A 55,059-nucleotide genomic window follows, 5' to 3' on the forward strand; every position below is an offset into this window, starting at 1 on the left:
GCCTCCTTCAAGGGCCTTCGCGTGCAACCGTCACGCTTGCAAGGCAACGTCGTTATACCAAGCGGGTTCCGATTAACGGAAAGTGTAGAAAGTAGAACTCGCACTTTTTCTGTGGATACTTTGCCCGGATGAACAGCCTGAACTTACGCTTTCAGAGCACGACAGAAGGCGCAAGATACGACTCGCAGAGTCTCTTCTTCGGACTCTTCAACATCACTTCCGATCTATCAGATTAGTTTTGTTCGCTACTTGAAAGTCCTTTGTTTTCAATGCGTTAGCTGCAATGAACCGATCTCCGTCTTCGCTCCGAGCTTCTTGTCGAGCCCGTCGAAAATCTCTTCTGTGCGAGAGGAATGGAGCAAGTTAAGGCGGTGTTGTTGAAGCACTTTTCGAGAGGCGAAAAATTTTTCGCCGCCCGCTCAAAAAAATGCGCCTTGAACGTCATCGAAACGCGGTTTGATGCTTCGAGTGACTCAAGAATCACTTCACGAGCATCCTGACGTAGGGACAAGGATGACTCTGAAACGCGCCTCCCGATTGATGGTGGAGCGACACGCGGCAACCTGCCTCCGGCTCGACCCTTCACCTGGTGCACGAGGCACGGTATCGAAGGGCATCAGTCACCTCTTCATGGTCCATCTTGCCTCATCGCAATCTCCCCGCCGTCGTCGCCTGGATGAGCGGCGCGCTCCTCGCCTTCTCCGTTACCGCCGTCGCAGTCCGCGCGCTGGCACCGGCTTTCTCGGTCTTTGAGATGCTGGCCATGCGCAACGCCGCGGGCGTCGCGATCCTGCTTGCTCTCGCCGGTCGCAAGCCGGAGCTCCGAGCCGGTTTAAAGCCACGGCGCTTCTCGCTTCATCTCGCCCGCAACGTGCTGCATTTCGCGGGCACCGATGGCTGGGCTTTCAGCCTCACGCTTCTGCCGCTCGCCACCGTCTTCGCGCTTGAATTCACCACGCCTGCATGGGTTGCGCTGCTGGCGCTTCCGCTGCTTCAGGAGCGGATGACCTGGGGCCGTTTCGTGGCTGTCGCGCTGGGATTTGCAGGCGTTCTCATCATCCTTCGCCCGGGCGTGGAAACGCTGCAGCCGGCAAGCCTCCTGATGCTGGGTGTGGCCTTCTCCTTCGCCCTTGTGGCCATCATGACGAAGCGCCTGACGCGAACGGAGAGCACCTTCTCGATCCTGTTCTTCATGAACCTGCTGCAACTGCCCATGAACCTCGCGGGCGTCAGCCGGGCCTTCTGGCTCGCGATCCAGCCGGCGCATGTTCTGCCGCTCGTCGGCATCTGCGCGGGCGGCCTGCTTTCGCATTATTGCCTGACGAACGCCTATCGCCGAGGCGATGCCACCATGGTCGTGCCCCTCGACTTCATGCGCATTCCGCTGATCGCCTTTGTCGGCTGGCAGCTCTATGGTGAGCCGCTCGATCCTTATGTGTTTCTCGGCAGCGCCAGCATCGTCGTCGGCCTGCTCTACAGCTTGAACCGCGAGGCGAAATCCTCATGACTTGGTCGCCGCAGCAAGACGCCGCTTTGAAGGCCGTGGCCGATTGGCTCCGGCGCGGCGACCGCCCTGTCTTCCGCCTCTTCGGATATGCAGGCACCGGCAAGACGACGCTCGCCAGGCACATCGCCGAAGGCGTGGATGGAGAGGTTGCCTTCGGAGCCTACACGGGCAAGGCGGCCCTTGTGCTTCGTACGAAGGGCTGCACGGATGCGTCCACCATTCACTCCATGATCTATCGCTCACGGGAGGGGGATGAGAACGGTCCGCAATTCGTCATCAACCGACAGAGCCAGGCCGCCAAGTCCGATCTCATCGTCATCGATGAATGCTCGATGGTGGATGAGGAATTGGGGCGTGATCTTCTGTCCTTCGGCAAGCCGGTTCTCGTGCTCGGTGACCCGGCGCAATTGCCGCCGGTGAAGGGTGGCGGCTTCTTCACCGAAGCCGGGCCCGACGTGATGCTCACCGAGGTTCACCGGCAGGCCAAGGACAATCCGATCGTTCATCTGTCCATGCAGGTGCGCGAGGGCGGCAGGCTCGAGCCCGGCTCTTACGGCGAGAGCCGCATCATCCGTCGCCGCGAGATCGACGCCGCCACTGTCATGGCGGCCGATCAGGTGCTCGTCGGTCTCAACAAGACGCGCCGCCTCTACAATACGCGCCTGCGCGAACTGAACGGCTATCGCGATCCGATGCCGGCTGCCGGTGAGAAGCTCGTGTGCCTGCGCAACGACAAGACCAAAGGCCTGCTCAATGGCGGCACCTGGAGTATCCAGGCCCTGCGCGGCATTCGCAACGACTTCATCCGCATGGATGTCATTCCCGACGACGATGTGCGCCGGAGGTCCGTAGAGGTCGCAGTCCACAAGGCCTTCTTCGAGGGTACGGAGGAGGAGGTGCCGTTCGCCCTGCGTCGCGAGTCCGACGAATTCACCTATGGCTATGCGCTGACCGTGCACAAAGCCCAGGGCTCGCAATGGGACGACCTCGTGCTCTTCGATGAATCGTATGCCTTCCGCGAGCACCGCAGCCGCTGGCTCTATACCGGCCTGACCCGTGCCGCCGACAGGGTGACCGTCGTCATGTGATGCTCCGGCAGAGAGATCTGCCGGGCTCGTCCAAGGAACCAAGGCCAAGCTCTCGCACTTATACAAGCTGGACCGTTGTCGACGAGGCTTGCACGATGCTGAAATGGGCCCTGATCTTTCTCGTGGTGTCGCTGATCGCGGGAGCCTTGGGATTCACGGGCGTCGCTTCAGGCGCCAAGACGATCGCCAAGATCCTGTTCGGCCTGTTCCTCCTGGCCTTCATTCTTCTCATCCTTCTGGCCTGGGGCGCCGGCGAGCTGATCTTCTGATTCCCGAGCCCTCAAGGTGTCTGGCGGCTGTCTCTCTTCCGCATGAGGCTTAAGCATGCATCCAGTGCATGCAGTCTCTGCTTATGAAGCTTTGCCTCTTGTTGCCGAGATCCTTATGAGGGACGTCTCCTTTTTGCGTTTCAAGATGCCACGTTGAAACTTTATGTCTCGGCGGCGCATTGAAACCTTCATACAAGAAAGAGACGCCATGAAACGCCGTACATTCCTCACAGCCGCTACGGTCGGTGCAGCGGCAGGAGCCATCGCCAAACCGGCTATCGCCCAGTCGCAACCTGAGATCCGCTGGCGCATGACCTCCGCCTTCCCGAAATCCCTTGATACGCTCTTCGGCGGCGGCGAGACCTTTGCGAAGCTCGTGTCGGAGGCCACCGACGGCAAGTTCCAGATTCAAGCCTTCGCTCCGGGCGAGATCGTCGGCGCCCCGCAGGCGGCCGATGCGATTGCCGGCGGCACCGTCGAGATGGGGCATACCTGCTCCTATTACTATGTCGGCAAGGATCCGACCTTCGCGATCGGCACCAACCTGCCGTTCGGCCTGAACTCGCGCCAGACCAATGCCTGGCTCTATCACGGCGGCGGCAACGACCTGCTGAACGAGTTCTACGCCAAGCACAATCTCTTCGCGCTGCCAGCCGGCAACACGGGCGCGCAGATGGGTGGCTGGTTCCGCAAGGAGATCAAGACCGTGCAGGACCTGCAGGGCCTGAAGATGCGCATCGCGGGTCTCGCGGGCCAGATCCTGCAGAAGCTCGGCGTGGTGCCGCAACAGATCGCAGGCGGCGATCTCTATCCGTCGCTCGAACGCGGCACCATCGATGCCGCCGAATGGGTGGCTCCTTACGACGACGAGAAGCTCGGTCTGAACAAGGTCGCGCCCTACTATTATTATCCGGGCTTCTGGGAGGGTGGTCCGGCGATCCACTTCTTCATCAACCTGCAGAAGTGGAACGAGTTGCCGAAGACCTATCGGGCGGCCATCCAGGCTGCGGCCGGGTATGTGAACGTGGATACCCAGGCCAAGTACGATGCGCGCAATCCGGCGGGGCTGCGCAAGCTCATCGGCGATGGCGCCCAGCTGCGTCCCTTCTCGCAGGAGATCATGGACGCCGCCTACAAGGCTGCGAACGAGATCTATGACGACATCTCGGCCAAGAACGCCGACTTCAAGAAGATCTACGACAGCTACAAGGCGTTCCGTGGCGAGGAATATCTCTGGTTCCAGGTGGCCGAATACGCCTACGACACCTTCATGGTCCGCGCCCGCGCGCGAGGCTGATCGGGCTTCATCAAAGAAGGGCGGGCTTCATGCCCGCCCTTTTCAGTTTTCGGTTGAGCCTCATTGGCTCGGGAAGGCCGAGGTGTCTCCCCCTGCGAGCTTGGTGGCGTAGTAAGCAATGGTTTGCGAATAAACCTGCGACCTGTTCCAGGCGCGGATCGCCTCGAAATTCTGCGAGCCAGGTTCCCAGCCGCCGCCTCTGACCCAGCCGTGGCCTTTGAGATAATTGGCCGTCGAAGCCAGAACGTCAGCCGGAGAGTGGAGCAGATCCGCGCGTCCATCCCCATCGAAGTCGACGGCATATTTCACGTAGTTCGAAGGCATGAACTGCGTCTGCCCCATCTCGCCGGCCCATGCGCCACGCATCTCGGCAGGTGAGAGATCGCCGCGATCGACGATACGCAAGGCGTCGAAGAGATGAGCCTGGAAGAATTCCGAGCGACGGCAATCATAGGCGAGCGTTGCGACCGAGCGGATGACGGGGAGATTGCCCCTCACGGCGCCGAAATCGGTCTCGAGTCCCCAGATCGCCACGAGCACGGGACCCGGCACGCCGTAGCGCTGTTCGATCCGCGCGAGGGTCGCGGCATGCTTTCTGAGCATGTTCGCTCCACCTTTCAGACGCGCAGGCGACACCATGCGTCCGGCAAATTGCTCAAAGCTCTGCTTGAACACACCCTGGCCACGATCTTTCCGGATGATGCTCTGATCGAATGTCACACCCGACAGGCCTCGTTTCACCGCCTCCGGTGAAATGCCCTGTGCGATTGCTTCCTGCTCGATATCCCCAAGCCATTTCTCGAAGCCGGCGGGATCCCGGCAGGTGGCGGCCGTGGCCTGTCCCGCCGCAAGAAGAAGAGTTGCAATGACCGAGGCGCGCAGCAAAGCCTGCATGAGTTCTCTCCCAGAATTGTTCAGCTCTCGAGCGAGGTAGGGTCATTGGCAGGCAACTCAAGGCCGCTGCGCTCCAGGCAACCTGCCGAGCTTTGAGGCGTTGCTACGAAGAGAGGCCGATCTGAAGGTTAGCGGAGAGATGAGACACTATCTTGCAGGGCTGTCATGCATGGGATTGGTGGCGGCTACTCTGTGCGGGCTCCCGCAAGCCTATGCCGCAAAGATTCCGTTGCAGGGTGCCTCCGGCTTTGACGAATTCGTGCGAGTGCAGTTCGATCAGCAACTCGGTCGGACCCGAGTCGCAGGTCGCGTCGCCTCTCACCTGTGCTTCTCACTCGCACTTCAGCAGGAATGGCGCGCCACGGCAGGCGGCATGGAAACGCGACTGAAGTCGGTGCTTTCCAATGCGGAGCTCGAGGTCAGCCTTCGCCCTGCAGATGAACTTCGCGGGATGCCGCAAGCTGATCTGGCGAGCCGGGATGCCGCCCTCCTTCAGCAGGGTTATGAAAGCCTTCTCGGGCGTCCTGCCCAGTCCGTTTCCCTGGTATCTCTTTCCCCGGTGACGACCCGATGGTCCGCAACGTGGGTCGATGCTCATCTCCCCTCCGGCCCGCTGACGGTTGAGGCTTTCATCGTTCCCCTGTCCGACGATTGGGTTCTTGAGCTTTCCTTCTCGAACATCGCTGTCAAGGAGGAGTACGACGCTCTGGTGCGCAGCCTTCTGGCAGGCCTGAAGGTGCACCAGGGGCCGGTCTGCGGCAGTCAAACGGCCTTCTAACCCGAGGATGCAACGACATCCGCCATGAAAGCTCTCCACTGTGACTCGCAAGAAGGAAGAGGCGGGGTTCTTCCCACAAGGGCTCATTTCATCTTGTGAGCCCTTGTTCTATGTGGAACCATCATATTCCCTCCTCGCATAAAGCCGGTTTAGTGCTCACCCGTTATACAAAGCTCGTTCCTGCCAATTCTCCTCTCGCGATGGGAATGGCCGTCGGATGCGTTGCCGTCGCGACGGCTGTGCGCCTTGCCCTGACGGCTGTCATCGGCCCCACGGCGCCGTTCATCACCATGTTCCCGGCTGTCCTGCTGGCTGCGGTCATCGGAGGTCTCTGGCCGGGCCTGCTGGCGATCGTCCTGAGCATTGTGGCAACCTGGTTTTTCCTTTTTACACCACGCATGGACTTCGGCCCTCTCTCGGCAGCGGACGTGACCAGCGTTGTCTTTTTCATGCTGGGGGCGCTTCTGGTGGTTTTGGTGGCGACATCCATGAGGCGCGCGGTCGAGCGCCTGGGGGAGGCGCAGGAGAAGCTCCTGGCGGCGCTTGATGCCTCCAGCACCGGGACATGGCGGTGGGACATCCAGAGAGACATCATCGAGTGGGATCCGGCGATGGCCAATGTATTCGGGCTCGGCCTGAAGAAGACACCGCGCAATGTGGAGGAGTTCGCCAGTCTCATTCACCCCGAGGATCGGGACTACGCAAGGACCGTGATCGGGGATGCCATCAAGAACGGGAAGACGATCGAGTACGAGTTCAGGGCAGTTCTCCCCGAAGGAGAGGAACGGTGGATCTATGATCGCAGCCGTCCGGTCTACGATCCCGAGGGAAAGCCGCTCTACATGATCGGCGCGTGCCTGGACATCACCAGCCGTAAGAAGACTGAGGAGCGGCAATCGCTTCTGATCCATGAGCTCAATCACCGGGTCAAGAATACTCTGGCGACGGTGCAGTCCCTCGCGATCCAAACCATGCGCAGCAGCCCCAGTCCTGAGGCGTTTCAGTCTAATTTCATGGCCCGCCTGATGGCCCTTTCCGCCACACATGATCTGCTGACTCAAACCTATTGGGAGAGCGCGTCGTTGAGCGAAGTGATCGAGGCTGAACTTCGCCCGCACGGCGGCATCGACGGGCTGCGCATCAAGGCTCGAGGAGACGCTGTTCGGCTGAAGCCTCAGCAGGCTCTCAGCCTCGGACTGGCCTTTCATGAGCTGGCGACCAACGCCACCAAATACGGCGCATTGTCGTCGTCTCAGGGTCAGCTCTCGATCACCTGGGATCTTGAGGCGGATGCTGCTGGTAAGCGCCAGCTCCTTGTTCACTGGCATGAACAGGACGGGCCTCCTGTCGCGAAACCCAGGCGCCAAGGTTTCGGAACACGTCTCATCGACCGCAGCATCGTGCACGAACTCGGCGGTGCCATCGAGATGGATTATGCTTCCACCGGCCTGGAGTGCCGGATGAGGGTTCCCCTGACCTCTCCTTAAGGATATGGAACATGGATGTGATCATTTACCACAATCCGCAATGCGGGACCTCGCGCAATACGCTGGGGCTGATCCGCAATGCCGGGATCGAGCCGCACATCATCGAATATCTGAAGACGCCACCCGCCCGATTGCTCTTGCGTCAGCTCATCACACGCATGGGATTGAGCGTGCGCGACGTGATCCGCGAAAAGGGGACGCCGTATCACGAACTCGGGCTCGATGATCCGTCGCTGAGTGACGACCAGCTGCTCGATGCCATGATGGCACACCCCATTCTCATCAACCGTCCCATCGTCGTCGCTCCACTCGGTGTGCGCCTCTGCCGTCCTTCTGAGACGGTGATCGATCTCCTGCCGCCGCAATTGGGTGAGTTCCGGAAAGAAGATGGCGAGCTCGTCGTGGACGCTTCAGGCCGTCGCGCCGGAACGGCTTGAGCCTCAAGAAGCTTCAAGCTGCGTCCCGACAGGAACCGTCGGTTCCGGAACGAAGTATTCCTTCTCGGCTTGGGGAGGGGATGCGCGCATGAGGCTGCGATAGGCTCCCCAAATCGCCATGAGCGCCTGAGCCACGATGAAAATATAGAGCAGCCCCACGCGTCCGAACTCCGTCATCGCGAGCCCTGAAATCACCGGCCCGACGACGGAGCCTGCCCCCTGCAGGATCAGAAGGCCGCCGGCTGCCGCCACGAACTCGCCGGGCTTGACCATGTCGTTCACATGCGCGGTGACGATGCTGTAGGTAGGGATCACGCTGCCGCCGAAAATCGCGACATAGATGAAGATCAGCCACGTCGGCACTGTCGGCGACACGAAGTGGATCAGGGCCATCAGGATGGCTGCTGCCATGGCGGATGCGCCGATGATCACATGACGCCGGTCGAGCCGGTCGGACAGCCAGCCGAGCGGCCATGTGGTGACGAAGCCTCCGAGCGTGCCGCAGGCCATGAAGATCGCGATCTCCGCCGTGTCCAATCCCCGCTCCTGCGCCCAGATGGGGCCGAGCGCGAAGAATGAGCTGGTGGTGATGCCGCAGAGAACGGCGGCCACCACACCGAAGGGCGATTGCCGGTAGAGCTGCATCAGGTTGATCCTGGTGTCGCTCACCGCGTGGGCTGGCGCGACCGCGCGTGAGAGCGCGGTCGGCACGAGCGCGAGGCAGATGAGAATGGCGACGAAGCAGAACAGCCTGTAGCCATGTGGATCGCCCGTGGGCAGAAGCATCTGCCCGCCAATCCCCGCAATGAGCCCTGTCATTCCATAAACGCTGAGAATCTGCCCGCGTGTTTGGGCCGTGACGGAGGCATTGAGCCAGCTCTCGACGACGATGAAGAGCCCCGCGAAGCAGAAGCCTGTCACCGCGCGGGCAGCGATCCAGACTGTTGGGCTGATCACGAGAAGATGAAGAAGTGCGACGCTTGCCGCGACGGCAGCCAGCGCCGCGAAGGTGCGCGTGTGTCCCACCTGCTGGATGACGCGTCCAGCCCAGAGAGAGCCCACGACGATGCCCGCCCAGAAGGCCGCGCCTACGGCGCCGATGATTGTGGGTGAAAACTGCTCGATGCTGCCGCGCACGCTGAGGAGAGTGCCCTGCAAAGTATTGCCGATCTGCATGAGGGCATAGCCGAGAAGAAGGGCAACCAGGGTCGGCAGCACGGAGCGCATGGAGGTGGGCATGGACTCTCCTGAAGGCGAGATCTTTGGTCCGTATCGTGAGAGCCTGGTCCGCAACCACGCATCCATGACATATCGAGGCCCGGCGCTTCAGAAGCGCCGTGCTTGAGAGAATATCGGTGGGAGTCAGGCCCTGTGCGTGGGTTGAACTCCGGCCGTCAGGTCGGGTTCCAAGGTTCCATGAGGCAGAACGAAAAAGCCTGGCTCGTTTCCAAGCCAGGCTGTCTGCAATCAGTGAAGGACCGTCCTGTCTTACGTGTCCATCTTCAGCGCGGCGATGAAGGCTTCCTGCGGGATGTCGACCTTGCCGTACTGGCGCATCCGCTTCTTGCCTTCCTTCTGCTTGTCGAGCAGCTTGCGCTTGCGGGTGGCGTCGCCGCCGTAGCACTTGGCGGTCACGTCCTTGCGGAGCGCGCGGATGGTTTCGCGGGCAATGATCTTGCCGCCGATGGCCGCCTGCACCGGAATCTGGAACATGTGCGGCGGGATGAGTTCCTTGAGCTTCTCGCACATGGCGCGGCCACGGCCTTCGGCACGGGTGCGGTGCACGAGCATGGAGAGCGCATCCACCGGCTCGCCGTTGACCAGCACCGACATCTTCACGAGGTCGCCCTCGCGATAGTCGGAGATGTGGTAGTCGAAGGAGGCGTAGCCCTTCGAGACGGACTTCAGACGGTCGTAGAAGTCGAACACCACCTCGTTGAGCGGCAGGTCGTAGACCACCATGGCGCGCTTGCCGACATAGTTGAGATCGATCTGCACGCCGCGGCGGTCCTGGCAGAGCTTGAGCACGGCACCGAGATAATCGTCCGGCGTAAGGATCGTCGCGCGGATCCACGGCTCCTCGATGGCGTCGATCTTCATCACATCCGGCATGTCGGCCGGGTTGTGCAACTCCTTCACCGTGCCGTCGCTCATGCGCAGGTGATAGACCACGGACGGCGCGGTGGAGATGAGGTCGAGGTTGAACTCGCGTTCCAGGCGCTCCTGGATGATTTCGAGGTGCAGGAGGCCGAGGAAGCCGCAGCGGAAGCCGAAGCCCAGCGCCGCCGACGTTTCCATCTCGTAGGTGAAGCTCGCGTCGTTGAGACGAAGCTTACCCATGGCAGCACGCAGGTTTTCGAAGTCTGCGGCGTCCACCGGGAAGAGACCGCAGAACACCACCGGCTGCACGGGCTTGAAGCCGGGGAGCGCTTCGGCGGTGGGCTTGCGGTCATCGGTGATGGTGTCGCCGACGCGGGTGTCGGCCACTTCCTTGATCGATGCTGTGAGGAAGCCGACCTCGCCGGGGCCGAGCACATCCACATCGGTCATCTTGGGTCGGAACACGCCGACCTTGTCGACTCCGTAGGTCGCGCCGGTTCCCATCATTTTGATGGTCTGGCCCTTCTTCAGCGTGCCGTCGATGATGCGCACGAGCACCACCACGCCGAGATAGGCGTCGTACCAGGAATCGACAAGCATCGCCTTCAGCGGGGCTTCCTTGTCGCCCTTGGGTGGTGGCAGCTTATGGACGATGGCCTCCAGCACGCCCTCGATATTGAGGCCGGTCTTGGCCGAGATCGGAACCGCGTCCGAGGCGTCGATGCCGATCACCTCCTCGATCTGCTCCTTGATCCGGTCCGGATCGGCGGCGGGCAGGTCGATCTTGTTGAGGACCGGCACGATCTCATGGTTGGCGTCAATGGCCTGGTAGACATTGGCGAGCGTCTGGGCTTCCACGCCCTGGGAGGCATCGACGACCAGCAGCGAACCTTCGCAGGCGGCGAGCGACCGGGAGACCTCATAGGCGAAGTCCACGTGGCCGGGGGTGTCCATGAGGTTCAGGATATAGGTCTTGCCGTCTTGGGCATTGTATTCCAGGCGCACGGTCTGCGCCTTGATGGTGATGCCGCGCTCGCGCTCGATATCCATGTTGTCGAGCACCTGCTCCGTCATCTCACGGGCGGAGAGCGCCCCCGTGGTCTGGATCAGGCGGTCGGCCAGGGTCGACTTGCCGTGGTCGATATGGGCCACGATCGAGAAGTTGCGGATGTTGTCGAAGGTGCGTGCGGTCATAATTCTGCAGATATAAGAATGTTCAGGCCGCAATAGCAGGGGCGGCCTCCAAAGCCAAGGGAGGCTGGTGCCGCGCCCCTCCTGGGGCTTTGATCACCGACTCGTTTCGCCTTCCCTGGCTAGCGCCCTACCTGAACGGAAGGGGGGCGATTGGAAGGCGGGTATGACGAATACTCCTATCCTGACAGATGTGGTCGACGATCTCAGCGGAGCCGGCCGTCCCGCCCTTCACCGCACCATCGGCCCCTTTCAGATGACGCTCTACGGGCTCGGCAGCATGCTGGGCTCCGGCATCTATGGCCTGATCGGGCAGGCGGCCGGGCAGGTGGGCAATGCCGTCTGGTTGGCCTTCCTGGTAGCCCTTGTGGCGGCGCTGCTGACGGCCTTGACCTACGCTTCTCTCGGCTCGCGCTATCCTCGCGCTGGCGGAGCGGCCTATATCGCCGAGCGCGCCTATCGCTCGCCCCTTGTCGGATTCGTGGTGGGGCTGGCTGTGGCCTGTTCCGCGCTCACCTCGGTCGCCACCCAGTCCCGGGTCTTTGCGGCCAATCTCGCGACATTCACCGGAAGCGGGGAGGGGACCGTCACCCTGCTGGCGCTAGGCTTCCTCCTGCTGCTCATGGGGCTCGTGCTGCGCGGCATCCGCGAATCCATGTGGGTCAACGTGCTGTGTACGTGCATCGAGGCGGGCGGCCTGCTGCTCGTGGTCGCGGTGGGCATCAGCTATTGGGGGTCTGTCGATCTCCTGGAAACGCCGCCGCCGGGGGAAGGCGGCGCGAGCGATGTGATGATCCTGCTCGTGCTGCAAGGCGCGGTGCTCACCTTCTTCGCCTTCCTCGGGTTCGAGGACAGCCTCAATGTCGCGGAGGAATGCCGCGATCCCCAGAGCACGATTCCCATCGGCCTGATCGCCGCCATGGCGATTGCCGCGCTGATCTATATGGCAGTCGCTATAACGGCCGTGTCCGTCATGCCATGGCGGGAGCTTGCCGCAGCGCCGGGGCCGCTGACGGCAGTGATGAACAAGGCCGCTCCCTGGCTGCCGCCGATCGTCTACACGGCGATCACGCTGTTCGCCGTCGCCAACACGGCGCTCGTCAATTACGTCACCGCCTCGCGGCTCGCCTATGGCATGGCGCACCAGAGATTGCTGCCGGCCTGGCTTGGCCGGGTTCATGCCACGCGGCGCACGCCGCACCTTGCAATCCTGGCTTTGTTCGCGGTCGTCGCTCCGCTTGCCGTCATCGGCACCATCGGCCAGCTTGCCGCCGCGACCGTGCTTCTGCTGCTGACGGTCTTCGCGCTCTTGAATGGTGCCCTCGTGATCCTGAGGGACCGCGAAGGCGAGCCGCGCGGGCGCTTCGAGATTCCGCTCATCCTGCCGATCCTTGGCAGCCTCGTCTGCGCAGGCCTCGTGATTATTCGCGTTGCCACAGGCGATTGGCGCGCCCCGGCAATCGCCGGTGCGCTGCTTGCTGGAATCTTTGTGCTCTATGCGTTGTACCGGCCGAAAGCTGAGCGGCACGCGGCTTGATAGTCAAATCTATCCATCCTGACGCGACAAGCGCAGGGTCGCATGCCTGCGCTTGTCGTTGAGGATAGAAGATCAGCGGGCGCATTCCACGGGAACGCGCTGGTCGGTGCCGGGGATAAGGACCGTGCGGCACGGGACGCCGTTGATGACACGAATCTCATGCGGTGCGGCGTGGGGGAAGGCAGCATAAGGAGGGCCTGCAACGACAGGAGCGCCGGGAGGCGGGACGGCGACAATGCTGCCTGTTGTCATCGGATCCATGCCGATCATGCCGGCCGGGCCTGCGCACTGCACCGGGATGCGCCGGTCGCTCGAATGGTCGAGAACGGTGCGGCAGGGCACGCCATTGATGATCTGGATCTCGTGCGGAGCGGCGTCCGGGAAGGGCGAGGTCGGCGTGCCGCTGGTCTGCGCCTGCGCCAAGCCGATCGTGCCGAGCATGATGAGGCCAGCGCTGGCGATAACTGTAAATCTCTTCAAGGTAACCTCCTCTGGTATGGGGCCTTGCCCCTTTGGACGGAGGTTTAACGCTTGCGATAAGGTTAGTTTCCTCTCTCACGGCAACGTGTGAGAGGCAGTCCCTATCGGCCCTGCTCCAGAATGCGCGAAATCACCTTGGCCGTGTAATCCACCATTGGCACGATGCGAGCGTAATTCAGCCGCGTCGGGCCGATGACGCCGAGAACACCGACGATCTTCTGGCTGCCGTCCCGGAACGGAGCCGCGATCATCGAGGAGCCGGAAAGCGAAAACAGCTTGTTTTCAGAGCCGATGAAGATCCGCACGCCTTCGCCGCCCTCGGCGCGGCTGAGCAGATCGATCACATCCGTCTGCGTTTCGAGATCGGAAAAGAGCAGGCGGATACGCTCAAGGTCTTCCGCAGCCTTCAGATCGTCGAGCAGGTTCGCCTGGCCGCGCACGATGAGCTGGCGCGATTCCGCCGGGCCCACGGTGGTGGCAAGACCTGCCTCCACGAGCTTGGCGGTGAGCGCATCGAGCTCCCGCTCCATCTCCTCGCGGCGGGTTTCGATCTCGCTCTTGAGGTCACCCAGTGTCTTGCCCTGGATGCGGGCGTTGAGGAAATTGCCGGCCTCCACCAGCGCCCCGGCGGGCAGGCCTGCGGGCAGATCGAGGAGGCGGTTCTCGACGGAGCCATCCTCCGACACCAGCACCACGAGGGCGCGGGTGGGATCGAGCCGCACGAACTCGATGTGCCTGAGGGGCGCATTGGACTTCGACGTCACCACCACGCCCGCGCCACGCGAAACGCCGGACAGCAGCGCCGAGGCCTCGGCCAGAGCCGTTTCCATGGTGTGGCCGGTGGCGGCAGCGCGCATCTGGGCCTCGATCCGCGCCCGCTCGTCGGCGGTCACGTCGCCGATTTCCATCATGGCGTCCACGAAGAAGCGCAGGCCGATTTCCGTCGGCAGGCGTCCGGCGCTGGTATGCGGCGCGAAGACCAGGCCTGCCGCCTCCAGATCCGCCATCACGTTGCGGATCGAGGCGGGGGATAGCGTCATCGGCAGGATGCGCGAGAGATGGCGCGAGCCGACGGGTTCACCGGTCACGAGATAGCTCTCGACGATCTGGCGAAAAATCTCGCGGGAGCGGTCGTTCAGCTCCGCAATGGCGCGGGTGTCCGACAGGTTCGAGAAGGGGCCATTGGCGTGCATGCGATGGGTTCTACGCTTTCACAATTCCACCCTGCAAGTAGGCATTATGTGCGGATGAACGGTGCTTTAGGCAAGGCTTGCGCTTGCCTAAAGCGCCTCCTGGCCCCAAAGAGGCTCTCAAACAAGCCTTTATGGAGAAACGAACATGCGTCCTTCCAACCGCGCCCCCGACGAATTGCGTCCCGTCACCCTGGAGCGAAGCGTCGCGCGCTATGCGGAAGGCTCCTGCCTCGTGACCTTCGGGAACACCAAGGTGCTCTGCACCGCCTCGCTCGAGGAGAAAGGTCCCCCGTGGCTGCGCGGCACCGGCCGGGGCTGGGTGACGGCGGAATATTCCATGCTGCCCCGCGCCACGCATGAGCGCACCAAGCGCGAGGTCAATTCCGGCAAGCCCTCCGGCCGCACGCAGGAGATCCAGCGCCTCATCGGCCGTTCGCTCCGCGCCGTCGTGAACCTGCCGGCTATCGGCGAGCGGCAGATCGTGCTCGATTGCGACGTGATCCAGGCCGATGGCGGCACCCGCACGGCCTCCATCACTGGCGCCTGGGTCGCTCTGCATGAATGCTTTACCTGGATGCAGAGCCGCTCGATCATTTCGATCAACCCGCTGCGCGAGCCGGTGGCCGCCATTTCCTGCGGCATCTATCAGGGCCAGCCGGTGCTCGATCTCGATTATGCGGAGGATTCCGCTGCCGAGACGGACGCGAACTTCGTCATCACGGGTTCGGGCGGCCTCGTCGAGGTGCAGGGCACCGCAGAGGGCAAGCCCTTCTCCGAAGAGGAGTTCCTGAACCTCCTGCGTCTCGCCAAGGCAGGCGTGGCGCAGCTCGTGGAGCTTCAGAAGAAAGCGGTGGCGTGATGCAGCGCCGTCCTCTCACCGGCAAGGTCGTGATCGCGACCCACAATGCTGGGAAACTGCGCGAGATGCAGGAGCTGCTCGCTCCCTTCGGCGTCGAGGCCGTGTCGGCCGGCGAGCTCGGCCTGCCCGTTCCCGCCGAGACGGGACACATGTTCGCCGAGAACGCCGCCATCAAGGCTCACGCTGCGGCAAAGGCCACGGGTCTTCCCGCGCTCTCGGACGATTCCGGCTTGTGCGTCCATGCGCTCGATGGCGCGCCGGGATTGTTCACGGCGGACTGGGCCGGCCCGAAGAAAGACTTTTACGCTGCCATGGAGCGAGTGCATCGCGAGATGGAAAAACGCGAGGCGACCGATAAACGCGCTCACTTTGTCTCCGCCCTCGTCATCGCCTGGCCGGACGGGCATGAGGAGCTGTTCGAGGGGCGTGTGTTCGGAGAGGTGGTCTGGCCGCCGCGCGGCGACAGGGGTTTTGGTTATGACCCCATGTTTCAGCCGGACGGTTTCACGCAGACCTTCGGTGAGCTGTCATCGGAAGAGAAGCACGGCATCGACTGGTCGAAGCCGGAGCCGGAAGGCCTTTCCCATCGGGCGCGCGCGTTCGTGAAGCTCGCGGCGGGGTGTTTGCACAGGGTTTAGCGCCTCGCGCGGAGCGGAGGCTCTCTTTTTCACGAACATTATCCCTCTTGTCATCACCGGCCTTGTGCCGGTGATCCCGATTGAGAAGAGCGCGACGCTCTTCCGATCGAGATGGCCGGGACCGATCCCCTGATCGAGTCCGGGGACGGCCATGACAGAGAAAGTTTTTGAAAAGAATGAAGCGCCCCGTGGGGCGCTTCACGTGTCTTAGAGCTTAAACGTTCGTCGGGCCGTTGCCGCGGCGCTTGGCCATGAAGGCGTCGAACTCCTCGCGGTCCTTGGCGCGCTTCAATTCCTCCACGAACTCACGGAAGGCGCGGGCTTCCTCGTCGAGCTTGCGGCGCTCTTCCTCGAGGCGCTCCAGCTCGCTGCGGCGGTACTCGTCGAAGGCTGCGTTGCCCGAACTGGTATAACCGAAGCCGCCGGTGGGGCGGCGCGATCCGAACAGATCATCGGCCGTGCGGCCGAAGGTGTCGCGGAAGAAGGCTCTCGCCTCGTCGTATTTCGGATATCCACACATTTTCCACACCAGATAGGCCAGCGCGAGCGGCCAGAACCAAATGAAGCCCAGGATGATGGCGACGATCTCCAGACCGCGTCGGGGTGAGCGCCCGCAGCGGCGGTGAGCGCCGGCATTCCATGGCCCCGCATGAGGGCCCTGGTTCCAGGCGGTTGAAGCAGAGTCAGACATCGTAGGTCTCGCTATGTTAATGCTAACAACATTAACATGCGGATCGATTTTGGCGCTTTCAAGGGAGCTTTGTTCGATTTTGGGAGAAGGGAGCCGAGGGCGGCCGCGTGAAGGCTTGGAGATCGGAAGCTGGTGCAGCAGCGCTCAGCGGCTGGCCGTCTCCGGCTTGTCCTTCAGAGCGCCGTGGACCAGGGCGAGGACGCCTGCGCGAAGCAGTTCGTACTTGTCCGGCAAGCCAGGGCCCTTCGGAAGCTGGCCGGCGGCATCGAGGGTCGCGATGCCGTGGGAGAGGGCCCAGACCTCGAGGGCAATGAAGCGGACGTCCACGCCCTGGAAACCCTCCGGATAGGTCTTCGTGAGCGCCTGCACCAGATAATCGAACGCCGTGGCTGGATCCTTGGAGCTGTCCGAGGCGCCCTTGCCCCAGGGGCCGCAGCCTTCAGCCTCCAGGGGCTTCGCCGAGAACATGGCCGTGTAGAAGCCCGGCTCCTGCTCGGCAAAGGCGAGATAGGCCTCGCCCATGCGGGTGAAGCGCTCCCGTGGCGTTCCCTCGCTTTGAAGCGCCTTCCCGAGCCGCTTGGCGAGTTCGTCGAACCCGCGGAAAGCCACTTCGGCGACCAGAGCCTCGCGGCCGCGGAAGTGACGGTAGAGGGCTGCGGGGGTGACGCCCACGAGCTTGGCGGCATCGGCCAGGGTAAACCCGCCAAGGCCACGCTCGGCGATGAAGCGCTGCGCCGCCTCGATCAGCGCCTCCTTCAGATTGCCGTGGTGATAGCCCTGTCGGTCGAACGGGCCGCGCCAGTGCCGCATGATGGCTCCTTTGGACTTAATCCTCTGCCGATCTTAAGTCCCTGCCTCCGGAGAGGCTAGGGGCGGAAGGCTCATGAAGGGTGAACAACCACTTGGGAAAGAGGTTCAGAAAAGTTTACGAGCGCTTTCCCTCTGTCATCCCCGACGAGCGTCAGCGAGGGAAGGGGATCCACTCACACGCGCAAAGCTATGGATTCCCTTCCCCTCCGATGGCTGCGCCATCTTCGGCCGGGAATGACACCGAGATCGTTGCGCGACAACGCCACTCGTGACGTTCTGGCCAAGAACTGCCATATACGGCCCATGATCGATCATCCGACGCGCGATGTGGGCTTTGGCGTCTATGTCCATTGGCCCTTCTGCGCCTCCAAATGCCCCTATTGCGACTTCAACAGCCATGTCCGCCATCAGCCGGTGGATCAGGAGCGGTATCTCACGGCCTTCAGGCGCGAGATCGCTCATACGGCGGCGCGCATTCCAGGACGCACGGTCACCAGCATCTTCTTCGGCGGCGGCACGCCCTCGCTCATGAAGCCGGAGACGGTCGGCGCAATCCTCAATGCCATCGGCGGCGCTTGGGCTATCGACCCCGACGCCGAGGTTACGCTCGAAGCGAACCCCACCAGCGTCGAAGCCGAGCGCTTTCGCGGCTATCGGGGTGCCGGCATCAACCGCGTGTCGCTCGGCGTGCAGGCGCTCAACGATCCGGACCTGCGACGCCTCGGCCGCATGCATTCGGTTGAAGAGGCGCTGGCCGCGGTGAAGATCGCAGCCTCGATCTTCGACCGCTATTCCTTCGATCTCATCTATGCGCGTCCTGGACACACGCCGGAAGCGTGGGCTGAGGAGCTTGAGCAGGCCATCAGCTACGCAGTGGAGCATCTTTCGCTCTACCAGCTCACCATCGAGCCCGGCACGTGGTTTCAGCGTCTGTTCGATGCGGGCAAGATCACCGTGCCGGATGAGGAGACAGGCCGCGCGCTCTACGACATCACGCAGGAAACCTGCGAGAAGCATGGGCTTCCGGCCTACGAGATTTCCAACCACGCCAGACCCGGCGCAGAATCGCGGCACAATCTTCTCTACTGGCGCTACGGCGAATATGCAGGCATCGGCCCCGGCGCGCATGGACGCCTCGTCACCGGCAATGCGCGACTGGCAACCTCCACCGAGAAGCATCCCGAAACATGGCTTGAGCATGTGGAGCGCGAGGGCCACGGCGTCATCGACGAGGAAGTGCTCACCTCCGAGGCGGAAGGCGACGAATTCCTCCTCATGGGCCTTCGCCTGAAAGAGGGCATCGATCCGCGCCGTTATGAGGCGTTTACGGGAAAGCCGCTGAATGCGCGGGCCTTGAGCATTCTCGAAGAGGAAGGCCTCATCCGCATCGATGGCTCACGTCTTGCCGTAACGGAGAAGGGCTTTCCGGTGCTGAACGCAGTGATTGCGGAACTGGCGGCTTAAAGGCCTGCCATCACGTCATCACCGGCCTTGTGCCGGTGATCCCGAAGCGAGAGGCGTAGCACTCTCCCAATTGAGATGGCCGGGACAAGCCCGGCCATGACGAAAAGTACCAGACACAGAGGAGAGGCGCTTCGCCCGGAACGACGGGTTGTTAAACCCGCTTCACCTTGCTCTCGATCGCATCCCACACCGTCACGGCGAGATCGGGCCCGCCGAGGCGCTTGATGGCGCGGATGCCGGTGGGGGCCGTCACGTTGATCTCGGTCAGGTTGCCGTCGATCACGTCGATGCCGACGAGGATGAGGCCCATGCGCTTGAGATCAGGCCCGATGGTCTCGCAGATCTCACGCTCGCGCGGCGTCAGATCCGTGGGCTTTGCGGCTCCGCCGCGCACCATGTTGGAGCGGATATCGTTGGCGGCCGGAACGCGGTTGATCGCGCCTGCCGCTTCGCCATCGATGAGGATGATGCGCTTGTCGCCTTCCGTGATCTTCGGCAGGAAGCGCTGGGTCACCCAGGGCTCGCGGAAGAGGGTCGAGAAGAGATCGTAGAGCGAGCCGAAATTCGGATCCTCGCGACTCACTTTGAAGACGCTGGCGCCGCCATGCCCGTAGAGCGGCTTCATCACCACGTCCCCATGCTCGCGCCGGAACTCCTCGATCTCCGCCTTGTCACGGGAGATCAGGGTCGGCGGCATGAGATGCGGAAACTGCGTGACGAAGATCTTTTCCGGCGCGTTGCGCACATGCGACGGATCGTTCACCACGAGTGTCTTCGGATGGATGCGTTCCAGAAAATGCGTGGCGGTGATGTACGCGAGGTCGAAAGGCGGGTCCTGGCGCATGAGCACCGCATCAATGGTCGAGAGGTCGACTCGCTCCTGCTTGCCGAGAGTGAAGTGGTTGCCTTCCTCATCCCGCACCTCGATGGGATCCACGAGCGCGACCACCTTGCCGTCATGCAGGGACAGGCGGTCGGGGGTGTAGTGCAGGATCTGGTGGCCTCGCCGTTGTGCCTCGAGCAGCAGCGCAAAGCCGGTATCGCCTGCGATCTTGATGCTGTTGATGTGATCCATCTGGAACGCAACGGTGAGGGTCATCGGTTTTCCTCCTGAGGAAGCGGGTTTATTGGACTGTTTCGGGAGGAACGCAACTCTTGCGGTGTCGGAATGAACGAAAAAGGGGGACAGGTGTTATTGAATAGCCCCGCTTCGGGGCCCCGGAGTCTTGCGGATACGCCCAGGCTTCCACATCTGATAGGTCATGTCACGCCGCGCCCTCCTCATTGTCAACGCCAAGAGCCGAAGCGGCGAATCCCAGGCCAGAGCGGCCATCGAGGCCCTTGAGGCTCATGGGATCGAGCCCGTTCATGTGGAATGCGGACGGCGGGAGGATCTGTCGCCTCTCATCGTGAAGCATCGCGACGGGGTCGATTGCGTCGTCGTCGGCGGTGGCGATGGAACGCTGAATGCCGCTGCTTTCGGTGTGATCGAGGCCGGTCTGCCGCTCGGCATTCTGCCGTTCGGCACGGCGAACGACTTGGCCCGAACCTTGGGGATTCCCTTCGATCTCGACGGCGCCGCACAGGTCATCGCCGACGGTCACACCCGCAGGATCGATCTCGGTCTCGTGAACGGCCACCCTTTCTTCAACGTGGCAAGCCTCGGCCTCTCGGCGGAACTGGCGCAGCAACTGACCCACGACATCAAGCGGCGCTTCGGGCGGCTCGGTTATGCGCTCGTCGCCATGAAGGTTCTGTCCCAGGCCCAGCCCTTCCGCGCGACAATCACGAGCGAGACCGAATCCGTGCGCGTGCGGACCTTGCAGATCGCCGTCGGCAACGGCCGTTTCTACGGCGGCGGCAATGCGGTGGAGAAGGACGCGGCCATTGACGACCAGCACCTCGATCTCTACAGCCTGGAACTCGAACGCGCCTGGAAGCTCGCCTTCATGGCGCGCTCGTTTCGCTATGGAGAACACGGCGCCTGGAGCGAGGTGCGGGCGATCCGCGCCAAGGAATTCGACATCCGCACGAGACGGCCGAGGCCAATCAATGCGGATGGCGAGATCGTGACCCAGACGCCTGCGCATTTCTCCATCAGGCCTTGTGCCGTAACGGTATTCGCGCCTTAGCGCCTCGTGCGGACCTCCGGTTCCGCTCGAACGATGCGCTCTCTCTAGAAGGGAGCATCGGATGGATCCCAAAAGTGGATTCCACTTTTCACGTCCGAGGCTCTAGCGGCGGCCGCAACGGACGGCGTCCTCGATGTTGCCGTGTCCAAGGCCGATGTCATGAAGCATCGCATCGTCCAGGGCGCCCAGCTCTCGCATGGCGCGACGAAGGCGGATCTCCCGCATCAGGGATGAAAAGAGATTCTTGAGACCAGACGGGCGGGCGGCCGAGCTCTCATAGGTTTCCGTGCAGGTGTTCGAAAGGGCCGACATAGCGCTCTCCTTGAGTTGATGAGGAGAGTATGGGACCGCCCCTTGCATAAGTGAAACGAATGTTCATTATATCTAGAATAATGATCCGTTATGGAGTCGGCCCATGCCCTACAATCTCGATGTCAGCCTTCTGAGGGCGTTCGTCGCCGTAGTGGACACGGGCGGCATGACCGCGGCCTCGGGTGTCCTCAACCTCACTCAGGCGGCGGTGAGCCAGCAGATCAAGCGGCTCGAGGAGACCTTGGGCGAGGAGCTCATCACCCGTGACAGGCGAGGGGTGACCCTGACGAGCGCGGGCGAGCGGCTGTTCGGGCGCGCCAAGCGCCTGCTGGCCATGAACGACGAAATCTGGACCGAGATGACGACGCCGGAATTCGAGGGCGAAATCCGCCTCGGGATTCCCAGCGATATCATCACCACGTATCTGCCCACCTTCCTGAAGAGTTTCGCGCGTAGCTATCCGCGCGTGCAGATCTCGCTCAACAGCGGCTCAAGTGCCGAGCTTCGCGCGAGGCTCGCGGCCGGCAAGATCGATGTGGTGATGGCGACCGAACTCAGCTGCGATCCCGATGGCGAGAACCTCGTGATGGATCGTCTCGTGTGGGTTGGCGCGCGGGGAGGTGAGGCGGCGTGGAAGCGGCCGCTGCCGGTCTCCATCGGCTGCTCCGACTGCGCTTTTCGCTCACCGATCCGCGAGGCTTTACAGAAGGCCGGCATCGAATGGCGTTCAGTGTTCGATTCCACCAATACATCGGTGCAAGTTGCGACCGTTGCCGCCGATACGGCCGTGATGGCGTGGATGGCATCGACCGTGCCGAGCAATCTGGAAGTGCTGGGACCTGACACAGGCCTGCCGCTGCTTCCGCCTTTCATGGTCGATCTCTACCTGCCGAAAGGTGGCGGCAATCACATCGTGCAGGAAATGGCGCGGTTCATTCGGGACTCGGTGCGCGATCCTCGCAAGATCGCGGCTTAATACATACTCGTTCGATCATAACACGCTCCTCAGGATGAGGGATAAGCAGGCGTGGAAACGATATTTTAGCTTACCCAGCATCACGCCGCCCCACGTCATCACCGGCCTTGGGCCGGTGATCCCGACGATGGGAAGCACCACGCTCTTCTGAGCGGGATGCCCGGGACAAGCCCGGGCATGACAATTCATGACATGCCTCAAAATATCTCCAGCTCGAATGCCGAGACGATGTGTTTCGGCAGGCGCCTCGGCGCGATGAAGACCGCATCCGCGCGCCATGTCTTTCCCTGCGCGTGAGGATGGCGTGAAAGCCATGACCGCACGGCGCGCGAAAAACGCTGGCGCTTGATGGCGGTGATGGATGACAGGGCATCGTCCATCGATCCGCGTGCCTTCACTTCGACAAACGCGATGGTATCGCCGCGCGCCATGATGAGATCGATCTCGCCGCCTGCCGCCGCATAGCGACGGGCAAGCGGGCGGTAGCCCCTGGTGAGCAGGAAGAGCAGCGCGATCCACTCGGCATAATGGCCGCGCTGGAACGTCGCTCGCCGCCGCGCCAGGGCCGATTCCGCACGTGTGGAATCGGCCCTTCCCTTTGCTCGGCCGCATTTTTGTACGGCGAACCGGATCCACTTCGCCGAAAAATGCTCTGGCGCCGTGTTCATGCATCCCTTTTCGCGAGTTCGAGAGCGCGGGCATAGACCTCGCGCTTCGGCAGGCCGAGTTCCGCCGCGACGAGCGCCGCTGCATCCTTGATGGAATGGTTTTTCAAGGCTGTTTCGAGCTTGTCGTCGAGGGCTGCATCGGCTTCCGCTGCATGCATCTCCTTCGTCGCCTCGCCGATCAGCACCACGATCTCGCCCTTCGGCGGGCCTTCTTCCGCAAATTGCGCCGCGAGTTCCGGCAAGGTGCCGCGCCGGATCGTCTCGAACATCTTGGTGAGTTCGCGCGCCACGACCGCCTGCCGCTCACCGAGAATGGCGGCCGCGTCGGCCAGCATTTCAGGCAGGCGGTGCGGTCCCTCGAACAGCATCAGCGTGCCGGGGATCGAGGCGATCTCGGCGAGACGCGCACGCCGCGCTGCGCTCTTCGGCGGCAAGAAACCTTCGAAGAAAAAGCGGTCGGTGGGCAGACCCGAGGCGACAAGCGCTGTGAGAACGGCGGAGGGGCCGGGAATAGGCGTCACCGGCAGACCTTCTTCGATGGCGGCCTGCACGAGCTTGAAGCCGGGGTCCGACACCAGCGGCGTGCCGGCATCCGACACCAGCGCCAGCGCCTGCCCCTCGCGGATGCGGTGCACCATGCGCTCGCGCACGGCGTCGTTGGAATGCTCGTGGTAGGCCACCAGCGGCGTGGTGATGCCGTAATGGGCGAGCAGCGTTTTCGTCACTCGCGTGTCTTCGGCCAGGATCGCGTCCGCCGCTGCCAGCACGTTCAGCGCCCGGAACGAAACGTCCTGCAGGTTGCCGATGGGGGTTGCGACCACATAGAGGCCGGGCGCCAGGGGCTTGGCCTCGGCCGCAAGACCGAAGGCCGTGAAGGTGGCGGTCCGTTCGCCCGGCTCGCGCCGTCTGGTCCGGTTGTCGATTCTCTGTGTCATCACCTGTCACTTTCGCATGAACGCCCCATCCGGCGGAAGAAGGCTTGGCTCCTGCCGCGCCGATCTTGGAAACAATGTTTACCTTTTAGTGCCAAGGTCGGCCGCATGTCCGATGAGCTGTTTCCAAAACGGGGGTGGAGATGGCGTCCCTTTCTAGGGCCATGGAGCAGGGCTGGAAAAGCCGGGCGGCCTTGGCTGTTGTGGTAATAGGCGCGCTCGCGCTGTCCGGATGCGTCGGATCGGGCCCTGCGCGGCAGACGCGGAAGACGAGCCGATCCGTCCCGCAATCCGCGCCTTCTCGGCCCGTTGATCCCGTCTATAATGCCGATCTTTCTCCGGAGGGCGCTCCTGTCGGCCAAGTCCAGGCCGCTCAAATGCAGGCTGTCCCTGCGGGTTCCATGCCCGTTCAGATGCGTGGCACGATCCTCGGCAACGGCCCTGTGAAGGTGGCGCTGATCCTGCCGCTCTCCGCGCCGGGCCAGGGGGGCCTGGTGGCCCAGAACATGCGCAATGCAGCCGATCTCGCGCTCAGCGACTTCCAGGGCTCTGACCTCACCATTCTCGTCAAGGACGATCGCGGCACGCCGGAGGGTGCGCAGGAAGCGGCAAGCCAGGCTCTCGCGGAAGGCGCCCAGCTCATCCTCGGTCCGCTCTTCGCCGGCTCCGTCCAGGCGGCGGGGCAGGTGACGCGCCAAGCGGGCAAGCCTCTCATCGGCTTCTCCTCCGACCGCGCTGCGGCCGCGCAGGGCGTCTATCTCCTGAGCTTCATGGTGCAGGCGGAGGTCGATCGCATCATCGCCTTTGCCGCCGCTCAGAACCGCCGTTCCATCGCGGCACTGATCCCCGACACGGCCTATGGCCGCGTGGCGGAGATGCAGCTGCGGGAGGCCGCGGCTGAGAACAACATCCGCCTCGTCGCCATCGAGCGCTATCCCGCCGGGCAGCCGCAGGGAGCCGTCCAACGGCTTGGCAACCTGATCGGAGGGCCCGCGCCGCAGGCCAATGCGCTTTTCATGCCTGAGAACGGCGATGGATTGCCCGCCGTCGCGCAGGCGCTTCAGACGGTTCGCTTCAACGCGCAGCAGGTGAAGCCGCTCGGCCCCGGCCTGTGGGACGAGGCGCGCGTGTTCGGATTGCCGACGCTGCAGGGCGGCTGGTTTGCCGCGCCGGACAAACGCGGCTTCATGGATTTCGCCGCGCGCTATCGTGCGCGTTTCAACAGCGATCCGGTGCGCCTTGCGACGCTCTCGTATGATGCGGTGACGCTCGCCGCTGCGCTCGCCCGCCTGCAGGGGCCTCAGGCCTTCAACGACAGCGTGCTCACGAACGGATCGGGCTTTGCGGGCGCCGACGGCGTTTTCCGCTTCAACCCCAACGGCACCAATGATCGCGCACTGACCGTTCAGGAAATCCGGGGCGGCACGGCCGTTGTGATCGACGCCGCGCCGCGCACCTTGATGGCGAGTAACTGACAACATCAATAAGCCCTCCACGTCATGGCCGGGCTTGTCCCGGCTATCCCGATCTGAAAGGCGTTGCGCCTCACCGAAGCGGGATCACCGGCACAAGGCTGGTGATGACAAGGGAGACTTGCAGGACGAAGCGCAAGCGGATGAGGATCGTTTCTCTTACTTGCGCGTCAGCACCGCGCTTAAGCTGGGTTTGTTGTTGAGGGTCTGGAACACCACGCAGTAGCGCTCGGTCAGCTTGAGCAGCTGATCGATCTTCTCCTGCGGCGCATCCGTGTCCACCTCGAAGGAGAGGCGGATGTCCCTGAAGCCGACCGGCGCGGTCTTGTCGACGCCGAGCGTGCCACGGAAATCGAGGTCGCCTTCTGCCTTCACGGCACCGTGGCGCAGATCGATCTCGAGCGCGGTGGCAACAGCTTTGAGAGTCACGCCCGCGCAGGCGACGAGTGCTTCGAGAAGCATGTCGCCGGAGCACAGCTCCGCGCCGGAGCCGCCGGTCGCCGGGTGAAGACCCGCGACAGCGAGCGCACGGCCGGTCTCGACCTTGCAGGCGACGTGCTGGTCATCCAGCGTGCCCTGCGCGTTCAGCGTGATGACGGCTGATTCCGGATTGCTGCGATATTGGTCCTTCAGCGGCGCCTGCAGCGCGCGCAGCTCGGTCGAGTCCATGATACTTGTCCTTGTTGGTCTACCACCACAACGCCGCAGCCTGCCGGTCGCGTTCCCGCTGCGGCTGCTGTTGAGACGGGTTGAGGGAATGATCGAGCGCCGTCAAGACGCGGCGCACCGAATTTTCGAAGGCTAAGCCCGTCTTGTCGCGCGGGCGCGACAGCGTGAGCGGCAATTCATCGAAGATGCGGCCCGGCTTCGGCTGCATGACGATGGCGCGGTCGGCCAGCGTCACCGCTTCCTGAACATCGTGCGTCACGAGAACGACGGTCGGGCGCGTTTCCTCCCACAGCCCGAGCAGGTGCTCGTGCAGGCTCGCGCGGGTGAACGCATCGAGCGCGGAGAAGGGCTCGTCGAGCAGAAGCACCTTCGGGTTGGTCACGAACGCTCGCGCAATCGCGACACGCTGCTGCTGGCCACCGGAGAGATCGCGCGGCCAGCGCCTGGCATGCTCGACGAGGCCGATCTTGTCGAGCGCGTGCTCGACACGCGCTTTGCGCTCGTTCGCACCGATGTGCTCGAGACCGAAGGCAATGTTCTCGGATACCGACAGCCAGGGCAGGAGGCGCGGTTCCTGGAACACGATGCCGACGGAAGGGTGAGGACCCGAGAGCACTTCGCCATCGAGCCGGATCGAACCTGCGCTCGTCCGGTCGAGGCCGGCGATCAGGCGCAAAAGCGTGGTCTTGCCGCAGCCCGAGCCGCCAATCAGTGAGACGATCTCACCCTGGCGTACGGAGAGATTGATGTCGGACAGCGCGCGCGTGCCGTCGGCGTATGTCTTGGAGAGATGTTCGAGTTCGAGCATCACAACCTCTCCCGCACGGTGTCCTGCCAGCGCACGAGCGGCTTGGTGAGAAGAACGAGCAGGCTGTCCGCGAGCTTGCCGAGCAACGCGAAGGCGATGATCGCGGCCAGGATCTGATCGGGCTTGCCCATCTGCTGCCCATCGACGAGCAGATAACCGAGGCCTTCGGACGCGCCCATGAACTCGGCGGCGACCACGAACATGAAGCCGAGGCCCAGCCCTGAGCGCAAAGCGATCACCGCCTCGGGCAGAACGGCAGGGAGCAGGATGCGCTTGGCGAGCTTGAAGCGCGAGAGGCGGAACACGTGGCCCACTTCCACGAGCTTGCGGTCGACGGACAGGATCGCGCCCGCAATGCCGAGATAGACGGGAAAGAACACCCCGACCGCGATCAGCGCCACTTTCGAGGCCTCGAAAATGCCGAGCCAGAGAATGAAGAGTGGCACCCAGGCAATCGAGGGAATGGCACGCAAGGCCTGCAGCGTCGGATCGAGCAGGCGGCGAACCGTTTCGCTGGAGCCGGACAACGCACCGAAGACGATGCCGGCGACGGCGCCGATGACGAAGCCGGTGAGGACGCGCCAGAGCGTGGTCCACACATGCGTCCAGAGTTCGCCTGTTTCAGCGAGCGACCAGAGCGTGGCGAAGATGCGGCTCGGCGGCGGAACGAGGCGGCCCTGCGCGAGGCCGAAGCGCACGGCGGCTTCCCAGAGAAGCGCCACGGCGATGGGCAATAAAAAGCCGAGAAGGATGCGCCAGTCGAAGGCGCGCCGCTTCTCGGCAAGGGAAGGGGCCGCGAGAGCGGCGGCACCCTGTTGGGAGGACCAGGCGGAAGTTGCGGTTTCGCCTGTCACGGCGCTCTCCCGTGATGAAGTCATCAGCGCGATGCGGTGGCGAAGCGGCGGTCGATGAGGGCATCGACGGTCGCCTTCACATTCGTGTCGGCGGGCACCACACCGGCCTGCTGCAGGGCAAGGCCTGCGGCGAGGATCGTGTCAGCCTGCGGCTGGCCGATGGTGGAGTGCGTGAGTTCCGTGCGCTGCAGCTGACGCTCGATCACCGCTTCCGGCAGCTTGGTGTAGGTCACGAGAGTCTTCTTCAGCTCCTGCGGGTTGGCGAGGGCATATTTGCGGGCCTCTTCGTAGGCCTTCAGCACACGGCCCACGAGAGCCGGGTTGTCCTTCGCGAAAGCCTCCGACACGTTCAGCACGCCCCAGGTGTTGGCGGCAGCGTTGCGGTAGAAGAGCTGTGCGCCGCTTTCCGCCTCGGCAGCCGCCATCAGCGGGTCGAGACCGGCCCAGGCATCCACGTCGCCGCGCTCGAGAGCGGTGCGGCCATCGGGATGCTGAAGCAGAACGAGCTTCACGTCCTTCTCGGTGAGCTTGGCTTCCTGCAGGGCGCGCACGAGGAAAATGTGCGGATCGGTGCCGCGGGTGACGGCGACCCGCTTGCCTTTGAGATCCTCGACCTTGGCGATGCCCGTATCCTTGCGGGTGACGAGGGCGGTCCATTCAGGACGGGAATAGACGTAGATCGACTTGATCGGGTTGCCGTTGATCCTGGCGATCAGGGCGGCGGCGCCTGCGGTGGAGCCGAAATCGAGGGAGCCGGCGTTGAGGAACTCAAGCGCCTTGTTGGAGCCGAGCGACTGCACCCAGCGGACGGTGATGCCGTCCTTCTCCAGTTCCTTTTCCAGGAAGCCCTTGTCCTTCAGGACGAGGCTCACCGGGTTGTAGGTGGCGAAATCGATCTTGATTTCCTTGGGCTGGGCGAGGGCTCCCGTGGCGAAGGAGGTCAGGCCCGTGGCGAGGGAGGCGGCGAGGAGGAGACGGCGGGTCAGGCTCATTTTTAAGTTCCCATGTTTGGCGCATGGGAGCTTGAACCTGTGGTTCTTGAGGCGCCCGGCGCTTTAGCTGTACTTGTTTCGCGCCCGCAAGCTGCATGCTCAAATCGGCGCGTGTTCTTTTTATGGAACTGATCGTTTTCTAAGTCAAACAAAATTTCTTATAAAGAACACCCTATCCTTCTTACCGGATAAGTCCAGTCCACTCTTGGGGAGAGGCATCGGGAGTGATAAGCCGGAACGAGTTTCGACGATGGTTGTTCCATGGCGCTCCAGACCCCCGATGCTATCCTGAAGGCTCTCGGCGACAGGCCCCTCCGCGATGCGGGGGAGCTGCGGGCCAGGCTCGTGCCCGAACTCAAGCTCTACCTTGAGGAGGGAAGGGCGAGGGGAGAGCAGCAGCTTCTGGATACCCAGGACGGCCTTGTCTGCGCCAAGTATCTCTCGACGCATATGGACGATCTTGTCCAGCTCGTGCACGACGCTGTGGTGAAGCATCTCTATCCTGCCGGGACCCCCTCCTCGGGCGAGCGCATCGCCGTCGTGGCGACAGGCGGCTACGGGCGCGGGACCCTGGCTCCAGGTTCGGATGTCGATCTGCTCTTTCTCCTGCCTTACAAGCAGACGGCCTGGAGCGAGAGTGTCGTCGAGGCGATGCTCTACGCCCTGTGGGACTTGAAGCTCAAGGTCGGTCACGCCACTCGCTCGGCAGAGGACTGCATTCGAGAGGCCAGGGCCGACATGACGATCCGCACGGGGCTTCTCGAGGCTCGCTTCCTTTTTGGCGACCGTGCGCTGTTCGACGAGCTCGTGCAGCGCTTCGACAAGGAGATCGTTGCGATCTCCGCCCCGGAATTCGTGGACGCGAAATTGAAGGAACGCGATGCGCGGGTGGCGAAGGCTGGTGCCTCGCGTTATCTCGTGGAGCCCAATGTGAAGGACGGCAAGGGGGGCTTGCGCGACCTCAACACGCTCTTCTGGATCGGCAAATACGTCTACCAGGTGAAGAAGCCGAAGGAGCTCGTGAAGGCGGGCCTCTTCACACCCGAGGAGTTCAAGCTCTTCCAGCGCTGCGAGGAATTCCTGTGGCGCGTGCGCTGCCACATGCATTTCGCAACCGGTCGCGCCGAGGAGCGTCTCACGTTCGATCTGCAGCGGGTCATCGCCGAGCGCATCGGCGTCGCGCCGCGCGGTGGCCTGTCGGCGGTTGAGCGCTTCATGAAGACTTACTTCCTCATCGCGAAAGACGTGGGCGATCTCACAGCCATCGTCTGCGCCGAACTCGAAGCGCGCCAGACGAAGAAGCGGCCGATGCTCGACCGGGTGTTCGGCCGTTTCCGCCGCCGTCGCGGTGGGGCGCTCGCGGGGGACGATTTCATCATCGACAACGATCGCATCAACGTGAAGAACGAGGATGCGTTCGGGCGCGATCCCGTCAACCTGATCCGCCTGTTCTGGCTCGCGGACAAGCATAATCTGCCGATCCATCCTGATGCCACGCGGCTTGCCACCCGTTCGTTGAAGCTCATCGGACAGAACCTGCGCCGGGATCCCGAGGCCAACAAGCTCTTCCTCGACATCATCACCTCCAAGAACGCGCCGGAGGTGGTTTTAAGGCACATGAACGAGGCGGGCGTGCTCGGCCGCTTCATTCCCGATTTTGGCCGCATCGTCGCGATGATGCAGTTCAACATGTATCACCACTATACGGTGGACGAGCATCTCATCCGCTCCATCGGTGTGCTCACGGAAATAGAGGCGGGACATCTTGGCAACGAGCATCCGCTCGCCAACCAGATTTTCAATACGATTCAGAACCGCCGCGCACTTTATGTCGCCGTGTTCCTGCACGACATCGCCAAGGGACGCCCGGAGGATCACTCGATTGCGGGCGCTGCGATTGCGCGCAAGCTCGGGCCGCGCTTCGGGTTGACGGATGCTGAGACGGATACTGTGGCGTGGCTTGTCGAGCATCACCTGCTCATGTCGAACACGGCACAGAGCCGCGATCTGTCGGATCCCTCCACCATCAAGAGCTTCGCCGACGTGGTGCAGACCATGGAGCGCTTGAAGCTCCTGCTCGTGCTCACCATCGCGGACATCAAGGCGGTGGGCCCTGGCACATGGACGGGCTGGAAGGGCCAGCTGCTGCGCACGCTCTATTATGAAACCGAAGTGCTGCTCGGCGGCGGCGCGGCGGATATCGCGCGCTCCGATCGCGTCCGTTTTGCGCAGGAACAGTTGCGCAGCGCGCTTTCCGATTGGCCGGACGAGGAGTTCGAACAATATGCGGCGCGCCACACGCCGGCTTATTGGCTGAAGACCGATGATGAGCGGCGCGTGAAGCAGGCGCATTTCGTGCGCGCCGCCGACAGGGACGGACGCACGGTCGCCACCTGTTACGAAACCGATCACTTCCGCGGTGTGACTGAGCTCACCGTCCTGTCCCCCGACCATCCGCGTCTGCTCGCCATCATCACCGGCGCCTGCGCGGCGGCGGGCGGCAACATCGTGGATGCGCAGATCTTCACGACCACGGACGGAATGGCGCTCGATACCATCGTGCTCTCGCGCGCCTTCGACCGGGACGAGGACGAGCTGCGCCGCGCGGAGCGCGTCGCCAGGGCCATCGAACGGGCGCTGAAGGGAGAGGTGAAGATCGCCGATCTCGTAGAGAGCAAGCGGCCGTCCAAGCCTTCACGGGCCTTCAACGTGCCGCCCGAGGTCACCATCGATAACTCTTTGTCGAGCCGCCAGACCGTCATCGAGATCTCCGGCCTCGACAGGCCCGGCCTGCTCTATGACCTCACGACGGCGCTCGGAAAGCTCAACCTCAACATCGCCTCCGCCCATATCGTGACCTTCGGCGAGAAGGCGGTGGACGTGTTCTATGTGACGGACCTGACGGGCACCAAGGTGACCCATGCCGGTCGTCAGGCCACGATTCGCCGGACCCTGCTCGATGTCTTCAAGACCGAGGAAGCGGAGCAGCCCCAGAAGCGGAGCGCTTGATTTGTGAGCGCTTCGACCTGATATGTGCCCTGACCCTTTCCCTATCCCAGTTGATCGACCATGAATCCGAACGACACGGAAAACCAGAACATGAATCCCCAGGCCGAACCCGCCAACGGCGCCGAAACCGAGGCTGCCGCTGCGCCCCAGGTTGACCCGGTGGCCGTACTCGAGGCTGAAAAGGCCGATCTGAAGGACAAGCTCCTGCGCCTCATGGCGGACATGGAGAACCTGCGCCGCCGCACCGAGCGCGAGATGGCCGATGCCCGCACCTACGCGGTGGCCAATTTCGCCCGCGACATGCTGAACGTGGCCGATAACGTCCGCCGCGCCATCGAGAGCGTTCCGGAGGATGCGAAGGCCTCGGCCGAAGGCGCCTTCAAGGGCCTCCTCGAGGGCATCGACCTGACCGAGCGCGACCTTCTCAAGACCCTGGAGCGCCACGGCGTGAAGAAGCTCGACCCACAGGGCCAGAAGTTCGATCCGAACGTGCATCAGGCCATGTTCGAGGTGCCGAACCCCGACGTGCCGAACGGTACGGTGGTGCAGGTGGTCCAATCCGGTTACGTGATCGGCGACCGCGTGCTGCGTCCGGCCTTGGTTGGCGTGGCCAAGGGCGGTCCCAAGGCTCCGGCCAACGGCGCGGGCTCCGAGGCTGCCGAAAACTCTTCCTCCGCTTCTTAAGTGGATCTTCTCCAGCACCTTCCTTTTGAAGCCATCGGCGTCGCCGTCTTCGCGCTCACGGGCGCGTTGATGGCGGCCCGCAAGGGCATGGACCCGTTCGGCTTCGCCCTGCTTGCCACCCTCACGGGCGTGGGCGGTGGGACGGTGCGGGATCTCCTCATCGGCACGAGGCCGGTCTTCTGGGTGGGCGATCCCACCGATGTGCTCGTCTGCCTGATCGTTGCCGAGATCGTCTTCGCCCTCGGTCCGAAGAACGTGGCGGCCTTGGAGGGCGGGCGGCGCGGCCGCGTGCTCCTCTGGGCGGATGCGCTGGGGCTCGCGCTCTTTGCCATCACCGGCGCGGCCAAGGCGATGGCCGCCGGCGTCCCCGCCTTGTCGGCCATCGCGCTCGGCACGATTACCGCCACCTTCGGCGGCATCATTCGCGACATCTTCGCAGGCATCACGCCGCTCGTCCTGCGGCAGGAAATCTATGTCACGGCGGCAGCCCTGGGCGCCGCCGTCGCCGTCACCCTGCAGGCCATCGGCCTTCCGCCCTCGTTGAGTGCAGCAGCAGGTTTTGCCGCTGCCTTCGGATTGCGGGCACTTGCCATCCTGCGCGGGTGGTCTCTCCCGACCTTCCCAAGCCGGGAGTAGTTTTCTCAAAAGTTCGTCTCGACCCCATCGGCGATGGCGCGGAAGCGCGGCAGGTTCTGATCCCGCTGCTCCTCGCGCGTGAGGCCGACCATGCGCACGTAACGGTCGCCGTCGAAGCGGATCGACTGCATCACGACGATAGGCTGGCCCGATTCTGCTTCCGTAGCCCTGGCGACGATCTCATGCCAGTCCTGGCCTTTCAGACGGAAGGATTCCGAGCGCTCGATGCGGATGTCTTTCAGCACCTGGTTCGAGTAGAGGGCGGTCTGGGCGAATTGCTTGCGCCGCTCGCCAGGAGGCGGCGGGGGGTGGAGAGAGGTCGCCAGGATCATGATCGGCTGCTCGACGGACTTGATCGTGTCCTTCGGACCATCGGTGAACAGCACGGAATTGCCGGCCATCACACGCACAGGCCTGAAACCCGCCTTCTCGCCGAGACGGAAGGGCAGGGCGGAGATCTGTTCGTCCAGGGACACGTCATGGCGCAGGGCAACGCTCTTGAGGGCGTCGCGAATCTGCGCATCGCTGTAGCCGTCCTGGCCGCCCTGAACCTGGGCCACGACGAGACCGGTCATGGCGTCATCCTTGATCACGAGGAGCCATTTGCGGCCTATCTCGGGTCTCGTCATGGTCCCGCTGACGAGAATGGCATTCTTGGAGCCGAGCCTCACATTCTCGCGGGACTTCACCTCCAGCCCCTGCCTCTTCAGCACCTCTTTCGTGAGCCCGGAGGAGAGCTGATCGAAGGCTTGGGCCGGCATTTCCGCGAAGGTGATCACGGCGGCCCGCTCCTCGTTCTCGAAGCCGCTGAAGCGCTTCGACAGGGCCATGTCCTGCGGCGGAACGATGCCGATCCGCGAGGCGGGCGGAAAAACGGGCTCGGCGGCCAAGGCCGCCTGGACCGAGAGGATGAAGCCGAAAGCGGCAACAGAAAGAGCTTTCATGGAGGCCCCTTGAGCGTTCTTTGTGGCTGTCAGGCTAAAGCGGCTCTTCCACCTTGCGCAAGGTGAGATTGAGCCGTCCTCCCTGCGGCAGCAAGTCCGAGCTGCCGGGGATCAGCCGGTCGATGCCATGATAGATCAGGCGCGCCGGCCCGCCGAACACGATCGCGTCACCGGATTTCAGGCGGATTGAACGGGTCGGGTCCTTGCGCTCCAGCCCGCCATAACGGAACAGGGCGGTGTCCCCCAGAGAGAGGGAAACGACAGGCGCGGCGAATTCCTTCTCGTCCTTGTCCTGGTGCAGCCCCATCCGTGCCGCCGGCTCGTAGAAGTTGATCAGGCAGGCATCGGGCGGGTGCGGATAACCGCTCAACTCGGACCAGGCCTGCTGCACCCGCTCCGGTATGGCAGGCCAGGGTCTTCCTGTCTCGGGGTGGCTCGGCTGGTAGCGATAGCCCTCAATGTCGGAGACCCAGCCGAGCCGTCCGCAATTGGTCATGCGGACGGAGAAGGGCTTGCCCGTGCGCGGCATGCGTGGCGTGAAGAGGGGGGCGACCCGCGTGATCTCGCGCAAGGCTTGCAGAAGCTGCTCCTGCGCGGAGCGATCCAAGTAATCCGGGTAGTAGACGACACCGGGGCTAAGGGTGATGGAGGGCATGACCCTATCTGGCACGTTCCGTCTCCGCCTGTCATCACCGGCCTTGTGCCGGTGATCCCGATGCAAATAAGCGCAGCACCCTTCCAAAATGAGATGGCCGGGACGAGCCCGGCCATGACAGGGGAAAATGCGAAAGGCCCTTTATCCCTCCAGCACTTCCTTGCTGGCGACCGTCGTGTCGGTGTTGAGGTGATAGACCAGCGGGATGCCGGTCGCGAGCTCGAGGCTGGGGATCGTCTTGGCGGTCAGGCCGTCGAGCACCATCACGAGGGCGCGCAGGGAATTGCCGTGGGCCGCCACGAGCACGCGCTCGCCGCGCATCACGCGGGGCAGGATCTCGCGGATGTAGTAGGGCAGCACGCGGGCCACCGTGTCCTTCAGGCTCTCGCCGCCGGGAGGGGGCACGTCGTAGGAGCGGCGCCAGATATGAACCTGCTCCTCACCCCAGCGGGCGCGGGCATCGTCCTTGTTGAGGCCGGAGAGATCGCCGTAATCGCGCTCGTTGAGCGCCTGGTCGGCAAAGGTCTTCAGATCCGGCTGGCCGATTTCTTCAAGGATCAGCTTGCAGGTGGCTTGAGCGCGCGACAGGTCGGAGGTGAAGGCCACATCGAACTGCACGCCCATCTCCTTCAGGCGACGGCCGGCGGTGCGCGCCTCCTCGATGCCGAGAGCGGTCAGGCCCGGATCCTTCCAGCCGGTGAACAGGTTCTTGAGGTTCCATTCGCTCTGGCCGTGGCGGGCAAGCACAAGAAGGCGATCCATGCGAGGCGTTCTCCGCTTTGTTCCCTCCCCCTTGCGGGGAGGGGTAGGGGTGGGGGTGGTACGACCGGGTGAGAGATCGATCAGTCGATGCTGTATCAGCCTAATTGCTCCAGCAATTCAAGCGCAGAGCTTTGACTTTGCGACCCCCACCCTCAATCCCTCCCCGCAAGGGGGGGAGGGAAGAAACGCTACAAATCCTTCAGGCCGAGCACATCGGCCATCGTATAAAGCCCGGGCTTCTTGTCGAAGCCCCAGAGCGCAGCCTTCACCGCGCCGCGGGCGAAGATGCTGCGATCCTCGGCCCGATGCGACAGCTCCAGGCGCTCGCCGGCGCCGGCGAAGATCACCGTGTGGTCGCCGACCACCGAGCCGCCGCGCAGGGTCGCAAAGCCGATATCGCCGGCATTGCGCGCTCCGGTATGTCCGTCGCGGCTTCGCACCGAACGGTCTTTGAGGGAAATCCTGCGGCCTTCCGCAGCCGCCTCGCCGAGGAGAAGCGCCGTGCCGGAGGGAGCATCCACCTTCATGCGGTGGTGCATTTCGAGGATCTCGATGTCGAAATCTTCGCCGAGCGTCGCAGCGACCTTCCGCACGAGGCCGGCGAGCAGGTTCACGCCGAGCGACATGTTGCCGGACTGGACGATGCGCGCATGCCGGGCGGCGGCTTCGAGCCTGGTGAAATCGTCTTCCTGCAAGCCGGTGGTGCCGATCACATGGACGATGCGCGCCTGGGCGGCGAGCCCCGCGAAGGATACGGTGGCGGCGGGCGATGTGAAGTCGAGAACGCCATCGGCCTTGGCGAAGACCGGGAGGGGATCGGCGGTCACGCTCACGCCGAGCGGAGAAAGCCCCGCAAGCACGCCCGCATCCTGCCCGAGCGCATGAGAGCCCTCCCGCCCAATGGCGCCTACGAGGCGGCAGCCTTGCGCCTCGGCCACGGCCTTGATGAGCATGCGCCCCATGCGCCCGGCCGCTCCGACCACGACAAGTCGCATTTCGCTCATGCTCGTTCTCCTATTGTCTGCGCAAGGCATATAGCGGCTTAAGCCACCTTCGAGAAAGCCCTTTGTCGTCATGGCCGGACTGAGACCTTCTCCACGACGTCATCACCGGCCTTGTGCCGGTGATCCCGCTTGCATGAGACGTAGCGTCCTTCGGATCGGGATGGCCGGGACTGATCCCCGGATCAAGTCCGGGGACGGCCATGACGGGATAGGGATTCAACCCGGCTGCGGGCCCTCATAACCCTCGATGATGATGATGTCGGCCACGGCATGGCCGTCCCGCTCGGCCTTGGCGGCTTGGTATTCAGGCGAGTCCCAGCAGGCCAGGGCCGCCTCGTAGGTCGGGAACTCGATCACCACGTTGCGGGCGCGCGCCTCGCCTTCCGCCACCCGGTAGCCGCCGCCGCGCACCAGGAAGCGGGCTCCGAACTTGGCGAACGGCACGGCATTGGCCTTCACATAGTTCTGATAGGCATCCGGGTTGGAGACGTCGACCCGGCCGATCCAATAACCCTTTGGCATCGCTTAGGCTCCTTCGACCAGCACGAACTCGGCGACGCAAGCGCCCTCGCGCTTTGCCTTCGCGGCCTGATATTCGGGAGAGTTGTAATAGGTTCGGGCCTGCTCGACGGAATCGAACTCGATCACGACGTTGCGGGGGCGGGCCTCGCCCTCCAGCGCCTCGTAGGCTCCGCCGCGCACCAGCGGGCGTCCACCATATTGCTTGATCGCTGCCGTGGCGCCCTTGGCATATTCGGCGTAGGCTTCAGGGTTGGTGACGGTGACGCGGGCGATGACATAGCCTTTGGGCATGGAGAGTTCCTCTTTGTTGGGGTGGGGCAGCGAACGCCAGGAGGCGCGATGCGTCAAGCCTTCGCGTCGCCCATCTCCCGCACGATGGCCTCTGCCGCCGCGCGCGGATCCGACGCTTTGACGATGGGACGCGCCACGACAAGATGCGTGGCGCCCTTGCGGATGGCCTCGCCCGGCGTGACGATGCGTTTCTGGTCGCCGGCATCTGCGCCTGTTGGGCGAATGCCGGGCGTGACGATGAAGCGGTCCGGACCGACAATGGCGCGCACGCGCTCGGCCTCGGTGGCGGCGCAGACGATGCCGTCGATGCCGATGTCGCGGGCCTGGCCTGCGCGACGGGCGACGAGTTCCGCGGCCGACACGGGCGCATAGCCCGCCTCAATCAGATCGTTGTCGTCGTAAGAGGTGAGCACCGTGACGGCGAGGATCTTCAGATCCGATCCGGCCTTTCCGGCAACGGCGGCGCGCATGGTCTGCGGATAGGCGTGCACGGTGAGGAACGTCACGCCCATGCGCGCGATGGAACGTACGCCTTCTTCCACCGTGTTGCCGATGTCATGCAATTTGAGATCGAGAAAGATCTTCTTGTCCTGGCCGATCAGCTCGCGCGCGAATTCGAAGCCGCCCGCGTAAGCGAGCTGATAGCCGATCTTGTAGAAGGTGCCTGCATCGCCGATGCGCGTCACGATGGAGCGCGCTTCCTCGACGCTCGGAACATCGAGGCCGATGATGAGCCTGTCGCGGATGTCTCCCCCTGAAACGGGATTCGCGGAAGGAGACAAACCGTTGCTCATGGATGATTGACCTTGTTGTAAACCCAGACGCGGGCCGGGGGCAGGTTGCGCCAGATGCGGTTCGAGGCTCTGGCTTTGTAAGAGTGCGAGCGTGCCGGGATCGGCGGCACGACGGCATAGGTGAACTGGATGAAGGGCGCGTTCAGATGCATCAGCTTCTGCGCGGTCTCGAGCAAATCCAGGCGCTGATCCATGGGCTTGGTAAAGAGCGGCAGGCTCGACACTGTGGCGGCCGCTGGCTCCTTCAGGATGCCGGACAGCGTTTCCTTCAAATCGTAGGCATCCCCCTGAACGATCGTTGCTTTCGGGAAGCGGCGCTTCAGGAGCTGGCAGAATTCGGGGTTGAACTCGACGAGGATCAGCCGCTCCTGGGCCACGCCGCGCCGGATCAGGGCATCGGTCACCGGGCCCGTGCCGGGGCCCAGCTCGATGACGGGCCCTGGAATGCGGGGATCGACGTAAGACGCCATGGTCCGCGCCAGGACCTTGCCCGATGGAGTCACGGCGCCGACAACCAGGGGGCGTTCGAGCCAGGAGCGCAGGAAACGCGCTTCGTCCTGGAATCGGTCTTTCTTGAAGGGCAGTTTCCGGGTCGTGGGCCGTTGGAACGACTGAAGCACTGGGAAGACCCCTCAAGCGGGCGGATCACAAGGGTTGTTTAGAACTCAAAGGAAAGCAGCGTCAAGCTAACTTGATCCGCCAAGTCCGTCGAGAAACTCGCGGAAACGCGAGAAGAAGCCTGAGCTCTCGGGGTGATTTTCCTTCGAGCATTCCCTGTCGAACTCCTCGAGAAGCTCGCGCTGGCGCTTGGAGAGCTTCTGCGGAGTTTCCACAACAACCTGGATGTAGAGGTCACCCACATCGCGCGAGCGCAGCACCGGCATGCCTTTGCTCTTCAGGCGGAACTGCTTGCCGGTCTGGGTGCCTTCGGGAACCTTCACGAGGGCCTCGGAGCCGCTTAAAGTGGGCACGCTGAACTCGCCGCCGAGCGCTGCCGTCACCATGGAGATCGGCACACGGCAGAACAGGTCCGCGCCGTCGCGCTGGAAGAACGGATGGGGCTTGATGGAGAGGAAGATGTAGAGATCCCCCGGCGGCCCGCCGCGCAGGCCTGCCTCGCCTTCGCCAGCCAGGCGAATGCGCGTTCCATCCTCCACGCCCGCCGGGATGTTGACGGAGAGCGTGCGCTCGCGCGTCACGCGGCCCGCGCCGCCGCAAGCTGCGCACGGGTCGTCGATCACCTCGCCGCGTCCATGGCAGTTCGGGCAGGTGCGTTCGATGGAGAAGAAGCCCTGGGTTGCCCGTACGCGACCCGCGCCGCCGCAGGTGGGGCAGGTCTTCGGCTTCGAGCCCGGCTTCGCGCCGGAGCCTGAGCAGGCCTCGCAGGTGATGGAGGTGGGAATCTTCAGTTCGGCGGTCTTGCCGTGGAACGCTTCATCGAGGGTGATCTCGAGATTGTAACGCATGTCCGCGCCACGCTCGCGCCCACCCGTGCCACGGCTTCGGCCGCGTCCGCCGGCATCGCCGAAGAAGTTCTCGAAAATGTCCGACATGAAATCGGAAAAATCGCCGCCGAAGCCGGGACCCGCGCCGCCGCCATTGGCGAAGGCCGCGTGGCCATAGCGGTCGTAGGCCGCGCGCTTCTGCGCATCGGAGAGGGTCTGATAGGCCTCGTTGATTTCCTTGAACTTGAGCTCGGCCTCGTGGTCGCCCGGATTGCGGTCCGGGTGATATTGCATCGCGAGCTTGCGGAAGGCGGATTTCATCTCCGCTTCGGTCGCGGTCCTCGTAACGCCGAGAACGTCGTAGTAATCGCGCTTGGACATGTCAGGTGCCCCTGGGAGCGCACAAGCGCTCCGTCATCCTGCCGGTCGGACCCCGGCGCTCAGCGCGGCCTGTTGCATCGTGGTGATGGGTCGATCGATCGGTCATTGTTGTTTCAAGCCATTTCACGAAAACGGCACCCGGCCATGAAACCGGGTGCCGAATTCTCTCAAGACGTGCGCATCGTTTTAGGCGCGCTTCTTCTTGTCACCCTCGTCGACTTCCTGGAAGTCGGCGTCGATGACGTCGTCCTTCTTGGCCTCTTCGCCGCTCGATGCCTGCTCGCCGCCTTCGCCAGCATTGGCTTGAGCCGCGTACATGGCTTCTCCCAGCTTCATGGAAGCCTGCATCAGGTCCGTGGTGCGGGCCTTGATGACCTCGGCATCCTCGCCGGCGAGAGCCTGCTTGAGCGCGTCGATGGCGGTCTGGATGCCCTGCTTGTCGGACTCTCCAACCTTGTCGCCGTACTCGGCAAGCGACTTCTCGGTGGCATGGATCAGGCTTTCGCCCTGGTTCTTCGCCTCGACAAGCTCGCGACGCTTCTTGTCTTCCTCGGCGTGAGCCTCGGCGTCCTTCACCATCTTCTCGATGTCGGCATCCGACAGACCGCCCGACGCCTGGATGCGGATCTGGTGCTCCTTGCCGGTGGCCTTGTCCTTCGCCGTGACGTTCACGATGCCGTTCGCGTCGATGTCGAAGGTCACCTCGATCTGCGGCACGCCGCGCGGTGCGGGCGGAATGCCCATGAGGTCGAACTGGCCGAGCAGCTTGTTGTCCGCCGCCATCTCGCGCTCGCCCTGGAAGACGCGGATGGTCACCGCATTCTGGTTGTCTTCCGCGGTCGAGAAGACCTGGCTCTTCTTCGTCGGGATCGTGGTGTTGCGCTCGATCAGGCGGGTGAACACGCCGCCGAGCGTCTCGATGCCGAGCGAGAGCGGGGTCACGTCGAGGAGCAGAACGTCCTTCACGTCGCCCTGGAGCACGCCCGCCTGGATCGCAGCGCCGATGGCCACGACCTCATCCGGGTTCACGCCCTTGTGGGGCTCCTTGCCGAAGAAGCTCTTCACCACTTCCTGGATCTTCGGCATGCGGGTCATGCCGCCGACCAGAACCACCTCGTCGATGTCGCCGGCGGAGATGCCGGCGTCCTTGAGGGCCTTGCGGCAGGGCTCGATCGTCTTCTGCACGAGGTCGTCCACGAGCTGCTCGAACTTGGCGCGCGAGAGCTTGAGGGCGAGGTGCTTCGGACCGGACGCATCCGCCGTGATGTAGGGCAGGTTGATTTCGGTCTGGGACGCTGAGGACAGCTCGATCTTCGCCTTTTCGGCGGCTTCCTTCAGGCGCTGAAGGGCGAGCTTGTCCTTCGTGAGGTCGATGCCCTGCTCCTTCTTGAACTCGGAGGCGAGGTATTCGACGAGGCGCATGTCGAAGTCTTCACCGCCGAGGAAGGTGTCGCCGTTGGTGGACTTCACCTCGAACACGCCGTCGCCGATCTCGAGGATCGACACGTCGAAGGTGCCGCCGCCGAGGTCGTAGACCGCGATCATGCCGGACTGCTTCTTGTCGAGGCCATAGGCCAGGGCCGCAGCGGTCGGCTCGTTGATGATGCGCAGGACCTCAAGGCCGGCGATCTTGCCCGCGTCCTTGGTGGCCTGGCGCTGGGCGTCGTTGAAATAGGCGGGAACCGTGATGACGGCCTGCGTCACCGGCTGGCCGAGATAGGCCTCTGCGGTTTCCTTCATCTTCTGCAGGGTGAAGGCGGAGATCTGCGACGGCGAATATTGCTTGCCGTCGGCTTCGACCCACGCGTCGCCGTTCGGACCCTTGATGATGTGATACGGAACGAGGCCCATGTCCTTCTTGGTCATGGGGTCTTCGAAGGTGCGCCCGATCAGGCGCTTGATGGCAAAGAAGGTGCGCGACGGATTCGTGACCGCCTGGCGCTTGGCCGGCTGGCCGACGAGGCGCTCGCCTTCATCGGTGAAGGCCACGATGGACGGGGTCGTCCGGGTGCCTTCCGCGTTTTCGATGACTTTGGGCGTCGTGCCTTCCATGACAGCGACGCAGGAATTGGTGGTGCCGAGGTCGATACCAATGACCTTACCCATGGCGGGATCCCTCACTTTCAAGCAGACCGTCGAGCCCTAAAAGCAGCTCGGCCCATGGCTTACATGTTGAATGACTTAATCAGATCCGCCCCGAACCGGAACGGCCCTGCTGGCGCTGATATAAGAAGGGGTCTCAAACGCTGCAAGACGATCCTGAAGGCTAGTTGGCTTCATTGCATGAGAGTTTGCCCCTGTTGCCGGGCTGCAATAGGGGTAAGGTGCTGATCCCTTTACCGTTTACGCTCTTGAGAGACTTTGGAACTGCCCGAATCCTCCTCTCCCTTGAGGCCCTGATAAACTCTAAGCCAGAATCGGACAGCGGCCGGGTTCATGTCCCGCTCCTCCAGAAATGCCCGAAGCAGCACCTCTGCCCCGGCTCCTTCGCCGTAGCACTCCGCCATGATGCGGGCGGTTTGGGCGGGGTCGAGATCGCGCCAGAGCTTGGCTTCGCGGGTTCGATTCGGATGGGTTTTCATGAATTGGGCTTCATGATGGAGAGAGGATCAATGCCCAGGGCTTCAGCGATCTCCAAGAGTTCCCTCAACGTAAGCTCACGCTCACCATTTTCGTATTTGCTGACATAGCCTCTGTAAGCTCTGAGACGCTTTTCCAACTGGACTTGTGTAAGGCCAGCCTTTTTCCGAGCATGCCTTAGCAGCATGCAAAGCGTTTCCTGCTGAGTTGTATAAATCGATCTCATGAAGCCGCCTTATTGCGAGACAGCCGATCAAATATGCAATTTTATGTAATTTCCCAAAAAGCCGGAATATTCTCTGTTTTAGGGAATCTGGAGAAGTCTCAACCATCGGCGGAAACCAGTATAGCGAGGCCGATCTGCTTCCCATTCTGAGAGTGTCATGAGCACTCACTTCGTCATGGCCGGGCCTGTCCCGGCCATCCCGATCCGGAAAAACGCAGCGTCTCGCCGAATCGGGATCACCGGCCCAAGGCCGGTGATGACAGGGCGGCGGTGCGCAGCTCGACGATTGAACGAAGCCCCCCGTCATGGCCACGCTTGTCCCGGCCATCCCGATCTGAAAAGCGCCGCGCCTCACCGTATCGGGATCGCCGGCCCAGAGCCGGTGATGACGGGGGTGGGGCGGTGCCGCTTGCAATTGTCAGCAAGGCCATCCACTCTGGCTTCATGAGACTCTATTACGTCTATATCCTCGCGAGCCGGCCAGGCGGCGCTCTCTATATCGGCGTCACCAACGACCTTTCCCGGCGCGTGTGGGAGCATAAGACGGGATACGGTGGTGAGCATACGCGGCGCTACAGGATCGACCGGCTCGTCTATTACGAAAGCTATCCGAGCGTCACCGATGCCATTCAGCGGGAGACCTCGATCAAGCGTTGGCCGCGCGCCTGGAAAACCAACTTGATCCTTGAGATGAATCCGACTTGGCGCGATCTATACGAAGAGCTGAATGCTTGAGCTTCCGCCTCCCACGTCATCACCGGCCTTGGGCCGGTGATCCCGATTCGGCGAGACGCAGCGCTTGTCCGGATCGGGATGGCCGGGACAGGCCCGGCCATGACGAAGGTGGAACCATCAACTGACAGGCGGTCGATCCAATGCGCTAAGCCTCGCCTCCACCCAAACCCCGCCCGGCTTCCCACCCTAAAATCGCCTGCTTGCGGGTGAGGCCCCAATGATAACCGGTGAGCGCGCCGGAGCGGCCGAGGACCCGGTGGCAGGGGACCACGAAGGAGATGGGGTTCCGGCCCACCGCCGCGCCCACGGCCCGGCAGGCGGCTGGCTTGCCGATATGGCGGGCGATGTCGGAATAGGTGGTGGCCTTGTCGCGGGGAATGCGCAGCAGGGTCTGCCAGACCCGCACCTCGAAATCCGTGCCGATCAGCACGACCCGCAGGGGCTGCTCCGCCTGCCACTGGGTCGGGTTGAAGATGCGCCGCGCCAGCGGCGCGGTGGCGGCCGCGTCCTCCACGTACTCGGCCTTGGGCCAACGGCGGGTCAAGTCGGCGAGCGCTGCCTCACGGTCGCCGTCATCCACGAAGCCGAGGCCGGCAAGGCCCCGCTCAGTCGCCACCAGAACCGCCTCGCCGAAGGGGGAGGGGTGGAAACCGTAGCGCATGGTGAGGCCTGCGCCGCCTGCCTTGTAGTCGCCCGGCGTCATGGCTTCGTGAGTCACGAAGAGATCGTGCAGCCGGGCCGGGCCTGAGAGACCGAGCTCGTAGGTGGCGTCGAGCACGCTCGCGGAATCCGCCAGGAGCGTCTTGGCGTTGTCGAGAGTGATCGCCTGGAGAAAGGCCTTCGGGCTCAAGCCCGCCCAGCGTCGGAAGAGGTGATGCACATGGGTGGTGGAGAGCCCCACATGGTCGGCGATGGCTTCCAGGGAGGGCTGCTCCCGCCAGCGCTCGGAGATGAACGCAATGATCCGGCGCACCCGCTCATAATCGGCTTGAGGCTCCTCCGGTTGGATGAGATGGCCCGGTTCGATGGTGATGTCGCGCAAGGTATCGAGCATGGCGTTTTCCTCTTGAGGCTCACTCTAGGAGGTTCCAGGAGGAGGCGACACCCGATTTCTGTGGTGGGTCTCACCCGCTCCACACTCCTCGTCATGGCCGTCCCCGGACTTGATCCGGGGATCAGTCCCGGCCACCCCCGCCTTTTTGCTCTGTGCCGTTTCCACCTCGTCATGGCCGGGCTTGTCCCGGCCATCCCGATCCGAAGGACGCTACGTCTCATGCAGGCGGGATCCCCGGCTCAAGGCCGGGGATGACGGCGGAGGCAGCAGAGGAATGTTCTGCTTTTGTTCTTGACTTTTGTCCTAAGCTCGGCCATATATGAACGCGTCCGCAGCACGAGGGACGCGCCCGAGGCGTCGGTCGTGGCGGCGGATGCAGATCCGGCGGCCAGGTCTCGCAAGCCTGATTCCGCAGGGAGGACGAGTGCGGGCACGTGGCGGACAAACCTGATCGGGCAGGCTCCGTCGGCGACCTGTCAGCCTCGCCAGCACCGGGTCAAGCCCGAGGCTGCGCGACAAGCGCCGTAAAGCGCCTCTGAGGGTTCGTCCCTGATGGTGCCGGAGCGCGAGGCCGGAGCCCCTTCACGATCTGCGCGCGGGACGCGTTGCGCTTCCCGAGTCCGGGCGGATCTCTCCCGCCCCGAACATCTTTCGCGCGCTCCGCCGGGGCCTGCGAAGCCGAACGCGTCCCGCGCCTCCCTCGGTCGCGGCGACCTCGGGGCTTGTCAGCCCCGAGGCTAAAGGCGCTGGCTCTTTGACAAGCTCGTTCAATCGTCCCTGTGCGCAGTGAATTGGGCATGCCCGAAGACGTCACCCGAAGACTCGGCCTTACCGGGTCGTGTCGAACTGGATGTGCATCACCTTCCATTCGCCATGGCGAGAAGCCCATTCCGTTGGGATCCTGAAAGGCGCACATTCGTCGAGGGCACGCAGGGCTCCTTTGGCGGCAAAGGAATTGGGTGAGCCGCGAATGATTTCAGGTTGCCGTTCGAGAGCCCCGTTCGACTTCAAACGCACCTCCACGATAACCGGCTCTGCTCCAGCCGCCTCTTTGGGAAGCCTGTAGCAGGCCTTGATCTGATCATGAAACACGACCTTCAGATCTTCCCGCCTGTCGGAGGTGGTGACGCAAGCGGACAGGCCAGCAGCTATTGTTCCGAGGAGCAGGGTCGGGAGCAGGCGGTTCATCGGGATATCCTTTTCAGCCGATGATTATAGCTACAATATTACGGGAATCGATGCTCTCGAAATTGACGGCTTCAATAGCCCCGCTTCACGTCCGAGAGCGCACGGCCGAAGGCGTCGGCCAAGGTCTCCCGCTCCTCGGGTGAGAGATCGCGGGCGATCACCACGTGCTCGTTACGGGAGGTGAGCGCCAGTTTCTGCAGGCCGAACTCATCATCCGCTTCCCGGTCGAGGCGGGTCCAGAGCGGATTGAACTGCCATTCGCGCGCTTCGCCCCGCTCGCTCACCTTTCGCAGGAGCAGCCGGATCGGTGTGAGTTCCAGGAGTTCGAAGGCTTGGCCCCGCCGGTAGCTGACGCGGAAGGCGATGTAGAGGCCGAGGAAGTCGAGGCCGAAGAAGCCCGCGACGGGCCAGAAGCCCATGATCACGAAGGGCAGGCTCGCGATGACGGATATCAGGCACACCAGCGCCATCATAGTCTTGAACCCTTGAGGGCTCAAAGACCGATGGGGGCGAATGACGGCCGAGAACACCGGCTTCTCGAACCGGTCGGCTTCGTCATCAAATGTCGCCTTGCTGCCTGCCATGGTCCAGATATAACGCGGGAATGTCCGATCTGAAGCCGTCCCCCCGCCGCACAACGAAGCCCAAATCGAGCCCTGCCGTTCCGGCCAAGGCCGTTGCCAAAGCTGTCCGCTTGCGGAGCCCTAAGCCCGTCGACCGGGCTACCATGATCGAAATCTTCCGGCGCCTCAAGGAGGCGAACCCGGAGCCGAAGGGCGAGCTCGATTACACCAATCCCTATACGCTGCTCGTTGCCGTGGCGCTCTCGGCGCAGGCGACGGACGTCGGCGTCAACAAGGCGACTAGGCAACTGTTTCGCGTTGCCGACACGCCGCAGAAGATGCTGGCGCTCGGCGAGGAGGGGCTTCGTCAGCACATCAGGACGCTGAACTTCTTCAACACGAAGGCCAAGAACGTCATTGCGATGTCGAAGCGCCTCGTCGAGGAGTTCGGGGGCAAGGTGCCCAACTCCGTCGAGATCCTGGAGACCCTGCCGGGCGTGGGCCGCAAGACCGCGAGCGTGGTGGTCAACATCGCCTACGGCGATCCGCGCATTGCCGTCGACACGCATATCTTCCGTGTCGCCAACCGCCTGCCGCTTGTGATCACCAAGACGCCCCTCGAGACGCAAGTGGCGCTGGAGAAGCTGATCCCGAAGGAATATCTGCTCCACGCTCATCACTGGCTGATCCTGCACGGGCGCTACATCTGCAAGGCGCGCAAGCCCGAATGCTGGCGCTGCCCGGTCAACGACCTCTGCCGCTATCCGGACAAGACGATTCCGTAAGCCTTACGGCTTGAGGCAGCGCGGCGCTTGGCGCACGCAGGCGATGCCGGGCGTCGAGCAGGCCAGCCCTTGCGGGGTCCGGGCGCACACGATGCAGCCGTCGGTCCATTCGGAGCAGGTGGGCTCCTGTACCGCTTGTCCTTCCGCCTGAAGAGGCGCGGAGGCTCCCGCGACGACGGCGAAGGCCACGATCACGAGAGCCACGACAGCGGCCAGCAGAACCGCGAAGAATTCGGTGCGTTCCAGCATGGCTCATCCGAAGGCGATGAGGCCGGCAAGGCCCGCCGCGCCGACGATGATCCGCCAATAGGCGAAGGGCGTGAAGCCATGGCGGGAGACGTAGGCGAGCAGCGTTCTCACCACCACCACGGCGGCGATGAAGGCGGCGATGAAGCCCGCCACGATGGTGACGGCGTCATCGGCCGACAGGATCTTGTAGTTCTTCAGGAGGTCGTAGGTGAAGGCCCCCGCCATGGTGGGCAGCGCGAGGAAGAAGGAGAACTCCGCCGCCGCCCGCTTCGAGGCGCCCATCAGCATGGCGCCTACGATGGTGGCGCCCGAGCGCGACACGCCGGGGATCATGGCGAGGCACTGGAGCAAGCCAATCTTCAGGTACATGGAAAGGGGGAAGCGGGTCGCATCGTCCTGGGTGGCCTGAAACGGCATCCGATCGACCAGGAGCAGCACGAAGCCGCCCGCGATCAGGGTCATGCAGACGATCCAAGGGTTGAAGAGCACTTCCTTGATGAAGCCGTGCAGCACCGCGCCGATGAGGGCCGCCGGCAGGAAGGCGACCACGACGCCGACCACGAAGCGTCTGGCATCCGGATCGTACGGCAGGGCCTTGGCGATGGTCCAAAGCTTGCTGAAATAGACCGAGAGGATCGCAAGGATCGCGCCCAGCTGGATCAGGACCTCGAAGGTTTTGCCCGTGGATTGAAATCCCAAGAAATGTCCCACGAGCAGGAGATGCCCGGTGGAGGAGACCGGCAGGAACTCGGTCAGCCCCTCGATGAGGCCGAGGAAGAGCGCCTCGATGATGTTTGCCATCGTTGAAAATCCTTAAGCCGGCGCCAGATGCAGGAGCGCTCCCGGACGTGTCAAGAAAGCATTGCAGCAACAAGGCCGCCTTCATGCGTCTGGGACATGAGATTCACCAAAATTCCTTACCGCCCGTTAACGGAGCAAGGCCTTATTCTCGCCGCTTGTTTCGCGTCTGACACTTTTCATGGCCACCCTGCATTCCTATCCCTTTTGCCCGCATTCGCGGTTTGCGCGCCTGATCCTGGCGGAGACGGGCCTTGAGCCTGATCCTGTCGAGGAGAAGCCGTGGGATCGGCGCATCCCCTTCCTGGAGATCAATCCGGCCGGCAATCTCCCGTTGCTGGTGGATGATAACGGCTTGGCCGTCCCGGGGGCGCGGGGAATTGCGGATTACCTAGACGATGTGAAGGGAGAGGCCCTGAAAGACCGCAGGCTATTGCCGCAGGGTCTGGCGCAGCGGGTCGAGGTCCGCCGCCTGCTCGACTGGTTCTTGGTCAAGTTCCACGAAGAGGTCTCGGAGTACCTTGCCACGGAAAAGATCTACAAGCGGTTCATGCCCATCGAACTGGGCGGCGGTCCGCCGGACATGAGCGCGATTCGCGCTGCGCGGGCCAATGTGCGATACCACTTGAAATATATCGGTTTTCTGATTTCCAAGCGGAATTGGCTGGCCGGCGACCAGATGACCTATGCGGATCTGGCGGCGGCTGCCCATCTCTCTGTAGTGGATTATCTCGGCGACGTGCCATGGGAAGAGGACGAAACGGCGAAGCATTGGTACGCCCGGGTAAAATCCCGGCCGTCGTTTCGCGCGCTCCTGGCGGACCGGGTGCCGGGCATGGCGCCGGCGGACCATTACGACAACCTGGATTTCTAGGATCTGATCAGAACAAGCGGGAACCGGTTGTTCGCCCGGATCATGCGGCAAGCGTGAAGCAAGACGGCGAAGCCCTGAAGCGCGCGTTCGTCGAACGCGCCAAGCAGATCGGCTTCGACACGATCCGCATCGCGGCGCCGGATTCCATCCCACTCGCGCCGGAGCGCCTGAAAGCGTGGCTTAAGGCAGGCCATCACGGTTCCATGGACTGGATGGTGGAAACGGCCGAGCGTCGCGCCGATCCGCGCACGCTCTGGCCCGAGGTGCGCAGCATCATTCTGCTCGGTGTCAACTATGGCCCCACGAGCGATCCGCTGGCGGCACTCTCGAAGAAGGATTGCGGCTCGATCTCGATCTATGCCCGCAACCGTGACTATCACGATGTGATCAAAGGCAAGCTGAAGGAAATCGCAGGCTTCTTCGCCGCCAGGGCTTCATCCGATGTGAAGGTATTCGTGGATACGGCGCCCGTGATGGAGAAGCCTCTGGCGGAAGCAGCAGGCCTCGGCTTCCAGGGCAAGCATACGGTCATCGTCTCACGGGAGTTCGGCAACTGGCTGTTCCTGGGCGCGATCTTCACCACGGCGGAACTGCCGGCCGACGAGCCGGAGCGCAACCATTGCGGCTCGTGCCGCCGTTGCCTGGATGTCTGCCCGACAAACGCATTTCCTGCGCCGTTCCAGCTCGATGCGCGACGCTGCATTTCGTATCTGACCATCGAGTACAAGGGTCACATTCCGGAGGAGTTGCGCCCCGGCATCGGCAACCGGATCTTCGGTTGCGACGACTGTCTCGCGGTCTGTCCTTGGAACAAGTTCGCGCAAGCCAGCCGCGAGGTGAAGCTGATGCAGCGCGACGATCTCGCGGCTCTCCCGCTTTCCGAGCTTGCACGTCTCGATGATCCGAGCTTCCGCACGCGCTTCTCAGGGACCCCGATCAAACGCACGGGACGTGATCGCTTCATCCGCAATGTGCTGATCGCCATCGGCAATTCCGGCGACGCGGCTCTGGCGGATGAAGCCGTACGGCTTCTCGACGATCCATCGCCGCTTGTGCGCGCCATGGCGGTTTGGGCCCTTGGCAGATTGCTTCCCCACGAGGCCATCGTGCCTCTTAGTGCAGAGCGTTTCGAGCATGAGAGCGATGCCGACGTGCGCAGGGAATGGAACCGCGTGCTCTCGGTGAAAGAAGACGCTCACGCGGCGTGACGGTTCGCAGCCGGGCCGAAATGGTCGATGTAGCGTGGATTGATGGCAGAGACGGGCAAGATGACGAGGACGTCCGTCGTGCCGAACTGCTTGTCGATCACAGCGCCTGTGCCGAAGGTTGCGCCCAAACGTAGATAGCCCTTGATCAGCGGTGGCAGGGCATGCAGCGCGGCTTTCGGGTCAACGGCTTCCTTCGGCAGAATGTCCATGCGCGTGAAGCGCTCCGGCAGCGCGCGTGCCTGCCATTCGGTGGGGGCGGAGGCGTAATGATGCAGGAAGCTCAGGGGGAGCGCGAGATCTTTCGGGTTCGTGCCCTCAAGGCTCGCACATCCGATCATCACATCGATCTTGTAGTGCAGAACGTAAGTCCAGATGCCGTGCCACAGCAACTCGACCGTGCGCTTGTTGCGGTAGGGCTCGAGCACGCAGGATCGGCCGAGTTCAAGGAAGCGTAAGGAGGAATGCGCCTTCAGCAGAGGCGCAATATCGTATTCGCCACGGGTGTAGAAACCCTGATGACGCTCCGCAATTTCCTGGCGCAGCAGGCGATAGGTGCCCACCACCTTCGGCTTCGCGCTGCGCAGAGGTCCAGTCTTCGCAGCATGGTCGAGAACAAGAAGATGATCGCAGATCCAATCGTACTCGTCGACGTCACGGCGTGAGAGTACGGCGGCGCCCTGCGGTACGGCGGACATTTCCTCGTAGAAGACTTTGAAGCGCAGCTTCTGTGCACGCCGGATTTCCTGGGTCGTCGTTGCAAGGCGCACTTCCAGGGAGCCGATACGTCCGAGAACGGGATCGAGGCTGCCGTAATCGCGCACCGTCCGTCCCATCTTCTTGCCAAACCCCTTTAAGGCCGGGATCAGCGAAGGCTTCACGGGAGAGGCCGTTCCATTCAGCGGGGAAGAAGTCATCTTGGTCTCGCAGGCCGGTCTGCTGGTGGATGTGCCGGTCTTTCGCCGTGACATAGCCGTCATTTCAAACTGTTTTGTGACAAAGTATATCGCAGCTGCCGCAAGATTTCACAAGATTCGGCGGCTAAGTTTTCATGCCGCCGAGCGGCGGTCCGTGTGAGCGCGATAGGAGAGCGCCTCGGCCACATGGATGCGCCGCACACGCTCTTCCCCATCGAGATCGGCAAGTGTCCGGCCCACTTTCAGAACCCGGTGGAAGCCACGTGCGGAAAGACGCATGGCATTGGCGGCATCGCGGATGAGCGACAGCCCATCCGAGTCGGGCTGGGCGACCTCTTCCAGCAAGGCCGGCGGGCAGGCTGCATTGGTGGTGATGCCTTTTTCTCTTAGGGCGGCGTAGCGCTTCTCTTGCAGCTTCCGGGCTGCGGCCACGCGGTGGGCGACCTGGGTCGAGCCCTCTTCCGGCGGTGGCAGGATCAGGTCGGCAGCCGTGACGGCGGGCACTTCGATGGCGAGATCGATGCGATCGAGAAGCGGGCCAGAGAGCCGCGCCTGGTACTGGGCGATGCAGCGTTCGTTCGGCTGACGGCGGCAGACATAGCCGGGCTCCGTCGCCTGGCCGCAACGGCACGGGTTCATCGCCGCAACGAGCTGGAAGCGCGCCGGATAAGTCACCCGGTGATTCGCCCGTGCGATCAGGATCTCTCCCGTCTCCAGGGGCTGGCGCAGCGAATCGAGCACCTGTGGCTGGAACTCGGGCAGCTCGTCGAGGAAGAGAACGCCGTGATGTGCGAGCGAGACCTCGCCGGGTCTGGCATTGGGGCCGCCGCCCACGAGGGCGGCCATGGAGGCGGAATGATGTGGAGCCCTGAAGGGACGTCGGTTTGAGAGCGCGCCATCCGCCAGGAGACCTGCCACCGATTGGACCATGGAAACCTCCAGGAGTTCGCGGGGCGAGAGCGGCGGCAGGATGGAGGGCAGGCGCTGGGCCAGCATCGACTTGCCTGCGCCGGGAGGGCCGCTCATGAGGAGGTTGTGGCCACCGGCTGCTGCGATCTCCAGCGTTCGCTTGGCGCTTTCCTGCCCCTTGATATCGCGCAAGTCCGGTAAGGAGCTTGAGGCGGGCATGATCGCCGGCTCTGGCCGGCCCATGACCTGCGTGCCTTTGAAATGATTGGCGAGCTGAATGAGAGAGCGCGGGGCCAAGATTTCAAGCTCGCTGCTCGCCCAGGCGGCCTCGGAGCCGCACGCTTCGGGGCAGATCAGCCCGTGCTGCCGCTCGACCGCTGCCATGGCGGCCGGCAACACGCCCGCGACGGAGGTGATGGAGCCGTCGAGCGCCAACTCGCCCAGCACGGTAAAGCCGTTGAGGGCATCGCCCGGGATCGCCCCGATGGCAGCCATGACGCCGAGCGCAATGGGGAGGTCGTAGTGACTGCCTTCCTTCGGCAGGTCGGCAGGAGCCAGATTGACGGTGATGCGCTTGGCCGGAAGCGCGAGCCCCGAGGCGATAAGAGCCGAGCGTACCCTCTCTCGGGATTCCGCTACGGCCTTGTCCGGAAGGCCGACGATCATGAAGGCGACGGTGCCGGGAGAGATCTGCACCTGCACGTCGACCGCGCGCGCTTCGATTCCCTCGAAGGCAACAGTGGAAACGCGCATGACCATCAGGCTCAACCTCCCGCAACGGGGCGACATTAGCGCGGCCATTTGAAACGCGATAGTGTTTCGCTCTGGTCAATTCAACGCTGTTCAAACCTTTTGGGGAGGCTGGGGAACCCTCCCGAACTTATGACGTTGAGTCCCACTACTCCGGCAAAGCGGGTGACAGCCGGTTCAGGGGGATAATCCTTTTGTGGGTGGGAAGACGATCATGGCGGGGACCGATGCCATCGTAGTCGATGGCACTGAGCTTTCTCATGTCCCCATGATGATGGGGCGTTTCGGAAATTTCTTGTGGAATTTGCAAGTTCGGCGGGGGCCAGAGTTGTTGACTTGGCGCGACAGGAAGCCAGGTAAAGCGGCTGGATTTCTCACGCGGGCGGATGCCGAGGAGACACGAGTTGAGTGAGGTGAAGCCTTTGCGCATCCTCATCGTCGAAGATGAGTTCCTCATCGCGCTGGAGCTCGAAAGCCTGCTCCAGGATGCAGGGCACGATGTGGTGGGGATTGCGGCCTCGTCCGAGGAAGCCGTTGCGCTCGGCCGTGAACTCGCACCCGATCTCGCCTTCGTGGATATCCACTTGGCCGACGGCCTGACCGGCATCGATGTCGCCCGAAAACTCTCCGACCAGCATCACGTCACCGTCCTGTTCATGACAGCCAACGCCAAGCGCATCCCTGAGGATTTCGCAGGCGCGCGCGGCGTCATCGCCAAGCCTTATACAGAGCGTGGCGTGAAGGAAGCGCTGGCCTATATCACCGCCGAGCAGGCGCAGGAAGCTGCCAGCACCGATCGGATGACATTCATCCCTTTTGACGCGATGAGCCCTGAAGACAGCAGCTCCAAGCGCTCCTGACGAAATCTTCCAGCGCATCGTGGGAACCGAAGGTCCGCGCAGACGATGCTCTAGCGCTGAGCCTTGAGACGATAGAGCGCGTCCAGCGCCTCTCTCGGAGTCATCTGATCGGGATCAAGCGCATCGAGCGCTTCGCGCAAAGTATCCTTCTGGGGGGCTTTGACCGGTTCCGCAAGCACCGGAGCGGCGAAGAGTGGAAGGTCGTCGACAAGCGCCCGCTTCGGGTGCTCGCGGTCCGACTTCTCCAGCTCGCTCAAGATCGTCTTGGCCCGCTCGACGACAGCGCCAGGAAGACCTGCGAGACGCGCGACCTGCAAACCGTAGGAACGGTCTGCGGCACCAGGCACCACCTCGTGCAGGAACACCACTTCGCCGTGCCACTCCGTCACCTTCAGCGTCGCGTTGGCGATGCGTGGCAGACGCTCGGAAAGAGCCGTCAGCTCGTGGAAGTGGGTGGCGAAAAGGGCACGGCAGCGATTGGTTTCGTGCAGGTGTTCGATGGCCGCCCAGGCAATGGACAAGCCGTCGAAGGTGGACGTGCCGCGCCCGATCTCGTCGAGAATGACAAGGGAGCGTGCAGTCGCCTGATTGAGGATGGCGGCCGTCTCCACCATCTCAACCATGAAGGTCGAGCGGCCACGTGCGAGATCGTCGGCGGCGCCCACGCGCGAGAAGAGACGATCGACAACGCCGATATGCGCTTCCTTCGCAGGCACGAAGGAGCCCATCTGTGCGAGCACGACGATGAGCGCGTTTTGGCGCAGATAGGTCGATTTGCCGCCCATGTTCGGGCCGGTGATCAGCAGGATGTGGCCGGCATCCTTGCCCGATAGATCGGAATCGTTGGCGATGAAGGCTGTCCCTTCGCGCTTGAGGGCGGCCTCGACCACTGGATGGCGGCCTTCCTTCACGGTGAAGGTAAGGCTCATGTCGACGACGGGCCGCGTCCAGTCGAGGCGAACGGCAAGATCGGCGAGCGCTGCCGTCACGTCGATCACTGCAATTGCTTCGGCGGCGGAGGCAACATCGCTCGACAGGTCGAGTAACTCCTGCGTCATGGCATCGAACAGGCCGAGCTCGATCTTCAGGGCACGGTCGGCCGCCGACGCGATCTTGGACTCAAGCTCACCCAGCTCCTGTGTCGAGAAGCGCATTGCGCCCGCCATGGTCTGGCGGTGGATGAAGGTGTCCTTCAACGGCTCTTTGAGCAGATCCTCGCCCACATTCTGCGGCACTTCCACGAAGTAGCCGATCATGTGGTTGTGCTTCACGCGCAAGGTGCGGCAGCCGGTGTCGTTGGCGTAGCGCGACTGGAGAGCCGCGATGAAACGGCGTGAATCCTGTTGCAGCACGCGCAGCTCGTCCAGGTTGCTGTCGTAGCCGGCGCGAATGAAGCCGCCATCGCGCTTCAGAAGGGGTAGTTCATCCGCGAGTGCCGCCGCGAGTTTGTCGGCCACATCCGTGCGCAAGGACTGAAGCTTCTGCGCATTTGCCGAGAGCTCCTTCGGCAGATTGGGTGCAATGGCGAGTTCAAGACCGAGCTCGCGCGCTGCGAACAACCCGTCGCGCACGCAAGCCAAGTCGCGCGGTCCGCCGCGCCCGAGGCTCAGGCGGGAGAGGGCGCGCGCCAGATCGGGCGAGCGCTTGAGGATCCGCCGCAGACGCTCGCGCAGATCCGCATTGTCCACGAGGAATTCCACCGCA

The 55,059-nt window shown here is 63.2% G+C and carries 58 protein-coding genes (2 of these 58 running past the window's edge); 23 read left to right on the plus strand and 35 right to left on the minus strand.

Annotated features, from left to right (window positions below):
- From DC522_RS35355 to DC522_RS03355, 5 genes are all read left to right on the plus strand, one after another.
- Nucleotides 1-132 carry the 3' portion of a hypothetical protein gene (locus DC522_RS35355; protein WP_205769485.1) on the plus strand. The gene continues 564 nt to the left of window position 1, outside the view, so 132 of the gene's 696 nt are visible here — the last part of the coding sequence; its start codon lies off the left edge, out of view; it ends in the stop codon at nt 130-132.
- A gap of 508 nt (nt 133-640) precedes the next feature.
- Nucleotides 641-1,507 carry a DMT family transporter gene (locus tag DC522_RS03340; RefSeq protein ID WP_116527282.1) on the plus strand — a complete coding sequence of 289 codons (867 nt, stop codon included), beginning with the start codon at nt 641-643 and terminating at the stop codon, nt 1,505-1,507.
- The gene (locus DC522_RS03345) at nt 1,504-2,595 is read left to right on the plus strand and encodes an ATP-dependent RecD-like DNA helicase (RefSeq protein ID WP_116527283.1); all 1,092 of its coding nucleotides are present in this window, start codon (nt 1,504-1,506) and stop codon (nt 2,593-2,595) included. Before DC522_RS03340 ends, DC522_RS03345 begins: the two co-directional genes overlap by 4 nt.
- A gap of 95 nt (nt 2,596-2,690) precedes the next feature.
- Nucleotides 2,691-2,864, plus strand: coding sequence for a DUF1328 domain-containing protein (locus tag DC522_RS03350; RefSeq protein ID WP_116527284.1), 174 nt, complete (start codon nt 2,691-2,693; stop codon nt 2,862-2,864).
- Between the two features lie 208 nt (nt 2,865-3,072).
- Nucleotides 3,073-4,161: a TRAP transporter substrate-binding protein gene (locus DC522_RS03355; RefSeq protein WP_116527285.1), complete on the plus strand. Its 1,089-nt coding sequence runs from the start codon at nt 3,073-3,075 to the stop codon at nt 4,159-4,161.
- 60 nt (nt 4,162-4,221) lie between these two features.
- Here DC522_RS03355 and DC522_RS03360 read toward each other — a convergent pair whose 3' ends face one another.
- Nucleotides 4,222-5,055, minus strand: coding sequence for a lytic transglycosylase domain-containing protein (locus DC522_RS03360; protein ID WP_116527286.1), 834 nt, complete (start codon nt 5,053-5,055; stop codon nt 4,222-4,224).
- 139 nt (nt 5,056-5,194) lie between these two features.
- Between DC522_RS03360 and DC522_RS03365 the strand changes: the two genes are divergently transcribed.
- The 3 genes from DC522_RS03365 to arsC all read left to right on the plus strand — a co-directional run bounded on the left by DC522_RS03365 (nt 5,195) and on the right by arsC (nt 7,757).
- Nucleotides 5,195-5,833, plus strand: coding sequence for a hypothetical protein (locus DC522_RS03365; RefSeq protein ID WP_133239222.1), 639 nt, complete (start codon nt 5,195-5,197; stop codon nt 5,831-5,833).
- 152 nt (nt 5,834-5,985) lie between these two features.
- Entirely contained in the window at nt 5,986-7,320 is a 1,335-nt protein-coding gene (locus tag DC522_RS03370) for a sensor histidine kinase (RefSeq protein ID WP_165820037.1), read from the plus strand.
- Nucleotides 7,321-7,331: 11 nt separating this feature from the next.
- Nucleotides 7,332-7,757, plus strand: coding sequence for an arsenate reductase (glutaredoxin) (gene arsC, locus DC522_RS03375; protein WP_116527289.1), 426 nt, complete (start codon nt 7,332-7,334; stop codon nt 7,755-7,757).
- Nucleotides 7,758-7,760: 3 nt separating this feature from the next.
- On the opposite strand, the gene DC522_RS03380 is transcribed toward arsC, so the two are convergent.
- Nucleotides 7,761-8,996 (minus strand): MFS transporter, encoded by a 1,236-nt coding sequence (locus DC522_RS03380; RefSeq protein ID WP_116527290.1) that lies wholly within the window; start codon nt 8,994-8,996, stop codon nt 7,761-7,763.
- Between the two features lie 249 nt (nt 8,997-9,245).
- Nucleotides 9,246-11,051 carry a translation elongation factor 4 gene (gene lepA / locus DC522_RS03385; RefSeq protein ID WP_116527291.1) on the minus strand — a complete coding sequence of 602 codons (1,806 nt, stop codon included), beginning with the start codon at nt 11,049-11,051 and terminating at the stop codon, nt 9,246-9,248.
- A 163-nt stretch (nt 11,052-11,214) separates the two neighbouring features.
- Here lepA and DC522_RS03390 point away from each other — a divergent pair, with 163 nt between their 5' ends.
- On the plus strand, nt 11,215-12,585 hold the full coding sequence (locus DC522_RS03390) for an APC family permease (protein ID WP_116527292.1): 1,371 nt from the start codon (nt 11,215-11,217) through the stop codon (nt 12,583-12,585).
- A gap of 72 nt (nt 12,586-12,657) precedes the next feature.
- Here the strand turns inward: DC522_RS03390 and DC522_RS03395 are convergent, their stop codons facing one another.
- The gene (locus DC522_RS03395; RefSeq protein WP_116527293.1) at nt 12,658-13,065 is read right to left on the minus strand and encodes a hypothetical protein; all 408 of its coding nucleotides are present in this window, start codon (nt 13,063-13,065) and stop codon (nt 12,658-12,660) included.
- Nucleotides 13,066-13,166: 101 nt separating this feature from the next.
- On the minus strand, nt 13,167-14,258 hold the full coding sequence (gene hrcA / locus DC522_RS03400; protein ID WP_116527294.1) for a heat-inducible transcriptional repressor HrcA: 1,092 nt from the start codon (nt 14,256-14,258) through the stop codon (nt 13,167-13,169).
- Between the two features lie 145 nt (nt 14,259-14,403).
- Here hrcA and rph point away from each other — a divergent pair, with 145 nt between their 5' ends.
- Both rph and rdgB read left to right on the plus strand, forming a co-directional pair.
- Nucleotides 14,404-15,117 (plus strand): ribonuclease PH, encoded by a 714-nt coding sequence (gene rph / locus DC522_RS03405; protein WP_116527295.1) that lies wholly within the window; start codon nt 14,404-14,406, stop codon nt 15,115-15,117.
- The gene (gene rdgB, locus DC522_RS03410; RefSeq protein WP_116527296.1) at nt 15,117-15,755 is read left to right on the plus strand and encodes an RdgB/HAM1 family non-canonical purine NTP pyrophosphatase; all 639 of its coding nucleotides are present in this window, start codon (nt 15,117-15,119) and stop codon (nt 15,753-15,755) included. The genes rph and rdgB overlap by 1 nt, the downstream gene beginning before the upstream one ends.
- Nucleotides 15,756-15,969: 214 nt before the next feature.
- On the opposite strand, the gene DC522_RS03415 is transcribed toward rdgB, so the two are convergent.
- Nucleotides 15,970-16,446: a DUF2852 domain-containing protein gene (locus tag DC522_RS03415; RefSeq protein WP_116527297.1), complete on the minus strand. Its 477-nt coding sequence runs from the start codon at nt 16,444-16,446 to the stop codon at nt 15,970-15,972.
- Nucleotides 16,447-16,590: 144 nt separating this feature from the next.
- Nucleotides 16,591-17,256, minus strand: coding sequence for a TetR/AcrR family transcriptional regulator (locus DC522_RS03420; RefSeq protein ID WP_116527298.1), 666 nt, complete (start codon nt 17,254-17,256; stop codon nt 16,591-16,593).
- Between the two features lie 303 nt (nt 17,257-17,559).
- Here DC522_RS03420 and hemW point away from each other — a divergent pair, with 303 nt between their 5' ends.
- Nucleotides 17,560-18,720, plus strand: a complete 1,161-nt coding sequence (gene hemW, locus DC522_RS03425) for a radical SAM family heme chaperone HemW (RefSeq protein ID WP_116527299.1) — start codon at nt 17,560-17,562, stop codon at nt 18,718-18,720.
- A 151-nt stretch (nt 18,721-18,871) separates the two neighbouring features.
- Here hemW and gshB read toward each other — a convergent pair whose 3' ends face one another.
- A complete protein-coding gene (gshB, locus tag DC522_RS03430) occupies nt 18,872-19,819 on the minus strand; it encodes a glutathione synthase (protein ID WP_116527300.1) in 948 nt (315 codons plus the stop codon).
- A 163-nt stretch (nt 19,820-19,982) separates the two neighbouring features.
- On the opposite strand from gshB, the gene DC522_RS03435 reads away from it, so the two are divergent.
- Entirely contained in the window at nt 19,983-20,852 is an 870-nt protein-coding gene (locus DC522_RS03435; protein WP_116527301.1) for a lipid kinase, read from the plus strand.
- 102 nt (nt 20,853-20,954) lie between these two features.
- Here DC522_RS03435 and DC522_RS03440 read toward each other — a convergent pair whose 3' ends face one another.
- A complete protein-coding gene (locus tag DC522_RS03440; RefSeq protein ID WP_116527302.1) occupies nt 20,955-21,164 on the minus strand; it encodes a DUF1127 domain-containing protein in 210 nt (69 codons plus the stop codon).
- Nucleotides 21,165-21,267: 103 nt separating this feature from the next.
- Between DC522_RS03440 and DC522_RS03445 the strand changes: the two genes are divergently transcribed.
- Nucleotides 21,268-22,140: a LysR family transcriptional regulator gene (locus DC522_RS03445; RefSeq protein WP_116527303.1), complete on the plus strand. Its 873-nt coding sequence runs from the start codon at nt 21,268-21,270 to the stop codon at nt 22,138-22,140.
- A 197-nt stretch (nt 22,141-22,337) separates the two neighbouring features.
- Here DC522_RS03445 and DC522_RS03450 read toward each other — a convergent pair whose 3' ends face one another.
- Both DC522_RS03450 and rsmI read right to left on the minus strand, forming a co-directional pair.
- On the minus strand, nt 22,338-22,808 hold the full coding sequence (locus DC522_RS03450) for a YraN family protein (protein WP_116527304.1): 471 nt from the start codon (nt 22,806-22,808) through the stop codon (nt 22,338-22,340).
- On the minus strand, nt 22,805-23,743 hold the full coding sequence (rsmI, locus tag DC522_RS03455) for a 16S rRNA (cytidine(1402)-2'-O)-methyltransferase (RefSeq protein WP_116527305.1): 939 nt from the start codon (nt 23,741-23,743) through the stop codon (nt 22,805-22,807). Before rsmI ends, DC522_RS03450 begins: the two co-directional genes overlap by 4 nt.
- Nucleotides 23,744-23,883: 140 nt before the next feature.
- Here rsmI and DC522_RS03460 point away from each other — a divergent pair, with 140 nt between their 5' ends.
- A complete protein-coding gene (locus DC522_RS03460) occupies nt 23,884-25,215 on the plus strand; it encodes a penicillin-binding protein activator (protein WP_116527306.1) in 1,332 nt (443 codons plus the stop codon).
- A gap of 156 nt (nt 25,216-25,371) precedes the next feature.
- Here the strand turns inward: DC522_RS03460 and DC522_RS03465 are convergent, their stop codons facing one another.
- From DC522_RS03465 to DC522_RS03480, 4 genes are read right to left on the minus strand one after another with little or no spacing between them, the layout of a single operon-like run.
- Entirely contained in the window at nt 25,372-25,881 is a 510-nt protein-coding gene (locus DC522_RS03465; RefSeq protein ID WP_116527307.1) for an OsmC family protein, read from the minus strand.
- 19 nt (nt 25,882-25,900) lie between these two features.
- Nucleotides 25,901-26,689, minus strand: a complete 789-nt coding sequence (locus DC522_RS03470) for an ABC transporter ATP-binding protein (RefSeq protein ID WP_116527308.1) — start codon at nt 26,687-26,689, stop codon at nt 25,901-25,903.
- The gene (locus DC522_RS03475) at nt 26,689-27,543 is read right to left on the minus strand and encodes an ABC transporter permease (RefSeq protein WP_371678783.1); all 855 of its coding nucleotides are present in this window, start codon (nt 27,541-27,543) and stop codon (nt 26,689-26,691) included. Before DC522_RS03475 ends, DC522_RS03470 begins: the two co-directional genes overlap by 1 nt.
- A 23-nt stretch (nt 27,544-27,566) precedes the next feature.
- Entirely contained in the window at nt 27,567-28,535 is a 969-nt protein-coding gene (locus DC522_RS03480) for an aliphatic sulfonate ABC transporter substrate-binding protein (protein WP_116527310.1), read from the minus strand.
- A 261-nt stretch (nt 28,536-28,796) separates the two neighbouring features.
- On the opposite strand from DC522_RS03480, the gene DC522_RS03485 reads away from it, so the two are divergent.
- From DC522_RS03485 to DC522_RS03495, 3 genes are read left to right on the plus strand one after another with little or no spacing between them, the layout of a single operon-like run.
- Nucleotides 28,797-31,544, plus strand: a complete 2,748-nt coding sequence (locus DC522_RS03485) for a [protein-PII] uridylyltransferase (protein ID WP_116527311.1) — start codon at nt 28,797-28,799, stop codon at nt 31,542-31,544.
- Nucleotides 31,545-31,604: 60 nt separating this feature from the next.
- Entirely contained in the window at nt 31,605-32,228 is a 624-nt protein-coding gene (gene grpE, locus DC522_RS03490) for a nucleotide exchange factor GrpE (protein WP_116527312.1), read from the plus strand.
- Complete coding sequence (locus DC522_RS03495; protein ID WP_245443935.1) at nt 32,229-32,864, plus strand: trimeric intracellular cation channel family protein; 636 nt, start codon at nt 32,229-32,231, stop codon at nt 32,862-32,864.
- A gap of 5 nt (nt 32,865-32,869) precedes the next feature.
- Here DC522_RS03495 and DC522_RS03500 read toward each other — a convergent pair whose 3' ends face one another.
- The 12 genes from DC522_RS03500 to DC522_RS37170 form a co-directional block, all read right to left on the minus strand.
- Nucleotides 32,870-33,808, minus strand: coding sequence for a hypothetical protein (locus tag DC522_RS03500; RefSeq protein WP_116527313.1), 939 nt, complete (start codon nt 33,806-33,808; stop codon nt 32,870-32,872).
- A gap of 34 nt (nt 33,809-33,842) precedes the next feature.
- Nucleotides 33,843-34,463: an alpha-ketoglutarate-dependent dioxygenase AlkB gene (locus DC522_RS03505; RefSeq protein WP_116527314.1), complete on the minus strand. Its 621-nt coding sequence runs from the start codon at nt 34,461-34,463 to the stop codon at nt 33,843-33,845.
- Between the two features lie 141 nt (nt 34,464-34,604).
- Nucleotides 34,605-35,225, minus strand: a complete 621-nt coding sequence (locus DC522_RS03510) for a 2,3-bisphosphoglycerate-dependent phosphoglycerate mutase (RefSeq protein WP_116527315.1) — start codon at nt 35,223-35,225, stop codon at nt 34,605-34,607.
- 188 nt (nt 35,226-35,413) lie between these two features.
- The gene (dapB, locus tag DC522_RS03515) at nt 35,414-36,220 is read right to left on the minus strand and encodes a 4-hydroxy-tetrahydrodipicolinate reductase (protein ID WP_116527409.1); all 807 of its coding nucleotides are present in this window, start codon (nt 36,218-36,220) and stop codon (nt 35,414-35,416) included.
- Between the two features lie 225 nt (nt 36,221-36,445).
- Nucleotides 36,446-36,751: a DUF1330 domain-containing protein gene (locus DC522_RS03520; RefSeq protein ID WP_116527316.1), complete on the minus strand. Its 306-nt coding sequence runs from the start codon at nt 36,749-36,751 to the stop codon at nt 36,446-36,448.
- 3 nt (nt 36,752-36,754) lie between these two features.
- Complete coding sequence (locus DC522_RS03525; protein WP_116527317.1) at nt 36,755-37,042, minus strand: DUF1330 domain-containing protein; 288 nt, start codon at nt 37,040-37,042, stop codon at nt 36,755-36,757.
- Nucleotides 37,043-37,095: 53 nt separating this feature from the next.
- A complete protein-coding gene (gene pyrF / locus DC522_RS03530; RefSeq protein WP_116527318.1) occupies nt 37,096-37,836 on the minus strand; it encodes an orotidine-5'-phosphate decarboxylase in 741 nt (246 codons plus the stop codon).
- Nucleotides 37,833-38,456: a class I SAM-dependent methyltransferase gene (locus DC522_RS03535; RefSeq protein ID WP_116527319.1), complete on the minus strand. Its 624-nt coding sequence runs from the start codon at nt 38,454-38,456 to the stop codon at nt 37,833-37,835. The genes pyrF and DC522_RS03535 overlap by 4 nt, the downstream gene beginning before the upstream one ends.
- Nucleotides 38,457-38,522: 66 nt before the next feature.
- Entirely contained in the window at nt 38,523-39,662 is a 1,140-nt protein-coding gene (gene dnaJ, locus DC522_RS03540; RefSeq protein WP_116527320.1) for a molecular chaperone DnaJ, read from the minus strand.
- 186 nt (nt 39,663-39,848) lie between these two features.
- Nucleotides 39,849-41,768, minus strand: a complete 1,920-nt coding sequence (dnaK, locus tag DC522_RS03545) for a molecular chaperone DnaK (protein WP_116527321.1) — start codon at nt 41,766-41,768, stop codon at nt 39,849-39,851.
- Nucleotides 41,769-41,998: 230 nt separating this feature from the next.
- Entirely contained in the window at nt 41,999-42,244 is a 246-nt protein-coding gene (locus tag DC522_RS03550; RefSeq protein ID WP_116527322.1) for a hypothetical protein, read from the minus strand.
- Nucleotides 42,241-42,468 (minus strand): helix-turn-helix domain-containing protein, encoded by a 228-nt coding sequence (locus DC522_RS37170; RefSeq protein WP_116527323.1) that lies wholly within the window; start codon nt 42,466-42,468, stop codon nt 42,241-42,243. The genes DC522_RS03550 and DC522_RS37170 overlap by 4 nt, the downstream gene beginning before the upstream one ends.
- A gap of 444 nt (nt 42,469-42,912) precedes the next feature.
- On the opposite strand from DC522_RS37170, the gene DC522_RS03560 reads away from it, so the two are divergent.
- Nucleotides 42,913-43,203, plus strand: a complete 291-nt coding sequence (locus DC522_RS03560) for a GIY-YIG nuclease family protein (RefSeq protein ID WP_116527410.1) — start codon at nt 42,913-42,915, stop codon at nt 43,201-43,203.
- A 145-nt stretch (nt 43,204-43,348) separates the two neighbouring features.
- Here the strand turns inward: DC522_RS03560 and DC522_RS03565 are convergent, their stop codons facing one another.
- From DC522_RS03565 to DC522_RS03575, 3 genes are all read right to left on the minus strand, one after another.
- Nucleotides 43,349-44,257 carry a bifunctional helix-turn-helix domain-containing protein/methylated-DNA--[protein]-cysteine S-methyltransferase gene (locus DC522_RS03565; protein WP_116527324.1) on the minus strand — a complete coding sequence of 303 codons (909 nt, stop codon included), beginning with the start codon at nt 44,255-44,257 and terminating at the stop codon, nt 43,349-43,351.
- Nucleotides 44,258-45,085: 828 nt separating this feature from the next.
- The gene (locus DC522_RS03570) at nt 45,086-45,445 is read right to left on the minus strand and encodes a hypothetical protein (protein ID WP_116527325.1); all 360 of its coding nucleotides are present in this window, start codon (nt 45,443-45,445) and stop codon (nt 45,086-45,088) included.
- A 71-nt stretch (nt 45,446-45,516) separates the two neighbouring features.
- The gene (locus DC522_RS03575; protein ID WP_116527326.1) at nt 45,517-46,029 is read right to left on the minus strand and encodes a DUF2244 domain-containing protein; all 513 of its coding nucleotides are present in this window, start codon (nt 46,027-46,029) and stop codon (nt 45,517-45,519) included.
- 20 nt (nt 46,030-46,049) lie between these two features.
- Here DC522_RS03575 and nth point away from each other — a divergent pair, with 20 nt between their 5' ends.
- Nucleotides 46,050-46,793 carry an endonuclease III gene (gene nth, locus DC522_RS03580; protein ID WP_116527327.1) on the plus strand — a complete coding sequence of 248 codons (744 nt, stop codon included), beginning with the start codon at nt 46,050-46,052 and terminating at the stop codon, nt 46,791-46,793.
- A 3-nt stretch (nt 46,794-46,796) separates the two neighbouring features.
- Here the strand turns inward: nth and DC522_RS03585 are convergent, their stop codons facing one another.
- Nucleotides 46,797-47,042: a hypothetical protein gene (locus DC522_RS03585; RefSeq protein ID WP_116527328.1), complete on the minus strand. Its 246-nt coding sequence runs from the start codon at nt 47,040-47,042 to the stop codon at nt 46,797-46,799.
- Nucleotides 47,043-47,045: 3 nt separating this feature from the next.
- Nucleotides 47,046-47,843, minus strand: coding sequence for an undecaprenyl-diphosphate phosphatase (locus tag DC522_RS03590; RefSeq protein ID WP_116527329.1), 798 nt, complete (start codon nt 47,841-47,843; stop codon nt 47,046-47,048).
- 178 nt (nt 47,844-48,021) lie between these two features.
- Between DC522_RS03590 and DC522_RS03595 the strand changes: the two genes are divergently transcribed.
- Complete coding sequence (locus DC522_RS03595) at nt 48,022-48,714, plus strand: glutathione S-transferase family protein (RefSeq protein ID WP_116527330.1); 693 nt, start codon at nt 48,022-48,024, stop codon at nt 48,712-48,714.
- 53 nt (nt 48,715-48,767) lie between these two features.
- Entirely contained in the window at nt 48,768-49,922 is a 1,155-nt protein-coding gene (gene queG / locus DC522_RS03600; protein WP_116527331.1) for a tRNA epoxyqueuosine(34) reductase QueG, read from the plus strand.
- Here queG and DC522_RS03605 read toward each other — a convergent pair.
- Nucleotides 49,910-50,836: a GNAT family N-acetyltransferase gene (locus DC522_RS03605; RefSeq protein ID WP_205769486.1), complete on the minus strand. Its 927-nt coding sequence runs from the start codon at nt 50,834-50,836 to the stop codon at nt 49,910-49,912. The two genes, queG and DC522_RS03605, sit on opposite strands and share 13 nt — an antisense overlap.
- A gap of 132 nt (nt 50,837-50,968) precedes the next feature.
- Nucleotides 50,969-52,504 carry a YifB family Mg chelatase-like AAA ATPase gene (locus DC522_RS03610; RefSeq protein WP_116527333.1) on the minus strand — a complete coding sequence of 512 codons (1,536 nt, stop codon included), beginning with the start codon at nt 52,502-52,504 and terminating at the stop codon, nt 50,969-50,971.
- Nucleotides 52,505-52,899: 395 nt separating this feature from the next.
- Here DC522_RS03610 and DC522_RS03620 point away from each other — a divergent pair, with 395 nt between their 5' ends.
- Nucleotides 52,900-53,355, plus strand: a complete 456-nt coding sequence (locus DC522_RS03620; protein WP_116527335.1) for a response regulator — start codon at nt 52,900-52,902, stop codon at nt 53,353-53,355.
- Between the two features lie 50 nt (nt 53,356-53,405).
- Here DC522_RS03620 and mutS read toward each other — a convergent pair whose 3' ends face one another.
- A protein-coding gene (mutS, locus tag DC522_RS03625) for a DNA mismatch repair protein MutS (RefSeq protein WP_116527336.1) crosses the window boundary here: on the minus strand, nt 53,406-55,059 show its 3' portion. The gene runs 1,073 nt beyond the window's last position; only the last 1,654 of its 2,727 coding nucleotides appear in the window; its start codon lies off the right edge, out of view; the stop codon is at nt 53,406-53,408.

It is taken from the genome of Microvirga sp. KLBC 81, assembly GCF_003075415.1.
GTDB lineage: Bacteria > Pseudomonadota > Alphaproteobacteria > Rhizobiales > Beijerinckiaceae > Microvirga.

Excerpts from the sequence above, each read along its gene's own strand:
- DC522_RS03345 (WP_116527283.1), top strand. The coding sequence starts at position 1,504 with ATGACTTGGTCGCCGCAGCAAGACGCCGCTTTGAAGGCCGTGGCCGAT.
- DC522_RS03350 (WP_116527284.1), top strand. The coding sequence starts at position 2,691 with ATGCTGAAATGGGCCCTGATCTTTCTCGTGGTGTCGCTGATCGCGGGA.
- DC522_RS03355 (WP_116527285.1), top strand. The coding sequence starts at position 3,073 with ATGAAACGCCGTACATTCCTCACAGCCGCTACGGTCGGTGCAGCGGCA.
- DC522_RS03360 (WP_116527286.1), bottom strand. The coding sequence starts at position 5,055 with ATGCAGGCTTTGCTGCGCGCCTCGGTCATTGCAACTCTTCTTCTTGCG.
- DC522_RS03365 (WP_133239222.1), top strand. The coding sequence starts at position 5,195 with ATGAGACACTATCTTGCAGGGCTGTCATGCATGGGATTGGTGGCGGCT.
- arsC (WP_116527289.1), top strand. The coding sequence starts at position 7,332 with ATGGATGTGATCATTTACCACAATCCGCAATGCGGGACCTCGCGCAAT.
- DC522_RS03380 (WP_116527290.1), bottom strand. The coding sequence starts at position 8,996 with ATGCCCACCTCCATGCGCTCCGTGCTGCCGACCCTGGTTGCCCTTCTT.
- lepA (WP_116527291.1), bottom strand. The coding sequence starts at position 11,051 with ATGACCGCACGCACCTTCGACAACATCCGCAACTTCTCGATCGTGGCC.
- DC522_RS03390 (WP_116527292.1), top strand. The coding sequence starts at position 11,215 with ATGACGAATACTCCTATCCTGACAGATGTGGTCGACGATCTCAGCGGA.
- hrcA (WP_116527294.1), bottom strand. The coding sequence starts at position 14,258 with ATGCACGCCAATGGCCCCTTCTCGAACCTGTCGGACACCCGCGCCATT.
- rph (WP_116527295.1), top strand. The coding sequence starts at position 14,404 with ATGCGTCCTTCCAACCGCGCCCCCGACGAATTGCGTCCCGTCACCCTG.
- rdgB (WP_116527296.1), top strand. The coding sequence starts at position 15,117 with ATGCAGCGCCGTCCTCTCACCGGCAAGGTCGTGATCGCGACCCACAAT.
- DC522_RS03415 (WP_116527297.1), bottom strand. The coding sequence starts at position 16,446 with ATGTCTGACTCTGCTTCAACCGCCTGGAACCAGGGCCCTCATGCGGGG.
- DC522_RS03420 (WP_116527298.1), bottom strand. The coding sequence starts at position 17,256 with ATGCGGCACTGGCGCGGCCCGTTCGACCGACAGGGCTATCACCACGGC.
- hemW (WP_116527299.1), top strand. The coding sequence starts at position 17,560 with ATGATCGATCATCCGACGCGCGATGTGGGCTTTGGCGTCTATGTCCAT.
- gshB (WP_116527300.1), bottom strand. The coding sequence starts at position 19,819 with ATGACCCTCACCGTTGCGTTCCAGATGGATCACATCAACAGCATCAAG.
- DC522_RS03435 (WP_116527301.1), top strand. The coding sequence starts at position 19,983 with ATGTCACGCCGCGCCCTCCTCATTGTCAACGCCAAGAGCCGAAGCGGC.
- DC522_RS03440 (WP_116527302.1), bottom strand. The coding sequence starts at position 21,164 with ATGTCGGCCCTTTCGAACACCTGCACGGAAACCTATGAGAGCTCGGCC.
- DC522_RS03445 (WP_116527303.1), top strand. The coding sequence starts at position 21,268 with ATGCCCTACAATCTCGATGTCAGCCTTCTGAGGGCGTTCGTCGCCGTA.
- DC522_RS03450 (WP_116527304.1), bottom strand. The coding sequence starts at position 22,808 with ATGAACACGGCGCCAGAGCATTTTTCGGCGAAGTGGATCCGGTTCGCC.
- rsmI (WP_116527305.1), bottom strand. The coding sequence starts at position 23,743 with ATGACACAGAGAATCGACAACCGGACCAGACGGCGCGAGCCGGGCGAA.
- DC522_RS03460 (WP_116527306.1), top strand. The coding sequence starts at position 23,884 with ATGGCGTCCCTTTCTAGGGCCATGGAGCAGGGCTGGAAAAGCCGGGCG.
- DC522_RS03465 (WP_116527307.1), bottom strand. The coding sequence starts at position 25,881 with ATGGACTCGACCGAGCTGCGCGCGCTGCAGGCGCCGCTGAAGGACCAA.
- DC522_RS03470 (WP_116527308.1), bottom strand. The coding sequence starts at position 26,689 with ATGCTCGAACTCGAACATCTCTCCAAGACATACGCCGACGGCACGCGC.
- DC522_RS03480 (WP_116527310.1), bottom strand. The coding sequence starts at position 28,535 with ATGAGCCTGACCCGCCGTCTCCTCCTCGCCGCCTCCCTCGCCACGGGC.
- DC522_RS03485 (WP_116527311.1), top strand. The coding sequence starts at position 28,797 with ATGGCGCTCCAGACCCCCGATGCTATCCTGAAGGCTCTCGGCGACAGG.
- grpE (WP_116527312.1), top strand. The coding sequence starts at position 31,605 with ATGAATCCGAACGACACGGAAAACCAGAACATGAATCCCCAGGCCGAA.
- DC522_RS03500 (WP_116527313.1), bottom strand. The coding sequence starts at position 33,808 with ATGAAAGCTCTTTCTGTTGCCGCTTTCGGCTTCATCCTCTCGGTCCAG.
- DC522_RS03505 (WP_116527314.1), bottom strand. The coding sequence starts at position 34,463 with ATGCCCTCCATCACCCTTAGCCCCGGTGTCGTCTACTACCCGGATTAC.
- DC522_RS03510 (WP_116527315.1), bottom strand. The coding sequence starts at position 35,225 with ATGGATCGCCTTCTTGTGCTTGCCCGCCACGGCCAGAGCGAATGGAAC.
- dapB (WP_116527409.1), bottom strand. The coding sequence starts at position 36,220 with ATGCGACTTGTCGTGGTCGGAGCGGCCGGGCGCATGGGGCGCATGCTC.
- DC522_RS03520 (WP_116527316.1), bottom strand. The coding sequence starts at position 36,751 with ATGCCAAAGGGTTATTGGATCGGCCGGGTCGACGTCTCCAACCCGGAT.
- DC522_RS03525 (WP_116527317.1), bottom strand. The coding sequence starts at position 37,042 with ATGCCCAAAGGCTATGTCATCGCCCGCGTCACCGTCACCAACCCTGAA.
- pyrF (WP_116527318.1), bottom strand. The coding sequence starts at position 37,836 with ATGAGCAACGGTTTGTCTCCTTCCGCGAATCCCGTTTCAGGGGGAGAC.
- dnaJ (WP_116527320.1), bottom strand. The coding sequence starts at position 39,662 with ATGTCCAAGCGCGATTACTACGACGTTCTCGGCGTTACGAGGACCGCG.
- dnaK (WP_116527321.1), bottom strand. The coding sequence starts at position 41,768 with ATGGGTAAGGTCATTGGTATCGACCTCGGCACCACCAATTCCTGCGTC.
- DC522_RS03550 (WP_116527322.1), bottom strand. The coding sequence starts at position 42,244 with ATGAAAACCCATCCGAATCGAACCCGCGAAGCCAAGCTCTGGCGCGAT.
- DC522_RS37170 (WP_116527323.1), bottom strand. The coding sequence starts at position 42,468 with ATGAGATCGATTTATACAACTCAGCAGGAAACGCTTTGCATGCTGCTA.
- DC522_RS03560 (WP_116527410.1), top strand. The coding sequence starts at position 42,913 with ATGAGACTCTATTACGTCTATATCCTCGCGAGCCGGCCAGGCGGCGCT.
- DC522_RS03565 (WP_116527324.1), bottom strand. The coding sequence starts at position 44,257 with ATGCTCGATACCTTGCGCGACATCACCATCGAACCGGGCCATCTCATC.
- DC522_RS03570 (WP_116527325.1), bottom strand. The coding sequence starts at position 45,445 with ATGAACCGCCTGCTCCCGACCCTGCTCCTCGGAACAATAGCTGCTGGC.
- DC522_RS03575 (WP_116527326.1), bottom strand. The coding sequence starts at position 46,029 with ATGGCAGGCAGCAAGGCGACATTTGATGACGAAGCCGACCGGTTCGAG.
- nth (WP_116527327.1), top strand. The coding sequence starts at position 46,050 with ATGTCCGATCTGAAGCCGTCCCCCCGCCGCACAACGAAGCCCAAATCG.
- DC522_RS03585 (WP_116527328.1), bottom strand. The coding sequence starts at position 47,042 with ATGCTGGAACGCACCGAATTCTTCGCGGTTCTGCTGGCCGCTGTCGTG.
- DC522_RS03590 (WP_116527329.1), bottom strand. The coding sequence starts at position 47,843 with ATGGCAAACATCATCGAGGCGCTCTTCCTCGGCCTCATCGAGGGGCTG.
- DC522_RS03595 (WP_116527330.1), top strand. The coding sequence starts at position 48,022 with ATGGCCACCCTGCATTCCTATCCCTTTTGCCCGCATTCGCGGTTTGCG.
- DC522_RS03605 (WP_205769486.1), bottom strand. The coding sequence starts at position 50,836 with ATGACTTCTTCCCCGCTGAATGGAACGGCCTCTCCCGTGAAGCCTTCG.
- DC522_RS03610 (WP_116527333.1), bottom strand. The coding sequence starts at position 52,504 with ATGGTCATGCGCGTTTCCACTGTTGCCTTCGAGGGAATCGAAGCGCGC.